This is a genomic window from Kitasatospora kazusensis (genome assembly GCF_039529945.1).
GTDB classification, from domain to species: domain Bacteria; phylum Actinomycetota; class Actinomycetes; order Streptomycetales; family Streptomycetaceae; genus Kitasatospora; species Kitasatospora kazusensis.
In genome coordinates this window covers 1-57,034 of the sequence record NZ_BAAANT010000028.1, presented here as the reverse complement: position 1 = coordinate 57,034, position 57,034 = coordinate 1, and the positions used below count along the sequence as shown (strand labels likewise).

Sequence of the window (57,034 nt, the reverse complement as noted above, 5' to 3'; positions counted from 1 at the left end):
GGAGGTTCGGACGGGACCGGAGCGCGGCCCCCGCGGGCCACCGACTACCCTTCCAAGCGTGAAGGTCCTCGTCATCGGCGGCGGCGCCCGCGAACATGCCCTGTGCCGCTCTCTTTCCCAAGATTCCGACGTCACCGAGTTGCACTGCGCCCCGGGTAACGCCGGGATCGCGCAGGTGGCGACGGTGCACCCCGTCGACCAGCTGGACGGTGCGGCGGTGACCGCGCTCGCCCGGCAGCTGGCCGCAGACCTGGTCGTGGTCGGCCCGGAGGCCCCGCTCGTCGCGGGCGTCTCCGACGCCGTGCGCGCGGCCGGCATCCCCGTGTTCGGCCCGTCCGGCGAGGCGGCGCAGCTGGAGGGCTCCAAGGCGTTCGCCAAGGACGTGATGGCCGGGGCCAACGTCCCGACCGCCCGCAGCTACGTCTGCACCACCCCGGCCGAGGCCGCCGAGGCGCTGGACGCCTTCGGTGCCCCGTACGTGGTGAAGGACGACGGCCTGGCGGCCGGCAAGGGCGTGGTGGTCACCTCCGACCGCGCCGAGGCGCTGGCACACGCCGCCTCCTGCGAGCGCACCGTGATCGAGGAGTACCTGGACGGCCCGGAGGTCTCGCTCTTCGCGATCACCGACGGCGTCACCGTGGTCCCGCTCCAGCCCGCGCAGGACTTCAAGCGCGCGCTGGACGGCGACGAGGGCCCGAACACCGGCGGCATGGGCGCCTACTCGCCGCTGCCGTGGGCACCCGAGGGCCTGGTCGCCGAGGTGCTGGAGACCGTCCTGCAGCCGACCGTGGACGAGCTCCGCCACCGGGGCACCCCGTTCTCCGGCCTGCTCTACGCCGGGCTGGCGCTCACCTCGCGCGGCACCCGGGTGATCGAGTTCAACGCCCGCTTCGGCGACCCGGAGACCCAGGTCGTGCTGGCCCGGCTGCGGACCCCGCTCGCCGGTGTCCTGCTCGCCGCCGCCAACGGCACGCTGAACACGCTGGAGCCCCTGCGCTGGGACGACGGCGCCGCCGTCACCGTGGTGATCGCCTCCGAGGGCTACCCGGCCGCGCCGCGCACCGGCGACCCGGTCGAGGGCCTGGCCGACGCCGAGGCGGCCGACGGCACGGTGTTCGTGCTGCACGCGGGCACCCGGGCCGGCGAGGCCGGCGAGGTGCTCAGTGCGGGCGGCCGCGTCCTCTCCGTCACCGCGACCGGTGCGGACCTCGCCGAGGCCCGCACCCGGGCCTACCAGGGCGTCTCGAAGATCAGCCTCAAGGGCGCGCAGCACCGCACCGACATCGCCCTGAAGGCCGCCGAGTAGCGGCTCCCCTTTTTCGGGCCCCGTACTCCCGGGGGCAGAGCTGTACGAGGGCGTTGCGTCCGGTCATCCCACCGGACGTAGCGCCCTCTTCGCTGTCCGGGGGCCAGCCGCCACACCGGACGGCGGCAGGATTCCAGCCCTTCGGGTGATGGAGAAGGCATCCGGCTGACGTGGTCCGGCCGGTGGCCTTATGGTGCGCTGGATCGCTGTGGCGGTGGTTGTGCCGCGGTGATCGCCGCCGGGTGGCCCGGCGTTGCCGGGGGGATGCTTGACAGGTGACGGTCCGGAATTCGCACGCCGTCACCAGGACGGGTGGAATCCGAGGTGATCTGGAACGACCACCCGTACGCGGGCGTCAAAACTGTCAGAAGCGCCACGCAGGAAGCACAACCGGGGTCGGCTGCCGCCGTTTCCCGGTCGGAAACTGATCATTTCGAGTCGACTCGGACGGTCCACCGACCCCTTCGAGCGCTCCGAAGGGGGTGCCGCGCCGTATGGCAGCTGTCGACGCAGCCCGCGCACGTGCCCAGGCCGTGCTGCGGGTCCGAGGGCTCGCCCTGGCCGCCGCCGCCCTGCCCGCCGCCGTCGCGGTGGTGCTGCTGGCCGGGCGGGTCACCGGCCGGCTCGGTGCGCCCGGCTCAGCCGACAGCGCGGGGTGGGACGCCGCGCGCTGGGCGGTCTGTGCCGTCGCGGCGCTGACGCTGCTGGCGGCCTACCTGGTGGCGCGGGCGCACGCCCGCGCCGTGCCGCCCCGTACTCCGGCCGTCCCGGTGGAGCCGGCGGCCGCGCCCGAGCTGTACCGGCTGATCAACGAGCTGGCGGAGCGCCTGGAGGTGCCCGCCCCGTCGGGCATCGCGCTCACCCCGGACTGCGACAGCTGGCTGGAGGACGCCCATCCGCGCCTGGGCGTGTTCGCCCGCCGCCAGGCGGAGCCGTCCGCGCCCGTGCTGGTGATCGGCTCGCCGTTCCTCTGGTGGATGCGCGCGGGCGAGCTGCGGGCGCTGCTGGCCCCGGTGGTGGCCGGGACGGCGGCCGCCGCCGACCCGGAGATCGCCGCCGCCCGCCGCTTCGTCCGCAGCCTGGACGCCGCGCTCGGCGAGCCCCGCCGGGGCCCGGCCGTGCTGGTCGGCCGGGCCACCCGCGCGCTGCTCGCGGCCTGCCGGGAGCACTCCGCGGAGCTGGAGCGGGCGGTGGCCGGCCGGGCCTCCGACAAGGCGAAGGCGGTCGACTACGGCCTGCGGATCGCCGCCCAGGAGCAGGTCGGCCTCGCCTACGCCGGGTGGGACCGGCTGCTGACCAGGGTCGCGCTGCCCGCCTGGCGGCTCGGCCGGCACCCGGCGCACCTGAACGCGGGTGTGGTGGCGGCCCTCACCGAGCTCTCCCGCCGCGACCGGCTGGCCGACGGCTACGCGAGCCGGCTCGGCGACCGCCCGGCCTGCGACCTGCTGGAGGAGCCGGGGGAGACGGACGCGGCGGTCTCGCTGCTCGCGGCCGAGCTGTTCTTCGGCGACCCGCCCACCGGCCGGACGCCGGGCGCGGCCGACGGCTGGCGGGAGCTGGACTGGGACGACTACCCGGAGCAGGTCGCGGACCGGGGCTGGCGGGTCCAGGCCGCCGCCCTGCAGACCGCGCTGGCCGGCTCCGGCCCGGCCGTGCCGACGCTGAACCGGCTGCTGGCCCGGCTCGCGGAGGGCGACGGAGAGCCGTTGGCGGCCGCGCTCACCTCGCACCTGGCGCGCACCTCGCGGCCCGCGCCCCCGCTGCAACCCGCGCGCAGCGGGCACGACCTGCTGGTCGAGCACGTCTCGGCGACGGTCTGCTGCGCGGTGCTCGACGCCGGGGCCGCCACGCCGGGCCTGGACTGGCTGGACGGCCCGGTGCTGCTCGTCGACGGGGTGCGGCGGGCGGATCTGGCGGCCGCGGTGGCGCAGGCGGTCGAGCAGGGCAAGGACGCGCCGCTGCGGGCCTGGCTGGAGGCGGCCGGGGTCCGGCTGGAGCGGCCCGTCCGGCTGTGACCGGGCTGCATCGGAACACGACCGAACAATTTTCAACAATACTTGTTGCTACCGTGGGGTGACGCAGAGCCAGCGGTATGTGGTGTGCTGGAGCGCACGCACATCCGTGTGGCACATGCCGCCGACGGGCGTGAACTGTTGGAGGGGCCCGTGGGGACGGAACTCAACCGCCGCTGGGAGTCCGGCACGCTGGCACACGGCGTGTCCGACCCCTTCGGCCAGGGCCCGCTGCCCTGGCTGCGGAGCCCGGACCACTACGTGGCCGGCACCGAGGGCGCGGTGCCCTGGTACGTCAGCCTGGACGCACCTGGCCAGCAGCCGCTGTCCGCGCCGCGCCGCAAGCCGCCGGCCGGGACCCCGGGCAACTCCGACGACGTGGACCAGCAGATCAAGGGGTTCGCCTCGGCCGGGGTGGTCCACCCGGGTGGCGCGGTGGACTTCCGGGTCACGGTGAACCCGCCGCGCGAGTTCACCGTGGACGTCTACCGGATCGGCCACTACGGCGGCGCCGGCGCCCGGCACATGACGGCCAGTCCGCGGATCGCCGGCCTCGCCCAGGCCGCGCCGCTGGTGGTCGGCCGGACGGTCTCCTGCCACCACTGGTGGCAGTCCTGGCGGCTGCACGTCCCGCAGCACTGGGGGCCCGGTGCGTACGTCGCCGTGCTCACCACCTCGGACAACCTGCACCGCAGCCACATCCCGTTCACGGTCAGGGACTTCGACGAGCGGACGCATCCGGCGGAGCTGCTGCTGGTGCTGCCCGACATCACCTGGCAGGCGTACAACCTCTTCCCCGAGGACGGGCGCAACGGCGCCAGCCTGTACCACGCCTGGGACGGCCAGGGGCGGTTGATCGGCGAGCCGGAGGCCGCCGTCACGGTCTCCTTCGACCGTCCGCACGCAGGGGCGGGGCTGCCGCTGCACGTCGGGCACGCGTACGACTTCATCCGCTGGGCCGAGCGCTACGGCTACGACCTCGCCTACGCCACCGCCTCCGACCTGCACGCGGGGCTGGTGGAACCGGCCCGGCACAAGGCGCTGATCTTCCCCGGCCACGACGAGTACTGGTCCGAGCCGATGCGGCGGACGGTCGAGCGGGCCAGGGACGGCGGCACCTCGCTGGTCTTCCTGTCCGCCAACACCATGTACTGGCGGGTCGAGCTGACGCCGGGCCCGTCCGGCGAGCCGAACCGGATGCTCAACTGCCGCAAGCGCCAGCGGGTACCGGCCGGCCACCCGGCCGCCGGGCTGCCCGGCAGCCACAGCGCGCTCTGGCGCGACGCGGGCGAGCCCGAGCAGCTGCTGCTCGGCGTCCAGTACGGCGGCAGCGTGCCCACGCCCGTCCCGCTCGTGGCCCGGAACACCGGCCACTGGCTCTGGGAGGGCACCGGACTGCGGGACGGCGACGGCCTGCCCGGCCTGGTCGCGGGCGAGGCCGACCACTACTTCCCGAAGGTGGCGCTCTCCCCGCACACCGAGCGGATCCTGCTCGCCCACTCGCCCTACCGCGACGCCGACGGCCGCTCCCGCCACCAGGAGACCTCGCTCTACCGGGCACCCAGCGGCGCGTACGTCTTCGCCTCCGGCACCTTCGCCTGGTCCCCCGCGCTGGACCGGCCCGGCCACACCGACGAGCGGATCCAGCGGGCCACCGCCAACCTGCTCGACCACCTCTGCAAGGACGGGTGAGAGCGCCCGAGGGGCCGCCGTCGGCGCCGGGTCCGAGCGCCCGTGGGCGGGCGGAGGAGAGCGCCCGTAGGAGAACCGGCGGAGGGCTCGTGAAAGACTCGGGGCCAGTGACCTCCCCTTCGCGGCTTCCCCACCCGCGAACCACCCCTGAGGACTGAGACGACCTTGAGCGGATTTGTCACCAAGCCCGAGCCGGTCCAGGTGCCCGGCCTGGTCCACCTGCACACCGGCAAGGTGCGCGACCTCTACCGCAACGAGTCGGGTGAGCTGGTGATGGTCGCCAGCGACCGGACCTCCGCCTTCGACTGGGTGCTGCCCAACGAGATCCCCGACAAGGGCCGGATCCTCACCCAGCTCTCGCTGTGGTGGTTCGACCGGATCGCCGACCTCGTGCCGAACCACGTGATCTCCACCGAGGTACCGGCCGGTGCCCCCGCCGACTGGAAGGGCCGCACGCTGGTCTGCCGCAGCCTGGAGATGGCCCCGGTCGAGTGCGTGGCCCGCGGCTACCTGACCGGCTCCGGCCTGGTGGAGTACCGCCAGGACCGCACGGTCTGCGGCATCGCCCTCCCCGAGGGCCTGGAGGACGGCTCCGAGCTGCCCGCCCCGATCTACACCCCCGCGCTCAAGGCCGCGGTCGGTGAGCACGACGAGAACGTCTCGTACGAGGAGACCGCCCGCCGGATCGGCGCCGAACTGGCGGCCACCCTGCGGCAGACGACGCTCCAGGTGTACTCCCGGGCCCGGGACATCGCCCGCGAGCGCGGCATCATCCTGGCCGACACCAAGTTCGAGTTCGGTCTGGCCGACGGCGAGCTGGTGATCGGCGACGAGGTGCTCACCCCCGACTCCTCGCGCTTCTGGCCCGCCGACCAGTGGGAGCCGGGCCACGCCCAGCCCTCCTTCGACAAGCAGTTCATCCGCGACTGGCTGACCTCCCCGGAGTCCGGCTGGGACCCGAAGGGCGAACTGCCGCCGCCGGCCCTGCCCGCCGAGATCGTCGAGCGGGTCCGCGCCAAGTACGTCGAGGCGTACGAGCGCCTGACCGGCACCCCCTGGGTCTGAACAACAGGGCGCGGGACTGTACAGCTCAGGGCAACCACATCAGGGGCGCGGGGGACTGCGCGATCAACCGTGCACGGACGTCGTGCCCTGGTCGCACAGTTCCCCGCGCCCCTGGGGGTAACCCGTTCTGAACGGTGAACCCGCGTCCCTGAACGGTGACTCCCTCAGATCCAGCCCGCCTCGCGGGCCTTGCGGACGGCCGCGTGGCGGTTCTCCGCGCCGAGCTTGCCCGCCGCCGAGGAGAGGTAGTTGCGGACGGTGCCGGGGGAGAGCGCGGCGCGGTCGGCGATCTCGGCGATCGAGGTGCCGTCCGCGGCCAGCTCCAGGACGTCCGTCTCACGGGGCGTCAGCGGGCTGTCGCCGGAGCTGATCGCGTCGGCGGCGAGCTCCGGGTCGATGTAGCGGCCGCCGGTCCGGACGGTGCGGATGATGCCGGCCAGGTCGGCGGCCGAGACCGTCTTCGGCAGGAAGCCACGGACGCCGACCTGCAGGGCCCGCTTGAGGTACCCCGGGCGGCCGTGGCCGGTCACGATCATCGTGCGGCAGTCGGGCAGCAGCCGGCGCAGTTCGGCCGCCACCTCGATGCCGTCCAGCCCGGGCATCTGCAGGTCCAGTACCGCGATGTCGGGCCGGTGGGCCCGGGCCATCGCGACCGCCTCCGGGCCGGTGGCCGCCTGGGCGACCACGACGAGGTCCTCCTCCAGTGAGAGCAGTGCGGCCAGCGCCCCGCGGATCAGGTGTTCGTCGTCGGCGAGCAGGACACGGACGGGCTCGGTCATCGGGGGGACGCCTCCGGGGCGTGGGCGGTCAGCGGGACGGCGGCGGTCAGCCGGAAGCTGCCCGGCTCCGCCGGGGGGAGGGTCAGCTCGCCGCCGTGCGCGGCGAGCCGTTCGCGCAGTCCGGCCAGGCCGGTGCCGGACCGGGCGGTCGGCCGGTCGGCCGGGACGCCGTCGTTGGTGACCTCCAGGACCGCCCGCTCCGCCGAGAGCCGGAGCCGCACCGAGCAGCGCCGGGCCTCGCTGTGCCGCAGCACGTTGGTGGTCGCCTCGCGCACCACCCAGCCCAGCACCGACTGGACGGCGGGCGGCAGCGCGCCGCCGTCGGGGCCCAGGTCGATCTCGCAGCCGACGTCGGCGGCCCGCAGCACCGAGCGGGCGCCGGACACCTCCGCCTGGAGGTCGGCGGTGCGGTAGCCCCGGACCACGTCCCGGACCTCGCGCTGCGACTCCTGGGCGATCCGTTGCACCTCGGTCATCTGGTCGGCGGCCTCCGGGCGGCCCCGGCGGGCCAGTTGGACGGCGAGTTCGCTCTTCAGCGCGATGGTGGTGAGGTTGCGTCCGAGCACGTCGTGCAGGTCGCGCGAGAACCGCAGCCGCTCCTCGGCGACCGCCAGCCGGGACTGCGTCTCCCGGGCGGTGTCCAGTTCCCACACCACCCCGATCAGCCAGGCCGAGCACCGGCAGGTGGCGCCGAACACCGCCATCGTGAGCGCGCTGACGCACAGCAGGCCGGACGTGGTGGAGAGGCTCAGCCCGGCGGCCAGCGAGCCCGGGACGGTGAGCAGCAGCAGGGCGGCGGCCGCGGCAACGGACCGGCGGACCGGCAGCGCGATCACCACCGGCCCGAACCAGAACACGACCACAGAGAGGCCCAGGGTCGCCGTCAGCGGGACCCGGTCGGGGCCCGCGTCCGGCCCGGTCAGCAGGATCGCCCAGTACGAGAGGAGCGCCACGACGCCGGTGCCGGCCAGCCAAGCGGTGGGACGGTCCCGGCGGCCCAGGTAGTGGGCGAGCGCGATCCGGAAGAACACGATCGCGGACACCGTGCCGAGCAGCACCAGCCCCATCCCCAGCCGCGCCGCCGCCGGCGGCAGCCCACGGCCGGCGGCGGAGCCGAGCGTGGCCAGCGACACGAAGGGCTGGAGCAGCGCGGCGAAGTAGAGCGACCAGCGCAGGTAGAGCTCGGTCCGCTGCGGTTTCCCCATGCTCCGCCAGCGTCGTACCGGCCTCGGCCGTTCCATCGCGTCCCCTCCCACCTGCTTCTTAGACCGACCGGCACATGGTGGGCGGCGTCGCGACGCCCGGGCTGTCGCCTGGACGGCTTCTCCTCAGTCGCCAGGGCTCCGCCATGGCTCCTTCGTCGGCACCGCCCAGACTCGGCCCGGACGCCGCTCCTTCCTCCACCCACCATGTGCCGGTCGGTCTTACGCTGCTCTTCTTATCAGCTGCCTTCCCCCAGCTGCCTTCCCCGCGGGATTCCACCGAGCGGCCGGCTCCCCGGCTCCCCGGCTCCCCGGCTCCCCGGGGTGCCGGTCAGCGCCGGGGTTCCCAGCGGAACCAGCGCCGCGCCGCCCAGACCGCCGCGCCCGCCCAGAGCGTCGCGAGGCCGAGCTGCGGGGCGGCCTCGGCCCAGCTGCCGGCGAAACCGGTCGCGGGGGAGGTGCCGTCGGTGCCGAACCAGCCGATCCGCAGCAGTTGGAACGCCGGGGTGGCGGGCAGTACCCGGCAGACCTCGGCGAGCCCGTGCGGCATCCCGCTCAGCGGGAACAGCAGTCCGGACCCGAACTGGCTGATCAGCAGCACCGGCAGGGTGGTGATGCCGGCGCTCTCGACGGTCCGGGTGAAGGCGCTGGACAGTGCGGCCAGCGCGATCAGCAGGACGAGGCAGAGGGCGAGCCCGGCCAGCATCAGCAGCGGGTTCACCGGGACGGGCAGGTCCAGCAGCGCGGCTCCCGCCCCGCCCAGCACGGCGCACTGGAGCAGCGCGAGCGCCACCGACGGCACCGCCGTGCCGCCGAGGATCTCCAGATCCCGGGCCTCCCCGGTGCGCAGCCGCTTGAGCACCAGCTCGCCGCGCCGCGCGACGTACGCCGCGGTGAGGTTGTAGTACACGACGAACAGCAGCACCAGCCCGAGTACCCCGATGGTCAGGGTCGAGTTCAGGTCGGTGGTGGTGGCGTGCGGAGTCTGCTGCTTGAGCAGGCTCCGGATCCCGCCGACCAGGAACACCGGCAGGGCGAGGGCGGTGAACAGCGCGGTCCGGTTGCGGAGCAGCAGGGTGGTCTCGGCGCGGCCGAGGGCGAGCAGGCGGCCGGCGGTGGTGCCGGTGGCAGAGCCCGTGGTGGCAGGCCTCGTGGTGCTGGTGACGGTGGTCATCGGGCGGTTCCGATCAGGGCAGGGGCGGCGGGGTGCACCGTGGCGGTGTCCGCGGACGCGGCGATCGCGAGGAAGGCTTCTTCGAGCGAGGCGCTGCGGGCGTCCAACCCGCCGAGCGCGACCTCCTGGTGGGCCGCCCAGCCGAGCAGCCCGGTGAGGGTGGACTGCAACTGGTGGGTCTGCACGGTGATCCGGCGCCCGTCCGCGGTGACCTCGGCCCCGGGCAGCGGCGGCAGCGCGAGCGTCTCGTACCGGCCGTGTCGCTCGGGGAGCTCGAAGGAGATCCGGGCGGGCCGTCCGGCGATCACCTCGGCGACGGTGCCGGCGGCGGCCACCCGGCCCCGGTGCATGATCGCCAGCCGGTCGGCGAGCTCCTCGGCCTCCTCCAGGTAGTGCGTGGTGAGCAGCACGGTGGTGCCCTGGGCGCGGAGTTCGCGGACCAGCCGCCAGACGGCGGCGCGGGCCTCGGGGTCGAGGCCGGTGCTGGGTTCGTCCAGGAAGAGCACCTCGGGGCGGCCGAGCAGGGCCATCGCGAGGTCCAGGCGGCGCCGTTCGCCGCCGGAGAGCTGCTTCACCCGGACTTTGCGGCGGTCGAGCAGGCCGACCAGGTCGAGCGCCTCGTCCACCGGGCGGGCCCCCGTGGTGAGCCCGGTCCAGGTGCGGCCGGTCTCGGCGACGGTGAGGTCGCCGGGGAAGCCGCCCTCCTGGAGCATGATCCCGATCCGGGGGCGGAGCGCCGCCCGCTCGCGGTGCGGATCGAGCCCGAGCACCCGGACCCGGCCCGCCGTCGGGGCGGCCAGGCCCTCGATCAGCTCCAGGGTGGAGGTCTTGCCGGCTCCGTTGGTGCCGAGCAGGGCGAGGAGCTCGCCCCGGCGGACGGTGAGGTCCAGGCCGCGGACGGCGTCGAACCCGGCGGCGCCGGCCGGTCCGTAGCGGCGGTGCAGGCCGACCGCCTCGATGGCGGGCGGCTCGCGGTGGCTGGTGTCGTTGGCGTCCATGGAGGCAAGCCTTCCGCCGGCCGGCCGACGGCGGCAGTGCGGGCGGTCATCGATCCCCGGTACGCGGGCACGGGTGGGCGATGACAAATGTCATCGGGGAACCCGTCGCGGAAACCGTCGCGGAACTCGTCGGCGAACGGAGCGGACCCGGGGAGCGGAACCACGGGAGTGGACCCGGGGAACAGAACGACGAAGGGCCCCCTCGTGAGAGGGAGCCCTTCGTGACTGGAGCGGACGACGAGATTCGAACTCGCGACCCTCACCTTGGCAAGGTGATGCTCTACCAACTGAGCCACGTCCGCATGATCTTCGGTTATGTTGTACCACGAGTGCCGTGAGGCACTGTACTACGAGCGGACGACGAGATTCGAACTCGCGACCCTCACCTTGGCAAGGTGATGCTCTACCAACTGAGCCACGTCCGCACGGTGCCTGACTGCCGCACCGGCCGCCTCTCCGTTCCCCTTGCGGTTCCCGTTGTGGCGACGAGAAATACTCTACCCCATGGATCGGAGTGGTCGCCCCACCCTTTCCGCCGGTGCGGTCCGGGTGGGGCGACAGGCCGTCCGACCAGGTCAGTTGGCGTCCGCGAACGCCTCGTAGACGTGCTTGGGGATGCGGCCGCGGGCGGGCAGCTCCATGCCGTGGGACTGGGCCCAGGCGCGGACGGCTGCCGGGTCCGGGGTGAGAGCGGTGCGGCGGAAGGACTTTCCGCTACGGCTCTGGCGGCGTCCGGCCGCGACGAACGGGGCGAGGGCCTCCCGCAGCTTTTCCGCGTTGTCCAGGGACAGGTCGATCTCGTACGACTTCCCGTCGACGCCGAAGTGGACGGTTTCCGCGGCGGTGCCGCCGTCCAGGTCGTCGGAGAGCGTGACAACTACACGCTGAGCCATGGGTGTCAATCCTCTCGGGCAATTCGGCCTTCGGGTGCGGGGTGCGCTCGCCGGCCCTGTGCACCGGCGGCGAAAGCGCATCCGGGCAGGCGTTGGGCCATGCCGATACGCAGCACTCCTCCGCTGCCGGTCGGCCCTATTCTGCACCAAAAGCGGGTTGAAATCGAAGGGCCTCATGCTTTCTTTTTCCGGATATTCACGATACTTCACCACCCAGGGGGCGGGCAGCTGATTTGGGGATCGGATACCGGTGGTCGATCTGTCCGGTGTGCCGGTATTCGGGTGTTCTCGCTACCGGTCCGGATCCAGGATTAGGACGGGTGCAACCGGGCATGGGCGGGATGTCGGAGATGGGTGGAACCCTTGGTACGTAAGGGGTAATGGTCTACGCGCGTCGCTTCGCCCGGCTCGCAAACTCGCCCGAAAGCCCCGGTACTCTGAAGGTCCCCCGCCTTCACGCACCACACCATCGGGAGTGCCAGTGGCACGCGTCGTAGTCGACGTCATGCTCAAGCCGGAGATCCTCGACCCCCAGGGACAGGCGGTGCAGCGCGCGCTGCCGCGTCTCGGGTTCGCCGGGATCGCCGATGTCCGTCAGGGAAAGCGCTTCGAGCTGGAGCTGGAGGGGCCGGTCGACGACGCCGCCCTCGCCCGCATCCGCGAAGCCGCCGAGACCTTCCTCGCCAACACCGTGATCGAGGACTTCACCGTCCGAGTCGAGGAGGACGGCAAGTGACCACCCGCGTCGGCGTCGTCACTTTCCCCGGCTCACTCGACGACCGGGACGCGCAGCGCGCGGTCCGGCTGGCGGGTGCCGAGCCCGTCGCGCTCTGGCACCGTGACAAGGATCTCCACCAGGTCGACGCCGTCGTCCTGCCGGGTGGATTCTCGTACGGTGACTATCTGCGCTGCGGTGCCATCTCCCGCTTCTCGCCGGTGATGGACACCGTCATCGAGCAGGCCAAGCTGGGAATGCCCGTCCTGGGTATCTGCAACGGCTTCCAGGTGCTCTGCGAATCCCACCTGCTGCCCGGCGCGCTCACCCGCAACGACTCGCTGCACTTCGTCTGCCGCGACCAGAAGCTGCGGATCGAGAACGCCGAGACCCTCTGGACGACCGATTACTCGGCCGGCCAGGAAATCGTCGTCCCGCTGAAGAACGGCGAGGGCCGGTTCGTCGCGGACGCGCACGTCCTCGACGAACTCGAAGCCGAGGGACGGGTGGTGGCGCGCTACCTCGATGTGAACCCGAACGGTTCGTACCGCGACATCGCGGGCATCACCAACGCCGCCGGCAATGTCGTCGGCCTGATGCCGCACCCCGAGCACGCTGTGGAGCCGCTCACCGGTCCGACCACCGAGGGCCTGGGCTTCTTCACCTCCGTACTGAAGCAGCTGGTGAACGCCTGATGACTCTCGACACCGTCAAGAACGCCGAGCAGACCCCGGACTCCGCGCAGCCCTGGGCCGAACTCGGCCTCAAGGAAGACGAGTACGCGAAGATCCGCGAGATCCTCGGCCGCCGCCCCACGGGCGCCGAGCTCGCGATGTACTCGGTCATGTGGTCGGAGCACTGCTCGTACAAGAGCTCCAAGGTGCACCTCAAGCAGTTCGGCGAGAAGGCCCCGGCCAGCGACGCCATGCTCGTCGGCATCGGCGAGAACGCGGGCGTCGTGGACGTCGGCCAGGGTTACGCGGTGACCTTCAAGGTCGAGTCGCACAACCACCCGTCGTACATCGAGCCCTACCAGGGCGCGGCCACCGGCATCGGCGGCATCGTCCGCGACATCCTGGCGATGGGCGCCCGCCCGGTCGCCGTGATGGACCCGCTGCGCTTCGGTGCGGCCGACCACCCCGACACCCGGCGCGTGCTGCCCGGGATCGTCGCGGGCATCGGCGGCTACGGCAACTGCCTGGGCCTGCCGAACATCGGCGGCGAGGTCGTCTTCGACTCCTGCTACCAGGGCAACCCGCTGGTCAACGCGCTCTGCGTGGGCGTGATGAAGCACGAGGACATCCACCTCGCGCAGGCCTCCGGCGCCGGCAACAAGGTCATCCTGTACGGAGCCCGCACCGGCGGCGACGGCATCGGCGGTGTCTCCGTGCTCGCCTCGGAGACCTTCGACGCCACCGGCCCGGCCAAGCGCCCGGCCGTCCAGGTCGGCGACCCCTTCCAGGAGAAGCTCCTCATCGAGTGCACCCTGGAGATCTTCGCCGAGAAGCTGGTGCTCGGCATCCAGGACCTCGGCGGCGCCGGACTCTCCTGCGCCACCAGCGAGTTGGCCTCGGCCGGCTCGGGTGGCATGCGGGTCGAGCTGGACACCGTGCCGCTGCGCGACTCCTCGCTCTCCCCCGAGGAGATCCTGATGAGCGAGTCGCAGGAGCGCATGTGCGCGATCGTCGAGCCCGGCAAGGTCGCCCGCTTCCTGGAGATCTGCGAGAAGTGGGACGTCATCGCCACCGTCATCGGTGAGGTGACCGACGGCGAGCGGCTGGAGATCTTCTGGCACGGCGAGCAGGTCGTCGACGTGCCGCCGCGTTCCGTCGCCCACGACGGCCCGCAGTACAACCGTCCGTACGCCCGCCCGAGCTGGCAGGACGCGCTGCAGGCCGACGCCCCCACGGCGGACCGCCTGAAGCGCCCCTCCACCGGTGAGGAGCTGAAGGCGTCGCTGCTGCAGCTGGTCTCCTCCCCGAACCAGGCCTCCAAGGCGTGGATCACGGACCAGTACGACCGCTACGTCATCGGCAACACCGTGCTGGCGTACCCCGAGGACTCCGGCATGATCCGGATCGACGAGGAGACCAACCTCGGCGTCTCGGTCGCCACCGACGGCAACGGCCGCTACGCCAAGCTGGACCCGTACACCGGTGCCCAGCTGGCCCTGGCGGAGGCGTACCGCAACGTCGCCGCCGGTGGCGCCAAGCCGCTCGCCATCTCGGACTGCCTCAACTTCGGCTCCCCCGAGGACCCGGACGTGATGTGGCAGTTCGCCGAGGCCACCCGTGGTCTGGCCGACGCCTGCCAGATCCTGGGCACCCCGGTGACCGGCGGCAACGTCTCGCTCTACAACCAGACCGGCGACGTCGCCATCCACCCGACCCCCGTGGTCGCGGTGCTCGGCGTCATCGACGACGTGACCCGCCGCACCCCGATCGGCTTCGCCGAGGAGGGTCAGCTGGTCTACCTGCTCGGCGACACCGCCGACGAGCTGGGCGGCTCGGCCTGGACCCAGGTCGCGCACGACCACCTCGGTGGCCTGCCGCCCAAGGTCGACCTGGAGCGCGAGCGGCTGCTCGGCGAGATCCTGATCGCCGCCTCGCGCGACGGCATGATCGACGCCGCGCACGACCTCTCCGACGGCGGCCTGGCCCAGGCCCTGGTGGAGAGCTGCCTCAAGGGCGGCAACGGCGCCCGCCTGATCGTGCCGGAGGGTCTCGACCCGTTCGTCTACCTGTTCTCCGAGTCCGCCGGGCGCGCCATCGTGTCGATCCCGCGCAGCGAGGAGCTCCGGTTCAACGACATGTGCGGCGCGCGTGGCCTGCCGGCCACCCGGATCGGCGTGGTGGACGGCGACGTCCTGGAGGTCCAGGGCCAGTTCACCGTCTCGCTGGCCGAGCTGAAGGACGCCCACACCGGCGTCATCGAGGCTCTGCTCGCCTGATCACCGCAGTCCGAGGGGCGGTCCGCGCACCTGCGCGGGCCGCCCTTCGCGCTGTGCCCTGCCGTCGGACCTCGGCGGTCGGCCTGCCCGACGCCCGTCCGGCCGGACAGGGCATACCCTCCCCCCATGCCACCTGCCACCCGCCGCCCCCGCACCTACGACCCGGCCAGGTCCCGGGCCGCGCTCGCCGCGCAGACCGAGGCGCTGCGGGCCGCCGTCCACCGCCTCTGCGCCGGCCCGGACGCCGAAGCACTGCTCGCCCGGCCGACCAGGCTCGGCGGCTGGAGCGTCCGGGAGCTGGTCGCCCACCTGGCCCTGCAGATCGGCTGGCTGCCCCGCCATCTCGCCGAACCCCTGGCCGGACGGACCGCGTTGAGCCTGTCGCAGTGGGCCACCGGGGTCTCCGAGCTCGCGCCGCTGCTCGCCGACGCGACCCGGGAGCACGCGGCCGCCGCCTTCGAGGGCGCACCGGCCGAGGTGTCCGCCGCGTTCGACGCCGAGGCGGACGCGCTGCTCGCGGCGCTGGCCGGTCCCGAAGTCGCCGACCCCGGGCGGCGGTTCGAGATCCGGCTGGGCTCGATGCTGCTCACCGACTTCCTGCTCACCCGGCTGGTGGAGACCGTGGTGCACGCGGACGACCTGGCGGACGCGCTCGCGCTCGCCGACTTCCCGCACGACCGGCAGGCGCTGGCCGCCGTCACCCGGCTGCTGGCCGATGCCTTCGCCGACCAGGTGCCCGGCGGGGCGGTCGAGTTGCGGATCCCGCCGTTCGCGGTGGTGCAGGCCGTCCCCGGCCCTCGGCACACCCGGGGCACCCCGCCCAACGTGGTCGAGACCGACCCGCTCGGCTGGATTCGGCTCGCCACCGGGCGGACGGCCTGGGCGGCCGCGCTCGACGAGGCGGTGGTCTCCGCTAGCGGGGAGCGCAGCGACCTCTCGGCCTACCTGCCGGTGCTGGCCTGACAGGACCCCGGGCGGGCCCTGGCAGCCCGGGCCCGGCTCTCCGACGCAGCCGCTCAGTAAACTTCTTCACGGTTGGTCAGGGCAGTGCTTGGCAAGGGGGACTGGGATGAGCGAGATACCACCGCTGCGGGCCGGACGCCGACCGGCCGGGGCCGCGCTGCTGGGCTGGCTGGGCGACGACCGTTCGCCGCGGCTGTGCCGGATCTCGGGTTCGCCGGGCTCGGGCAAGAGCCACCTGCTGGACTGGCTGGTCCAGGCCGGCGGCCCGGCAGTGCACGTGGTGCTCCCCGCGCCCGGCATGACCGTCCGGGCCGCGCTGTGGACGCTGGCGCACCGGCTCGGCGTGGCCGCGCGCACCCCGGCCGAGCTGCTGACGGCCATGGCCGAGAGCGGCGGACGTACGGTCATCTGCGTGCCCGGCCTCGACCGGGCCGCCGATCCGGGCCGGCTGGTCGGGGAGCTCCTCAACCCGCTGCTGCGGTTGTCGCAGGTCCGGCTGGTCGTCGAGGCGCCGGACGGCAGCCCGGAGGCGCTCGGCCTGACCGCCGTGCCCGAAGCGGCCGTGCTCGACCTGGACCACCCGCAGTGGACGGACCGGGCCCGCTTCGAGGCCTGGTGCGCCGCCGTGGGTGCGGACGCCGCCGCCTACCCCAGCCCCGGCCGGGCGCTCGGCGTCGCCGGGCGGCCCGAGCCGCGCGGCGTCGCCGAGCTGGCCGCCCTGGTGCCGAGGACCCCCGACGGGACGCCGGACCCGGCGGGCGCGGGCGAGCAGCTGCTCGCCGAGCTCTGGACGGCGACCGGCCGGGAGGGCGGCACCGCGCAGCTGCTGGCCGATCCGACCCTGCTCACGTACGCCGGGCCGGTCGCCGTGACCGCCGCCCTGGAGGGGCAGGCGGGACCGGTCGCCGCCGCCTGGGACGCGGCGGGCCCGGCGCTCGTGGCGGAGCCGGACCCGGCCATCCGGGCCGCCGTGCTGCGGACCAGGCTGATCGGCCTGGACGACGCGGCCGTCGCCCGGCTGGGCACCGTGGCCGCACCCTGGCGGGCGGCCTGGGGGCTCTGGCCGGACTCCTCGGTGGGCTGGCCGGGCCCGGTCGCCGCGCTGGCGGTCGGCGCCGGCCGGTACGCCGGTCAGCTGCTGCTCGCCGACCCCGGCGGCACGATCCGTACCGTCGACGCGGCCACCGGCACCCCGGTGGCGGGGGTCGAGCTGCCGAGCCCCAAGCCGCTGCGCGGCGTGACGGTGACGCAGGACGGTCACCTCGTCCTGCTGGACGCCTGGGGCGGGCTGGAGCTGCTCCCGGCCGAAGGGACGGACGCGGCGCAGGCGCAGACGGCGGCGGCCGCGCTGCAGGGTGCGGCCGGGGCCGACCTGAGTGTGCTGCACGCCGTCGGCGGGCTCCCCGCCGAGGCCCCGGCGGTGGCGGACGAGGCCGGCCGGGTGTACTGGCGGCAGGGCGGCCAGGTGCTGGCCGAGCGGCTGCACCAGGGCCCGGTGACGGCGCTGGGCGGTGCCGTCCGGGGCGGCCGCGCGGTGCTGGCGAGCGGCGGACTGGACGGGGCGGTCCGGCTCTGGAGCCCGGGGGCCGCCCCGGTGGCCGAACCGCTCGACCGACGGGATCCGCTGGTCAGCGCGGTGGCGGCGGCCGAGACCCCGGCCGGACTGCTGGTCGCCGCCGCCTGGGCCGACGGCCTGACCAGGCTCCGCCTGGTGGGCAGCCCGGAGCCGCTGCTCGAACTCCGGCTCGGCACGCAGGTCTGGGCGCTCACGTTGGCGCCGGGCCGGGTGGTGCTCGGGACGGCCGACGGTGTCGCCGCCGTGGACTTCGGAGCCTGAGCACCGCCGCCGAGCGGCTCCGCCGGTGGACGGGTGACCCACCCGACCTGCCGGCTGGGCGGCTACGGCTGCGGCTGCGGCACCGGCGGGCCGCTGATGTAGGTGCCGTCGGCGGTGTACGGCCAGGCGTTGGGCAGGCAGCCGTTCAGCCCGTAGATCTGCTGCATCATCGCGGGCGCCAACTTGCCCGGGCCCGGGCAGCTTTCGTGTCCGTGCCCGATCCGGTGGCCGACCTCGTGGTTGATGATCAGCGCCCGGTAGTCGTCGATGGTGCCGGTGAACTGCGGCGAACCGGTGGTCCAGCGCTTGACGTTGACCATCACCTGCTTCTCGACGTCGCAGTTCACCTCGCCGCCGGTCTTCAGCCCGGCGGCGCCGCAGATCAGGTCGACCGTCGCGGGGGAGGCGATTCGGACGGTGAAGTCGTACGTGCCGTCGGCGACCAGCTGGAACCCGTCCGTGCCGTCGGTCGTCCAACTGCGCTTGTCGGCAAGGATGGTGCGGATCTGCGCGGCGGCGACCTGCGGGTCGACGCCGATGCCCTTCTCCGTCTCCACCCGGTAGCGGCGGATGTTGCCCTGCCCGACGGCGGGCCCGTTGGCGGCGGCGGTGACGAAGTTGGCCTCCAGCAGTGGCGGTATCGCCCGGGCCTGCACGGTACGCCGGGCGGGCGGCCGGGCGTCGCCGGTCAGCAGGACCGCCCCGGCGCCGGCCAGCACTGCCGCGCCGGCCAGGGCGGCCCCCAGGCCGAGCCGCCGCTGCGAGCGGGTGCGCGGGCGGGTGCGGTGCTCGGCACTGCTGCCGGCCGGGGAGTCCTCGGCCTGGGGGGTTGCTCGCACCACGGATGCTCTCTGGTAGCCCGACAGAAGTGACGAGGTCTCAACTCGGCGACCCCGTCGATCCACCTTTGCACGGGAGTGCCCGGGGTGTCTACATACCCGGTATGCAATTTCGCTCGCTCATCACCTGGTGGCAGACTGCACGGTATGACCAACTACAAGAACCTGCTCGGCGGCCCGGAGCCGACCCTGTTGCCGGAGGAAGAGCAGCCGTACCGGATGCTCGGGGAGGAGTCGGCCTCGCCCACCCAGGTGGCCGCCGCGTTCCCGACCTTCTCGCTGGCCTGGGCGATGCTGGCGGACGACGCCTTCGACGCCGGTCGGGTGGTCGAGTCGTACGCCTACGCGCGCACCGGCTACCACCGGGGCCTGGACGCGCTGCGCCGCAGCGGCTGGAAGGGCCACGGCCCGGTGCCGTGGGACCACCGTGCCAACCGGGGCTTCCTCCGCTGCCTGGCCGGGCTGGCCCGCGCCGCCGCCGCGATCGAGGAGACCGAGGAGGCCGAGCGCTGCTGGGAGTTCCTGAAGGACAGCAGCCCCGAGGCCTACGCCGAGCTCAAGCAGTAGCTCGTCGGGCCTGTCGTGCCGCCGTGCACGTCATGCCCGCAGTACCCACGGCACCCGACAGCGAGCCCCCGGCAACCGCCGGGGGCTCGCTGTCGTACGGCGCCGCTCGTAGGCCCCGCCGATCCGTGCGCGGCCGGCCCGACGGCGGGGCCGGTCGCACGCGGCGGGTGCCGTCCGGGCAGGTGCTACTTGATGCGGGTGCCGGCCGAACGCAGGCTCTTGGTGGCCTCGACGACGCGGGCGGCCATGCCGGCCTCGGCCAGCTTGCCCCAGGTGCGGGGGTCGTAGGTGTTCTTCTTGCCGACCTCGCCGTCGACCTTCAGCACACCGTCGTAGTTGCGGAACATGTGGTCCGCGACCGGGCGGGTGAAGGCGTACTGGGTGTCGGTGTCGAGGTTCATCTTCACGACGCCGTTCTCCAGCGCGGTGGCGATCTCCTCGGCCGAGGAGCCCGAGCCGCCGTGGAAGACGAAGTCGAACGGGTCCGTCTTGCCGTACTGCTTGCCGATCGAGTCCTGCAGCTCGCGCAGCAGCTCCGGCTTCAGCACGACGTTGCCCGGCTTGTAGACGCCGTGCACGTTGCCGAACGAGGCGGCCAGCAGGTAGCGGCCCTTCTCGCCCAGGCCCAGCGCCTCGGCGGTGCGCACGACGTCGTTGACGGTGGTGTAGAGCTCGTCGTTGATCTCGTGCGAGACGCCGTCCTCCTCGCCGCCGGTCGGGGTGATCTCGACCTCAAGGATGATCTTGGCGGCGGCGGCCTGGGCCAGCAGCTCCTGCGCGATCGACAGGTTGTCGTTCAGGGTCTCGGCCGAGCCGTCCCACATGTGCGACTGGAACAGCGGGTTCCGGCCGTTGGCCACGCGCTCGGCGGAGATCGCCAGCAGCGGGCGGACGTAGCCGTCCAGCTTGTCCTTGGGGCAGTGGTCGGTGTGCAGCGCGACGGTGATGTCGTACTTCGCGGCCACGATGTGCGCGAACTCGGCCAGCGCGACGGCGCCGGTCACCATGTCCTTGTTGTGCTGGCCGCCGAGGAACTCCGCGCCACCGGTGGAGATCTGGATGATGCCGTCGCTCTCCGCCTCGGCGAAGCCGCGCAGGGCCGCGTGCAGGGTCTGCGTCGAGGTGACGTTGATGGCCGGGTAGGCGAACTTGCCCGCCTTGGCCCGGTCGAGCATCTCGTTGTAGACCTCGGGAGTTGCGATGGGCATGCGAATCCGCTCCTGTCGGTGTGCGGCGCACGGACGACCTGTCCGACGCTCGGTACGCCTTCGGTACGTGAGTTGAGTACCGCGTTGCAGTAGGTATCCGGTGGCCGGCGCAACACTGCGGTTCGGCTCTGGGGTACCGGGGTTCGAGGCTTCCGCCGCGGTTGGACAGATGAGGGTGTTCTGCGACCACGGACCGGACGCCGGTGCCATCCTCCCAGACGTGTCACCCGAGGTCACCCCACGCCCCGCCCCTTGAGACGGATGACCTCCGGCCCGGGGGAGCCGGGCCCGGCGGGGCCCGGACGGTGCGACGCCGCCCACCGCCCGTCGGACGGTCCTGAGGCTCCGGACAGGTCAGAGCGCTATCCTGCGCCCGTGGACTACAACCAACTCGCCGTCAATGTGCTCGACGCCAAGGCGCTGATCTCGTCGGTCGGCGCCATCGGGCTGCTGGCGATCATCTTCGCCGAGACCGGCCTGCTGATCGGCTTCTTCTTCCCCGGTGACTCGCTGCTCATCCTCGCGGGCGTGGGGGCGTCGAGTGCGGCCTCCTCGGTGCTCGGGGCGGGCGCCAAGCTGCCGATCGCGGTGCTGCTGATCGGTGCCCCGCTGTGCGCGGTCGCGGGAGCCCAGCTCGGGCACCTGCTCGGCGCCAAGGTCGGGCCGCGGCTCTTCGACAAGCCGGACTCGAAGATCTTCCGTCGCCAGTACGTGGTGAAGGCCGAGGAGTACTTCGAGAAGTTCGGGCCGGCCAAGGCCGTGGTGATGGCCCGGTTCATCCCGGTCGTCCGGACCTTCCTCAACCCGGTGGCGGGGACGCTGGAGATGCCCGCCCGGACCTTCTTCGTCTGGAACGTCGTCGGCGGCGTGCTGTGGACCGAGACGATGCTGCTGATCGGCTACTTCGCCGGTGCCGGGCTCGCCCCGGTGATCGACAAGTACCTGATCCCGGCGATGCTGCTGATCATCCTGGTCTCGATCTCGCCGATCCTGGTCGAGGTGCTGCGCGAGCGCAAGAAGAAGAAGGCCGCCGGGCCGGTCGGCTCGGAGGAGTCCGCCGACCCGGTCGCGGGCGGCCGGCACCGCCGGGGCTGAGCCCGGCACGAACGACGCGAACGACGCGAACGACGCGAACGGCACGAACGGCACGAACGGCCGACGGCCGGTGTTTCACGTGAAACAACGTGAGACACCGGCCGTCGGCCGTACCCGGCCCGAGCCTCAGGCGAGGTCGAGGTCCTCCAGGGAGTACGCCGAGTAGTACGTCAGGCCGGCCTTCTCGATCGCCGGGGCGGCGCCGCGCTCCACGATCACCGCGACGCCGACCACCTCGGCGCCCGCCTCGCGCAGGGCCTCGACGGCCGTCAGCGGCGAACCGCCGGTGGTGGAGACGTCCTCGACGACCAGCACCCGGCGGCCCTTCACGTCCGGGCCCTCGATCCGGCGCTGCATCCCGTGCGCCTTGCCGGTCTTGCGGACGACGAAGGCGTCCAGCTCGCGGCCGCGCGCGGCGGCCGCGTGCAGCATCGAGGTGGCCACCGGGTCGGCGCCGAGGGTCAGCCCGCCGACGGCGTCGTAGTCGAGGTCCGCGGTGGCGTCCAGCATGACCCGGCCGACCAGCGGAGCGGCCTGGGCGTCCAGCGTGATGCGGCGCAGGTCGATGTAGTAGTCGGCCTCCAGCCCGGAGGAGAGGGTGACCTTGCCGTGCACGACGGCCTTGTCCTTGATCTGCGCCAGCAGGGCGTCGCGGTCGTTGCTCATGAGCGTTAAGTCTAGGCCCACCCGTCGGCACCTGATCAGCCACGGACAGGGGCGCGTGGCTGATCAGGTGCCGACGGGCGGGAACGCCTAGCGGCGGCGCAACGCGCGGACCAGGACCACCGCACCGCCCAGCAGGGCGACTCCGCCGCCGATCACCCAGGGCATCGCGCTGCGGTCGCCCAGCGGGCCGCCGGCCACCGGACCGGCCTCGGGCCCGCCCCAGCGGGTCGCGGCGCGGGCCCGGGCGCTCCGGGCGGGCAGGGCCGGGGCGTACCGCCCGCGCGGCGGGGCGTGGTCGACCTCCTCCGCCGAGCGGCCCACGATGCTGCGGCGGACCGGCCCCTCCGCCTGATCGCCGGCCGACGGGTCCGGCCGCAGGCCGAAGCCGAGGTCGCCCGGGGAGTCCGGGATGCCCGGCACCTCGGACAGCTCGGGGAAACCGGTCAGTTCGGGCAGGTCGGCGTCCGCCCGGCCCCCGGGCAGGTCGTCGTCCGAGAACGCGATCAGGTCGTCCAGGTCCTCGTCCAGGTCACCGCCGAAGTTCGCGGCGGCGTGGTCCTCCAGGTAGACCACCGTCGCGGGCGGCTGCTCGCCGCCGTCCGCCTCGGTGGCCAGTGCGGCGGCGAACCGGTCGAGCAGGCGCCGCCCGGCCGTGGCCAGGGTGGCGGCGTCGAAGTCGGTCAGCCGGCCGGACGCACTCAGGTCGCAGGTGAACCGGAGGGCCGAAGCGCCCTCCTCCTCGGTGGGGGCCAGCGAGATCCGGACGGTCGCCGTCGCCTCGCCGCTGCCACGCGCCTCCTCGCCCTCGGCGAAGGCGGTCAGCACGCCCTCCCGGCCCGGGATCAGCGAGAGCAGCCCCCGGTAGGTGATGGTGGAGGTACCGATCCGCACCCGCAGCCGACCGGTGGTCTCCTGACCGTCGTCGGTGACGGAATCGGTGCTCAGCCCGGGTACACAGCGTGCCAGCAGGGCCGGATCCTGCAGGGCCTGCTGGACGACGGCGGCCGGCAGCGGGACGACAACCTCATGCTCCATGTCTGCGAGCCTACCCACCCGTCTCCCCGGTACGGAGTGTTGCCGTCAGGTTGAGCGTTCACATCCCGGTTCGCTTAGACCGACCGGCGCACCGGGACGCCCTTCCCAGGCCCTCAACCCAGCAGGGTGTGCGGCGCGGGCAGCTCGGCCGGGCGCCGGGCGGCCAGGAGTCCGGCCGACGCGCGCAGCCCGTCGACGGTCACGGAGCGTGGCGGCGGGGTGTCGGCGGCCAGGCCGAGTTCCGGCTGCTCCCGGCCGGCCAGGACGAAGCTCTGGACGGTCTCCGGGCTGCGCGGACAGTGCCGGGGGCCGGTCGCCGCCTCGTACGGGACGGTCAGCAGTCCGGCCGCCCGCAGCCCCGCCTCGGCCGACCAGAGGCCCGGCCCGACCGGCCCGGCCCGGACGGCGAGCCGCCCGTGCGGCAGCAGGCGGTGGGCGGCGAGCCCGTAGAACTCCTGGGACCCGTACGTGGCGCCGCGTCCCTCGCCCGGGCCCGGCAGGTCCGAGACGATCACGTCGAAGCCGGCCGGCCCGGTCGGCTCCGCCGGGTCCGCCGGCTCCCCAGGGTCCGCAGGTCCGGCCGGTCCGTCCGGGGCCGTCGTCTGGGCCGGGCCGGTGCCGCGCAGCCACTCCAGCGGTTCCCCGGTGACCAGCCGGACCCGGGGGTCGTCGAAGGCGTGTTCGCTGAGCGCCGCGAGCGCGGGGTCGTCGCGGACGAGTGCGGGGAGCGCCGGGTCGGGCTCGACCACCAGCACCGAGCGCACCGACGGGTGCCGCAGCACCTCACGCAGTGCGAGCCCGTCCCCGCCCAGCACCAGCACCCGGCCGGTCGGGCCCGAGGCCAGCGCGGGGTGGACCAGGGCCTCGTGGTCGCGGTACTCGTCCGGTCCGCAGACGGTCAGCCGGCCGTCCTGGAAGAGTTCGAGCGGCGCTTCGGGCTCCGGCGTGGCGAGCGTGGCCCTGGTCCGCTGCGGTGGCACCCGGGGGGTCCGGCCGGCCTCCGGCAGCGGGCCGGCCAGCACGATCTCCTGCTGCCGGGTCTGGGTCGCGAACCGGACCTGCGCGCCGTACAGCGCCTGCCGGGCGGCGCGTTCGATCGCGCCGGTGAAGGCGGCGGCCACCGCCAGGGCGACCAGCACCAGCCCGCAGCCCGTCCAGAGCAGCAGCCGGGCGCGCGGGGGCGGCTCGTCGCGGAACAGCCAGAGCACCACGGCCGCCCCCGCCACCGCGTTCACCGCGCCGGTCAGCAGGGAGCCGGTGGCCTGGCCGAAGGCGGGCAGCAGCAGGAAGGGGAAGGCCAGGCCGCCGATCAGCGCGCCCACGTAGTCGGCGGCGAACAGGTCGGCGGCGGCGCGGCCGGCGTCCTCCCGGCGGATCCGTTGGATGAGCGTCATCAGCAGCGGGATCTCGGCGCCGATCAGGGTGCCGATGGCGAAGGTCAGTCCGACCAGCCCGGCGGTGGTGGCCCGGTAGCGGTCCAGCCAGGCCCAACAGGAGTACAGCGCCAGTACCGAGACGCCGCCGACCAGGGCGAGGGCGCACTCGACCAGCGCGAAGGAGGTGGCCGGCCGGCGGGTGAGCCGCTTGGCGAGCAGCGAGCCGACCCCCATCGCGAACACCATGACGGAGAGCACGACGGAGGTCTGGGTCATCGAGTCGCCGAGCAAGTAGCCGCCCAGGGCTACCAGTTCGAGTTCGTACACCAGGCCGCAGGCCGCACAGACGAACGCGGCGAGCAGGACCAGCGGACGCGCCGCCCGGGGGTACATCCGCCGTCGGCGACCCGCGCGGGGCCCGGTGCCGGCCGGGCTCCCCGTCGGAGTTCCGCCCGAGCTGTCGCCCGGAGCGCTGGTCAGGGAGCTGGTCAGGGGGCCGGTCAGGGGGCCGGTCAGGGCGCCGGCCGGTGCGGCGCCGCCGGTCCGGGGGGCCCGTTCTCCGGTCTTCCCGGGCGTGGCGGGGTCTTCGGCGTCGACGCCCGGCTGGGCGGGTGGACCCTCCCCGGGACTCCGGCCGGGTGGACCCTCCCCCAGCCTCCGGCTGGGGGGACCCCCAGGATGGTTGATCATGAACAAACGCTAGGCGACGTGAGCGGTCGATAGCTGCACCCATACGACGGACAGTGCCCCGCGACGGGTTGACGCTTCATCAGCACGAGTTACCGGCCGGGTTCCCCGGTGTCGCCCGGACCGCCGCGCACCACGAGTGAGGACCGGGTGCACACCAACCGCCCCTCCTGCGGGTAGGCGTGCCAGGTGCGCCACAGCACCCGGTTCCGGTCGCCGTGGGCCACCAGCGCGGTGAAGGCGCTCGGATCGCCCGGGAAGACGCCGGCCAGCGCGTGCGGGTGCCCTGCCACCAGGGTCAGCAGCTCCTGGGCGCGGGCGGCGAAGCTGTGCGCCGGCAACTCCTCGATCCGGGCGGCGAACTCGTACTCCCAGCCCGCGACCTGCTTGGCGACCCGGGCGGGCAGCGGGGTCTGCCGGCCCGGCAGACAGGCGACCGTCTCCAGGCAGCTGCCCGGCCCGGCCGCCAGGATGACCTGGTGCGAGGCGCCGAGCAGGCGCAGTTGCAGCGTCCCGGTCGTCCGGGGCGCGTCCGGGTCGCCGGGCTCGGCGAGGCGGTCGTGGGTGGCGAGGCGGTCCGGGAGGGTCGGGGCGCCGGGGGCGGCCTCGGGACCGGTGGGGTCCCCCAGGCCGAGGCTCCCGAGGCTGAGGTTGTCGAGTCTCAGATTGCGCACCGCGAGCGCGGGCAGCGGGTCGCCGCCCAGGCACCACGCCAGGTCACCGGCGCGGGTGTCCGTGTAGGAGGTCTGCAGTGTGGTGAGCATGCTGGCTCCGCGTTTCAGCTCCGTACGCGCCGCCGTGCAGCATCCGACTCGGCCGATAGCGAGGCTGTTCGAGGCTGTGCGGTCCCTGGCGCGGCCGACCGTGGAAGGAAGGATTCCGGCTGGAGATTCAGCAGCAGAGAAGCACGAATTCTCCGGGTCCGTCAGGGATTTACCCATCTTTGCCAAGCATTCACCGGTCTGGGCGCAGCCGTCGCCAGGGTGTGATCGAGCCGGTGAATGACTCTGTCCACTGTGCGCCCTCCATACCCGAGTGTGCGCCGTGCGAGCCGCGAGTGCGCCGTCCCGGCGGCAGCCCCCCGCCCGGGCTGCCCGATCCGGGAACCGGCGGCTAGCTTGGAGCACGGATGGAAGGCCGGGAATCGCCGGGTCCTTCGAATTCCGGGGCGGAAGGCGGGGCGGGCAGTGGAGATACGGCAGTTGCAGTACTTCGTCATGGTGGCGGAGGAACTGCACTTCGGCCGTGCGGCCGAACGGCTGCACATCGTCCAGTCCACCGTCAGCCAGCAGGTGCGGCGGCTGGAGCGCGATCTCGGCGTCAATCTGTTCGACCGCACCAGCCGGACGGTCGCGCTCTCGGCGGCCGGGCGGCGGCTGCTGCCCCGCGCCCGTGCGGTACTGGCCGCGGGTGATGCCCTGGCCGCGGAGGCGCGCACGCTGGCCGCTCCGCTCGGCGACACCCTGCTGCTGGGTACCGGCAGCGGTCTGGGCAGCCGGCTGGACGTCTTCCTGGACGCGGTGGCGGGCCACGGGCCGGATCTGAAGGTCCGGTTCCGCAGCCTCGAACGCGAGCAGCGGGTCGAGCAGGTCCGCACCGGGGAGCTCGACGGTGCGTTCCTGCGGGGCGTCACCACCGTGCCCGGCCTGCGGCTGCTACGGCTCTGGGAGGACCGGCTGGTGGCCGCGCTGCCCGCCGCGCACCGGCTCGCCGAGCTGCCCGCCGTCCCGTTGGGCCGACTGGGTGACCTGCCGCTGCGGATCGTCCCGCGTGAGCGCAACCCGATGCTCTACGACCTCATCGTCGGGGCCTGCGCCGAAGCCGGCTTCCGGCCGATCCTCGGGCAGCCCTTCACCACCCGGAACGACACCCTGGTGGAGCTGGCGACGGGGGAGGGGGCGTGGACCGTCCTCTACGCGGCCAACGCCGCCACCGTGGTGACCCGGCGGATCGTCCTGCGGGAGTTCGCCGGGCCCGGCCTCGGGGTCCCCGTCCGGCTGGCCGTCCGGCCGGACGCCCGGCCGGAGCGGCTCGGCCCGCTGGTCGCGGCCTGCCGGACGGCCTGCGTCCAGCTCGCCGGTGCACCGGCCTGACCGGCTCCGGGGCCGCCGTACTCCTCCGGCCTGCGGACGCGGTCGGCCCGGATCGATCGACGCCGTCGATCGGTGCGAGTCCGGACCGCTCCTTGATGCTCCTGCCGTCCGCTGATGAAGTGGGCACATGCCGGGCAGGGCGAACGCCCGGAAGCCGGCCCAGCGCGCTCCGCCGCTTGTCGGACAGCACTTGTGACACATCGTCAGGAGATGATCAGCATGCCGCTCATCCAGGTGGTACAGACGCCGGGCAAGACCGCCGAGCAGAAGCGGGAGCTCGTCCGCGAGCTGACCGAGGCCTTCGTGCGGTCCACCGGCGCCAAGCCGGAGTCAGTCTGGGTCACCGTCAACGAGGTCGCCGCCGACAGCTGGTCCGTCGCCGGCGAGACGCTGGCGGACCGCGCCGCCAAGGCCTGAACCCGGCCGGAGGGCGCCCGGCCGCGGCGGCGTCCGCCACGCGTCCGCCGGACGGCGACGGTCGGCACACAGGGGGGCCGACCGCCGCCGCGCCCGCGGGTCAGAGCCTGCGCACGCGGGTGACGGCTTCCTGCAGGACGGCGTCCGTCTTGCAGAAGGCGAAGCGGACCAGGCTCCGCCCGGCGTCGGTGTTGTCGTAGAAGACGACGTTCGGGATGGCGACGACGCCGCAGCGCCCGGGGAGGCTGCGGCAGAACTCCAGGCCGTCCTTCTCGCCCAGCGGGGTGATGTCGGTGGTGATGAAGTAGGTGCCCTCGGGCCGGAAGACCTGGAAGCCGGCCTCGGCGAGCCCGTCCGCGAGCAGGTCGCGCTTGCGGCGCAGGTCGTCGCGCAGGTTCTCGAAGTACGTGCCGGGCAGCCGCAGGGCGTCGGCCACGGCGTACTGGAACGGTCCGGCGCTGACGTAGGTGAGGTACTGCTTCGCGGTGCGGACGGCCGCGACCAGGGCCGGGGCGGCCGTCACCCAGCCGACCTTCCAGCCGGTGAAGGAGAAGGTCTTGCCGGCCGAGGAGATCGAGACCGTCCGCTCGCGCATGCCGGGCAGGGCGGCGATCGGGTGGTGGCGGCCGTTGAACACCAGGTGCTCGTAGACCTCGTCGGCCACGACCAGCAGGTCGTGCTCGACGGCGAGTTCGGCGATGGCGGCCAGTTCCTCGGGGGTGAGGACGGTGCCGGTCGGGTTGTGCGGAGTGTTGACCAGCAGCAGCCGGGTGCGCGGGGTGATCAGCGAGCGCAGCTCGTCCAGGTCGGGACGGAAGGACGGCGCGCGCAGCGTCAGCGGTACGCGGGTGGCGCCCGCCATCGCGATGCAGGCGGCGTAGGAGTCGTAGAACGGCTCGAAGGCGATCACCTCGTCGCCGGGCTCCAGCAGGGCGAGCAGGGCGGCGGCGATCGCCTCGGTGGCGCCGGCGGTGACCAGGACCTCGGTGTCGGGGTCGTAGGCCAGGCCGTGGAACCGCTGCTGGTGCTCGGCGACGGCCTGCCGCAGCTCGGGGATGCCGGGGCCGGGCGGGTACTGGTTGCCCCGGCCGCTGAGCACCGCGTCGGCGGCGGCCCGGGCGATCTCCTGCGGCCCGTCGGTGTCCGGGAAGCCCTGCCCCAGGTTGATCGACCCGGTGGCGGTGGCCAGCGCCGACATCTCCGCGAAGATCGTCGTACCGTGCCCCGCCAGTCGGCGGTTCAGCAGCGGCCTCGTACCCATAGTGGCTCCTCGCGGCTCGTAGTCAGGGTCATCCTCCAGGGTCCGAGGGCAGACGCCAAGACCCGCCACGAGCGGTGGGTGTCAGTGCGGGAGGCCCCGGAGGGCGGCGGCGAGGTCGCTGCCGGACCGGCGCACCGTGCGCAGGAAGTCGTCGTTGCCGACCGCGGTGAGCGTGGCGGAAGCGTGGCCGGGCCCGCCCCCGGAGTGCGCAGGGCGGGCCCGGTCGTACTGCGGGGAGGGTCAGCCCTCGTCGGGGGTCTCGCCCTCGGGCTCGCCGGGCTCGCCCTCGATCTCCTTCTGGAGGCCGAGGCGCTCGACGATCCACTGCTCGAACCCGACCGCGGCCTGGGTCCAGTTGGCGGTGGTGGTGACGAAGTAGTCGAGGTTGACGCCCGTCCCGACGATCATCTGGGACTCGCCGATCAGGCGGACCACGCCGTCCTCGTGCGTGTGGGTGTAGACCTTCGGCCAGAGGGTCTCGCGGTTCCACTCGTCGAGCAGGTCGAGGATCTCGTGCTTGTCCTCGATCGGGTAGGCGCGGTCGTAGAAGGCGCGGACCGCGAAGAGCTCCTTCTGCTCGCCGCGGAACATGTAGTAGACGCGGAAGCCGTCCCAGGGGGCGGTGAGGTCGCCCTCGTCGTCCACCAGGTGCTTCAGCTGCATCTGGTCGAGCAGCTGGCCGACCAGGGCCTGGTCCGGTACCACCACGGGCGGCGGGCCGGCCGGACCGCCACCGGGCTGGCCGCCCTGCGGGGGCTGCGGCGAGCCGAAGGAGGGGATGGACGACGGGTCGATGCTCATGGGAGGTCCTTCTGATTCTCAGTGCACAAGGGTGGCTGGGACTGAGGGGCCGCCCTTCCAGGTCTCCATCCTGCCTCATCCGGAGCCCGGCTCACAGGGCCGCCCCTACCGCAGGGCGGTCTATTTGATCAGCGAGGTCGCCGCCCCCGAGCGGACGGTCAGCCGGTCGGCCTCCTCGTCCCGCTCGACGACCACGGTGTCCCCGTCGTGGACGCCGCCGGAGAGGATCGCCCGCGCCAGCTGGTCCCCGATCGCGGACTGCACCAGCCGCCGCAGCGGCCGGGCCCCGTACGCCGGGTCGTAGCCCGTCAGCGCCAGCCAGTCGCGGGCCGCCGGAGTGACGTCCAGGGTGAGCCGGCGGTCGCGCAGCCGCTCCGCCAGCCGGGCGATCTGGAGGTCGACGATCCGGCTCAGCTCGGCGGTGCCGAGCGGCTCGAAGACCACGATGTCGTCGAGGCGGTTGAGGAACTCGGGCTTGAAGGAGCTGCGCACCGTCTCCAGCACTAGGTCCTTCTTCCGCTCCGCCGAGGTCGACGGGTCGATCAGGTAGTGCGAGCCGAGGTTGGAGGTGAGGATCAGGATCGCGTTGCGGAAGTCGACCGTCCGGCCCTGGCCGTCGGTGAGCCGGCCGTCGTCCAGCACCTGGAGCAGCACGTCGAAGACCTCGGGGTGGGCCTTCTCCACCTCGTCCAGCAGCACCACGCTGTACGGACGGCGCCGGACGGCCTCGGTGAGCTGCCCGCCCTCCTCGTAGCCGACGTACCCGGGCGGGGCGCCGACCAGGCGCGAGACGGAGTGCTTCTCGCCGTACTCGCTCATGTCGATCCGGACCATGGCCCGCTCGTCGTCGAAGAGGAAGTCGGCCAGCGCCTTGGCGAGTTCGGTCTTGCCGACGCCCGTCGGGCCGAGGAAGAGGAACGAGCCGGTCGGGCGGTCCGGGTCGGCGATGCCGGAGCGGGTACGGCGCACCGCGTCCGAGACGGCCTGCACGGCCTCGGTCTGGCCGATCAGGCGGCGCCCGAGCTCCTCCTCCATCCGCAGCAGCTTGGCGCTCTCGCCCTCCAGCAGCCGCCCGGCCGGGATGCCCGTCCAGGAGGCCACCACGTCGGCGATGTCGTCCGGGCCGACCTCCTCCTTGACCATCGACTCGCTCGCGTCCTCGTCCGCCGCGCGCTCCTGCGCCTCGGCCAACTCCCGCTCGGCGGCCGGGATCTCGGCGTACATCAGCTTCGACGCGCGCTCGAAGTCGCCGTCCCGCTGGGCGCGTTCGAGCGCGCCGTGCAGCTCGTCCAGACGCTCCTTGAGCTCGCCGACCCGGTTGAGGCTCTTCTTCTCCTGCTCCCAGCGGGCGTTCAGGCCGTTCAGCTGCTCCTGCTTGTCGGCCAGATCGCGGCGGAGCTTGGCGAGGCGGTCGACCGAGGCCGGGTCGGACTCCTTCTCCAGGGCCAGCTCCTCCATCCGCAGCCGGTCGACCACGCGCTGGAGCTGGTCGATCTCGACCGGGGAGGAGTCGATCTCCATCCGCAGCCGGGAGGCCGACTCGTCGACCAGGTCGATCGCCTTGTCGGGCAGGAAGCGCGCGGTGATGTAGCGGTTGGAGAGGGTGGCGGCGGCGACCAGGGCGGCGTCCGAGATCTGCACCTTGTGGTGCGCCTCGTACCGGCCCTTGAGGCCGCGCAGGATGGCGATGGTGTCCTCGACGCTCGGCTCGCCCACCAGCACCTGCTGGAAGCGGCGCTCCAGCGCCGGGTCCTTCTCGATCCGCTCGCGGTACTCGTCCAGCGTGGTGGCGCCGACCATCCGCAGCTCGCCGCGGGCCAGCATCGGCTTGAGCATGTTGCCCGCGTCCATCGCGGAGTCGCCGCCGGCGCCCGCGCCGACCATGGTGTGCAGCTCGTCGATGAAGGTGATGACCTGGCCGTCGCTGGACTTGATGTCGTTCAGCACGGCCTTCAGCCGCTCCTCGAACTCACCCCGGAACTTCGCCCCCGCGACCATCGCGCTGAGGTCGAGCGAGACCAGCCGCTTGCCGCGCAGCGAGGTCGGCACGTCACCGGCGACGATGCGCTGGGCCAGGCCCTCGACCACGGCCGTCTTGCCGACGCCCGGGTCGCCGATCAGCACCGGGTTGTTCTTCGTCCGGCGGGAGAGCACCTGGACGACCCGGCGGATCTCCTGGTCCCGCCCGATCACCGGGTCGAGCTTGCCGTCGCGGGCGGCCTGGGTCAGGTCGGTGCCGTACTTCTCCAGCGCCTTGTAGGTGCCCTCGGGGTCGGCGGAGGTGACCTTCGCGCTGCCGCGGACGTCCTTGAAGGCGGCCAGCAGCGCCTTGGGGGTGGCGCCGTGGCGGGCGAGCAGCTCGGCCACCGGGCCGCCCTCGGCGGCCAGGCCGACCAGCAGGTGCTCGGTGGAGAGGTACTGGTCGTCCAGGTCGTCGGCGCGCCTGCCCGCCTCGGCCAGCACGGCCATGGTGTCGCGGGCGAGCTGCGGCGCGGCGACCGTCGAGCCCTGGGCGCTCGGCAGGCCGGCCAGCTGCTGCCGGGCGGCGGCGGTGACGGCGGCGACGTCCGCGCCGACCGCTTCGAGCAGCGGGCGGGCGATCCCCTCCGGCTGCTCCAGCAGGGCCAGCAGGATGTGCACCGGCTTGACGTCCGGGTTTCCTGCGGCGCTGGCCTGCCGGATCGCGGCGGACAGGGCGTCCTGCGTCTTGCTGGTGAACTTTCCGGCATCCACTGCTGTCGTGCCCCTCTCTCGGGGAGTTGGAGACTTCGGGTCTCGGCGGGTCGGAGACTGCGGTCTCGGGGAATCGGAGACTCCCGGTCGCGGGGAGTCAGAGGCTTCGGGGACCCACGGGGATCCCACCTGCTCCTACCAGTATGCAGTAAGTTGAGCGTGATCGGCTCAAGTTTTCCGGGTCAGTTTCCGGGTCAGCCCGAGCAGCTGCCGGGCCGGTCCGGTGGGCCGCTGACCGGTCGGCCAGACGGCCCGCAGCGGGCGGCGCAGGTTGATCCCCTCCAGCGGCACCTCGACCAGACGGCGGGTCGCCAGCTCCTCGACCACGGCCAGCTCGCTCAGGCAGACCGGCTCGGAGCCGGTCATCGCGGCGGCCTTGAGCGCGGTCGAGGAGGCCAGTTCGAGCCGGGGTGCGGCGGTGCCGCCGAACGGGGCGAGGGCCTGGTCCAGCACCTCGCGGGTACCCGAGCCCGGTTCGCGCAGCACCAGCGCGGTGGCGGCCAGTTCGGTGCCGCTCAGCGCCGAGCGGCGGCGGGCCCACGGGTGGGAGGGGCCGACCACGACCACCAGCCGGTCGGCGGCCACCACCGCGCCGGACAGGCCCGGCGGGATGGTCGGCCCCTCGATGAAGCCGAGGTCCGCGTCGCCCCCCAGCACGTGCGCCGCGACGTCGCCGGAGTTCGCGGTGCGCAGCGTCACCGCCGTGTCCGGGCTGACCTCGTGCAGGGCCAGCAGCCACCCCGGCATCAGGTACTCGGCGACGGTCAGGCTGGCGACCACCCGTAGCCGGGTGTCCCGGTGCTCGCGCAGCGCGTCGATGCCCGCGTCCAGCGCCCGCGCGGCCTCCACGACGTTACGGGCCCACTCCACCACCAGCCGGCCGGCCTCGGTCGGGCGGGAGCCGCGCGGCGACCGGTCGAGCAGGGCGACCCCGATCTGCTGCTCCATCCCCTTGATCCGGGCGCTGGCGGCGGGCTGGCTCACGCCGAGTTCGGCGGCCGCCCGCCCGACGCTCCCCAGCCGGGCCACGGCGACCAGGAGCTCCAGCGCGCCGAGCTCCGGGACGCGGGCGGAGAGGCCGCGCGGGGGGTGCGGAGGCCGGGCGGAGATCGGTGAAGCCATAGGCCCAGGTTATGTCGCCATAGGGCGGAGCACGCTACCGGAGATCGTCCGGGCGAGGCACGTTGGACTCATGGCCACCATCACCGCACCCCCGACGGACACGCAGCCCGCGACCGAGCACCCCGCGACCGGACTCCCGGCGGCCGGACACCCGTCGACGGAGGCTCCGGCGGCCGGCCACCCCGCGGCCGAAGCCCCGGCGGCCGCGTACCGGCTCGACCTCGGCCGGCTCGGTCCGAACTGGTACGCCGCCGTCATGGGCACCGCGATCGTCGCCAACGGTGCGGCGGCCCTCCCCGTCCACCTGCCCGGGCTGATCGGATTCGCCGAGCTCGTCTGGGCACTGGCCGCCACCGCGCTCGTCCTGCTGATGGCGGGGCGGGCCGTGCACCACACCCGCCACCGCGCCACCGCCCGCGCCCAGCTGTTGGACGACCCGGCCACCGCCGTCTTCTACGGCTGCCCGCCGATGGCGCTGCTCGCGGTCGGGTACGGCACGCTGGTGGTCGGCTCCCGGGTGATCGGCACCGGCCCTGCCGTGGCGATCGACCTGGTGCTCTGGGGAGCCGGCGCGGTCAGCGCCGTACTGGTGGCTGTCGGGATCCCGTACCTGATGATCACCCGGCACCGGCTGCCCGCCCTCCAGGGCAACCCGACCTGGCTGCTCCCGGTCGTTGCGCCGGTGGTCGCGGCCTCGCTCGGCCCCGCGCTGATCCCGCACCTGCCCGGCCAGTGGCAGCTCCCGATGCTGTACACCTGCTGCCTGCTGCTCGGGGCCGGGCTGCTGGCCACCGCGCTGCTGCTGCCCGTGGTGCTGGCCGGCCTGCTGCACAGCAAGCTGCCCACCCTGGTGCTCGCCCCCTCGCTGTTCCTGGTGCTCGGGCCGCTCGGCCAGTCCACCACCGCCGGCAACCAGCTCGCCGACGCGGTCAAGCGGGTGCTCCCGGGCGCGGCCGGGCCCGTGCTGGCGGTCTCCGTGCTGTACGGCGTCGCGGTCATGGGCTTCGCCCTGCTCTGGCTGCTGATCGCCGCCGCCGCCAACCTGCGGGCGCTGAAGGCCGGGATGCCCTTCGCGATGACCTGGTGGGCGTTCACCTTCCCGGTCGGCACCCTGGTCACCGGCGCCGCCGGGCTGGCCCGGCACACCGGCTTCGCCGGGTTCACCGCCCTGGCGGTGGGGCTGTTCGCCCTCCTCCTGACGACCTGGGCGATCGCCACCACCCGCACCCTGTCCGCACTGGCCGGCCGGGAGCTGCTGCACTCCGCCGAGGCGGCGCCCACCCGTTGACGGATCGGCACACGGGCCCTCGGGTGGTGCAGGTTCACGCGCCGGCGTGAACCCGCACCACCCGAGGGCCTCTTGCTTGCTTGCCCTGCGGGACGGACGCGGCGCCGGGACGTCCAGGGATCGCCGCCTGGCTGCACCGGGGCGTGGTCGCGGGTGAGCGGGCGTAGCCCGGGGGAAGGCCACGGCCGCCGGATCGCATCGGCCGCCTGCTGGGAACGGCTGTGGAGCACGGCTCACGCCTGCGTGAGCGGTACGGGACCTCGGGCATTGTCCCGGCTGGGGAGGCCGCCGTCGCGGGAGTACGGCGAGTACGGCATGCCCCGGCCCGTCGAACGCCTGGAGTGCCGTACGTCTCGGCCCGTACGCCTCGGCCGAACACCGCGTCAGCCGGTGGCGACCTCGGGGGAGTAGTAGCCGTAGGAGGTCGGCGGCTGCTGACGGGGGATCGGGAACTGCTCGCCCGGCGCGGTCCAGAAGCCCTCGCGCAGCGACAGTGCCATGCCGGCCCAGTCCAGCGCGGTCTCCACGGTGTGGTGCAGGGCCTCCTGCGACCAGGTGTCGTCGAAGACCAGCGGCAGGACGGGGGCGACCTGCTCGATGGTGGCGATCAGCGGGTTGTGCGTGATCGCCTCGTCCACCAGCAGGACGACCGGCTTGCGCAGCGCGGAGGCCCAGCCGAGCTCCAGGCTGACACCGGCCGAGAGCGGTGCGCCGACGTAGGCGAAGACCAGGTCGGCGGTCTGCAGGGCGCGGAAGTCGGACGGGACGCGGGGCTCGGGGGCCCGGCCCGCGACGGACCAGGCGTCGCTGTGGTGGGCGCTGTAGACGGCGGCGCCGCTGCGCAGCAGCGTGGACCGCAGGGTGGTCAGCCGGGTGCGGCTGGCCAGTGTCACCACGCTGTCGGCCGGTCCGGTCAGCCGCATGAGCGGCGCGGCCAGGAACACCCGAGCGCGCCGACCCTCGTGGGTCTGAACGGCGCGATTGCGCAGGTAGGGCTCACTCATGTCGACTCCGGGGGAGGGGGGAGACCGGGGGGACGTCCGTTCATGGCCGACGGTGCCTGTCGGGGGTGCCCTGCCGGGATCCAGCGCTTTTGGCCATTGGTGCTGCGGATAAGTTGAAGAGACAACGTCAAGGTGAGGGCAGTTGATGCCAACACAGCGGGACGAGCCGATCGTCCAACGGGCGCAGCCGGTACGTCCACTGACTGACGGTGTCATCTGGGTGCCTGGCAGGCAGATGACGCACTCTCCAGAAAGCGGGTGGCGTGACACTGGCTTCAGGGTGCGGCATGATCTGAGCTAATGTTCGAGGCTTCATTTGTCCGGTGAGGCATAACTCTGAGGAAGGATTTGGTCGCAATGTCTCGCATGCGCCTTTTTGTTCGCTTCGTCGTTGTGCCACTTGTCATGAGTGCGGCGACGTTGGTCGGGGGCAATCCGGCAGTGGCCGGCGACAGCGCCTGGACGCGAGTCGTTGTGCACGCGGCCCCCGCCTCGCAGGTGACGGCGAGCGCTCAGTCCCTGGTGGCGCCGGGGGACTCGGCCTGGACCTGAGTGCCGCGGTAGCACGTGCCGTGCCCGGACGAACGGGGCGTCCGGGCGGGACGGCTAGTCGAAGGCTTCCTTCGACTCGTGCGGCTCATGGGTACTTTGGGCAAGTACGTAGCCGAGTTGGAAGAGCGACTCGACGTGGTACTCCTCACGCATCTCCGCAATATGCCGGGCCAGAGTGCGCTCGCTGATGCCCAGTCTGCGAGCGATAACGCGGTGATTGGTCCCCTTGAGAAGCAGGTCCACGATCGTCTGACGGAGTCGTGAGACGACCTGCGGAGGTACTGTCCGGGTTCCGTCAAAATCCAGTCCCCGGCTCCAGTTCCGCTCGAATACCTCCTCCACGAGGTAGCTGATGACAGCCTGATCGTGAATGAACGCCGCCAAGTTGAGGTCGTCCACGACCGGAATCACCGCGGTACGTCGATCGATCACGATCAGCCGGGTGTACGGCTCGTCCAGTGTCCGCACCTGACCGCCGTGTTCGGCTATCGTCGCGACATACTCGCGGGTCGGGGTGTGGTAGCGGGTACTCGGGTGGTAGATCGTCCGAATGGAAGCCCCGCGGCGGAGCATCTCCAGATCCCGGGTGATCACCCCGGCCAGTGCCTCCGGCGGACGCGGGCCGCCCGGCTGCGCGGCGAGCATCTCCTCCATGCAACTGCTCACCAGCTGGCCGAGCCGCTGGTTTATCAGGACCTTGCCCCGGACGTACTCGATCGTCCCGCCGGCCTGCTCGGGCGTGCGGAAGTCCTCGGCCAGCTCCTGGAGGTCGGCGGGCAGCGAGACCGCCCGGCTCAGCAGGTCCAGTGCCTTCCGCTGCCACATGCTGCTCAGGCGGGCCGACAACTGCTCGGGGTCGACGGCGACCAGGACGTCCGGGCTGTCGGTGTCCGGTACCAGCAGGCCGATGTCCACCAGTTCGAGCAGGTGGTCGCGGTCCACCGAACCGTTCCCGTCGGAGCACAGGCGTCCCTGGGAGCGGAGGACGGATCGGTAGAGCTCCCGGGCCTGGGCGGAGAGAACGCCCAGCCTGCCAGAAGTGAGGCCGGGCTCGTCCGTCTCACTCATCTGGGGCTCCTTGCCGTTGGCCGAACAGATGGATGGGCACTGTGTGCCCACCGGGATCATAGGCGTCAATACCGGTGCGCGACGGGCCGAGTCGGACATGCACCTCGCCTGCCGCAGGCTGGTGGCACTCTCTCATCAGATGGAAGCCGCCGGCACCCCCCTGGTGGGGGGTGCCGGCGGCTGGGGCCCTGCTCACTACCGTGGTCCTGTTCACTACCGTGGCCCTGCTCACTACCGCTTCGGGCGCCAGACCACCAGCGCGCTGGACTGCTGGACCTGCTGGTACGGGACCAGGTCGCGGCGGTAGGAGGCGTGCACGGCGGCCTCCCGCTGCTGGAGCGCGCTGGCCGCGCCCTCCAGTGAGTCGGCCAGCTCGCCGATCCGGGACTGCAGCGCGGCGACCTGGTTCTCCAGCTCGATGATCCGCTTGATGCCGGCCAGGTTGATGCCCTCGTCCTGGGAGAGCCGCTGCACCTCGCGCAGCTGCTGGATGTCCCGGGCCGAGTACCGCCGGCCCCGGCCCGCCGTACGGTCCGGGCAGACCAGCCCGAGGCGGTCGTACTGGCGCAGCGTCTGCGGATGCAGCCCCGACAGCTCGGCGGCCACCGAGATGACGTAGACCGGCGTCTCCTCGGTGAGCTGGTAGGCATGGCGGGGCGCGCCGCCGGCCCTGGGCGGGCGGCGGCCGCCCGGCAGGCCCTCACCGAGGCCGGGGCCGATCGGATCCTGGTCCATCATCGGGTCACGCTCCCTCCGTCGCCCGGAACAGGGCGGCTCGCGGGTCGTCCGAGGCGGTGGCCTCGCGGTACTGCTCCAGCGCCGTCAGCGCGTCGCCTTCGACGAGCTTCGGGACCGTGACCTCGACGGTGACCAGCAGGTCCCCGCGAGTGCCGTCCTTGCGGGTGGCGCCCTTGCCACGGGCCCGCAGGGTGAGCCCGTTGGCACTGCCGGCCGGCAGCCGGAGCTTCACCGGCGGGCCCGCCAGGGTCGGCACCTCGATGGTGCCGCCCAGCGCCGCTTCGGGGAAGGACACCGGCACGGTGACCGTCAGATTGTCGCCCTTGCGGCCGAAGACCGGGTGCGGGTCGACGTGCACCGTGACGTAGAGGTCGCCCGGCTGGCCGCCGCGCTCGCCCTGGGCGCCCTTGCCCTTGAGTCTGATCCGCTGGTCGTGCTGGACCCCGGCCGGGATGCGGACCTGCATGGTGCGGGCCGAGCTGGCCCGGCCGCTGCCGTGGCAGACGGTGCACGGGTCGTCGACCAGCATGCCGCGGCCCTTGCAGTCCCGGCAGGGCTCGGAGAGCGCGAAGGCGCCCTGGCCCCGGCTGACGGTGCCCGCGCCGACACAGGTCGGGCAGACCCGCGGGGTGGTGCCGGCCTTGGCGCCGGTGCCGCTGCACACCCGGCAGGGGGCCTGGCTGGTCATCCGGAGCGGGACGGTCGCGCCGTCGACCGCCTCCTCGAAGCTGAGCGTCACCTCGGTCTCGACGTCGGCCCCGCGGCGCGGCTGGGCCTGCCGGGTGCCCCGGTTGAAGAGGCCGCCGAAGACGTCGCCGATGCCGCCGCCGCCCCCGCCGGGGGCGCTGTTGAACAGGTCGCCGAAGTCGAAGCTGCCGGTGCTGCCGCCCGGGCCGCCGGCCCGGTAGCCGCCGGCGCCGAAGAGGCTGCGGGCCTCGTCGTACTCCTTGCGGCGCTTGTCGTCCGAGAGGACGTCGTACGCCTCGGAGATGTCCTTGAAGCGGTCCTCCGCCTTGGTGTCACCCTTGTTGGCGTCCGGGTGGAACTCGCGGGCCAGCTTCCGGTACGTCTTCTTGATCTCGGCGGTGGTGGCGTCCTTGGGCACACCGAGGACCTTGTAGTAGTCCTTCTCCACGTAGTCCTTGGCGCTCATGGCTGCCACAACCTCCCGAAGTATGCCGTTCTGATGGCGCCGGATACGGCGCTGCGGAGCCGTGCGTCGTACTGGACGACGTACGACTCCGCAGCGCACAGAGTGTCAGCTTTCGGCCGCACCGTCAGCCTTGTCGGCTGCGTCCGGGCCGGGCTTCTCCGCATCCGGGGCACCCGTGGTCTGGGCGCCGGGCTGCGGTTCGGCCACCGCGACCATCGCCGGGCGGATGATCCGCTCGCCGATGCGGTAACCGGGCTGGAGGATCTGGACACAGGTGTCCTCGGTGACGTCCGAGGAGTAGCTGTGCATCAGTGCCTCGTGCAGGGTCGGGTCGAAGGACTCGCCCTCCTTGCCGAACTGCTGCAGGCCCAGCTTGGCGACGACCGTCTCCAGGTTGTCGGAGACCGACTTGAACCCGCCCGTCACCTCGCCGTGCTCACGGGCCCGGCCGATGTCGTCCAGCACCGGGATCAGGGACTCCAGGATGTTGGAGACCGCGATCTCGCGGACCGTGAGCCGGTCGCGCTCGACCCGCTTGCGGTAGTTCTGGTACTCGGCCTGAAGGCGCTGCAAGTCGGCCGTACGTTCGGCCACCTCACGCTGCGCGGCGGCGAGCTCCTCCGAAGCGCCTCCCGAGACCGCCTCTTCGGCGGCCTTCAGGACGGCCTCTTCGGCAGCGGAGTCGTCGCCGGGCTTGTCGCCCTGCGGCTTCTCCGTCATGCCGCACCGCCCTTGGGCTTCTCGTCGTCGACGATCTCGGCGTCGACCACGTCGTCCTCGGCCTTGGCGTCGTGCGGGGCGTCACCGGCCGGGGCGGCACCCGCGGCGTCGGCGTTCGCGTACAGCGCGGTGCCGAGCTTCTGGGCGGTGGTGGACACCTTCTCGGTGGCCTCGCGGATGGCCGCGATGTCCTCGCCCTTCAGCTTCTCCTTGAGCTCGGTGAGCGCCGTCTCGACCTCGGTCTTGACGTCCTCGGGGAGCTTGTCGGAGTTGTCCGCGATGAACTTCTCGGTCGAGTAGACCAGCTGCTCGCCCTGGTTCCGGGTCTCCACGGCCTCGCGGCGCTTGTGGTCCTCCTCGGCGTACTGCTCGGCCTCGCGCATCATGCGCTCGATGTCGTCCTTCGGCAGCGCGGAGCCACCGGTGACGGTCATCCGCTGCTCCTTGCCGGTGCCGAGGTCCTTCGCGCCGACGTGCATGATGCCGTTGGCGTCGATGTCGAAGGTGACCTCGATCTGGGGCAGGCCGCGGGGGGCCGGCGGCAGGCCGGTCAGCTCGAACATGCCGAGCTTCTTGTTGTACGCCGCGATCTCGCGCTCGCCCTGGTAGACCTGGATCTGCACGGACGGCTGGTTGTCCTCGGCCGTGGTGAAGATCTCGGACCGCTTGGTCGGGATCGTGGTGTTGCGCTCGATCAGCTTGGTCATGATGCCGCCCTTGGTCTCGATACCCAGGGACAGCGGGGTGACGTCGAGCAGCAGGACGTCCTTGACCTCACCCTTCAGCACACCGGCCTGGAGCGCGGCGCCGATGGCGACGACCTCGTCCGGGTTGACGCCCTTGTTGGCGTCCTGGCCACCGGTGAGCTCCTTGACCAGCTCGGCGACGGCCGGCATACGGGTCGAGCCACCGACGAGCACCACGTGGTCGATCTCGGACAGGTTGATGCCCGCGTCCTTGATCACGTTGTGGAACGGCGTCTTGCAGCGCTCCAGCAGGTCCGCGGTGAGCTGCTGGAACTGGGCGCGGGTGAGCTTCTCGTCCAGGTGCAGCGGGCCCTCGGCGGAGGCCGTGATGTAGGGCAGGTTGATCGAGGTCTCGGAGGACGAGGACAGCTCGATCTTCGCCTTCTCAGCGGCCTCGCGCAGGCGCTGGAGGGCCATCTTGTCCTTGGAGAGGTCCACGCCGTGGCCGGAGTGGAAGACCTTCACCAGGTGGTCGACGACCTTCTGGTCCCAGTCGTCACCGCCGAGGTGGTTGTCACCGTTGGTGGCCTTCACCTCGACGACGCCGTCGCCGATCTCCAGCAGGGACACGTCGAAGGTGCCACCGCCGAGGTCGAAGACCAGGATGGTCTGGTCGTCCTTGTCCAGGCCGTAGGCCAGCGCGGCGGCGGTCGGCTCGTTGACGATGCGCAGGACGTTGAGGCCCGCGATCTCACCGGCCTCCTTCGTCGCCTGGCGCTCCGAGTCGGAGAAGTACGCGGGGACGGTGATGACCGCGTCGGTCACCGTCTCGCCCAGGTACGCCTCGGCGTCGCGCTTCAGCTTCTGCAGGATGAAGGCGCTGATCTGCTGGGGGTTGAAGTCCTTGCCATCCAGGTTGATCTTCCAACCCGTACCCATGTGGCGCTTGACCGAACGGATCGTCCGGTCGACGTTGGTGACCGCCTGACGCTTGGCGACCTCGCCGACGAGCACCTCGCCGTTCTTGGCGAAGGCGACGACGGACGGCGTGGTCCGGGCGCCCTCGGCGTTCGTGATGACGGTGGGCTCGCCACCTTCGAGAACGCTGACGACCGAGTTCGTCGTACCGAGGTCGATACCGACCGCGCGTGCCATCGTAGATACCTCCACAGAGAAGTTGAGCTTTACAGGCTCAAGCATGCATGACGCCGGGGACATCGTCAACAGCTATGAGTCGGAGTGGCGCAACTTTACTGCGCGCTTATGGGTGAATGAAATGGCGGGAACCGCTCCGGCCTGGGCTTCAGCCCCTCCGATCCGGCCTTGGGGCGCTCCGGTCAGGGCCTGCCGGGCCCCTCCGGCCGGGGCTCCGGAGGGGCCGGTCGGGGTCGGGGTCGGCCGGGCGGCGGCCGGCGGCGGGTTGGGCCAGGAGGGTGAGCGTGGCCTTAGTGACTGCCGCCATACCCTGCGCATCTTCTGGAGGGGTATTGACGGACGGTAGTGTCCGCCCCGGTCGGCTCGATAAGTTACCGCCCAGTACACTTGCTTGGACCCCTATCTACCCCTGCTACGAAGCCCCTGGAGACGGAGAGCCGATGCAGCTAGCAGCGATCGTCATCTCGCTGGTCACCACAGTGATCGGCATCGCGCTCGCCGCCCGGGCGGGCGTGTACATCTACAAGGTGGTGAAGACCGGCCAGCCGGACGCCACCCGGACCGCGAACCCGGTGCAGCGCGTCAAGACGGTGGCCGTGGAGTTCCTCGGCCACACCCGGATGAACCAGTGGGGCGTCGTCGGCGTCGCGCACTGGTTCGTCGCGGTCGGCTTCTTCAGCCTGATCCTCACCCTGGTGACCGCCTTCGGCCAGCTCTTCGAGGCGTCCTTCCAGATCCCGTGGCTCGGCACCTGGACCCCGTTCGAGATCTTCACCGAGCTGGTCGGCACGCTCACCACGCTGGGCATCCTCGTCCTGATGGTGATCCGGCTGCTCAGCCTGCCGGGCCGGGCCGGCCGCAAGTCCCGCTTCGCCGGCTCGATCGCCTGGCAGGCCTTCTACGTCGAGTACACGATCCTCGGCATCGGCCTGTGCATCATGATCCTGCGCGGCCTGGAGGGTGCGCTCTCCGGCGTCGACTCGTACGAGGCCGGGTTCCTGATCTCGTACCCGCTGGTGGCGGCCTTCCGGGGCCTGTCGCACGGCACGCTGGTCAACCTGATCTACCTGTTCGCGATGCTGAAGATCACGATCTCCTTCGCCTGGGCGACCACGATCGGCATCAACCCGTCGATGGGTGTCGCCTGGCACCGCTTCCTGGCCTTCTTCAACATCTTCTTCAAGCGCGAGGAGAGCGGCGCCGTCGCGCTCGGCGCGCTGCGGCCGATGACCAGCGGCGGCGCCCCGATCGACTTCGAGGACCCGGCCGAGGACGCCGTCTTCGGCGTCTCGCAGGTCGAGCACTTCTCCTGGAAGGGCATCCTCGACTTCTCCACCTGCACCGAGTGCGGCCGCTGCCAGTCGCAGTGCCCCGCCTGGAACACCGGAAAGCCGCTCTCGCCCAAGCTGCTGATCATGAGCCTGCGGGAGCACGCCTTCGCCAAGGCGCCGTACCTGCTCGCCGGCGGCGGCAAGGACACCGAGGGCAACGAGATCGCCACCCCGGAGCAGCTGAAGGACGTCCCGGCGGCCGCACTGGCCGAGGCCGAGCGCCCGCTGATCGGCACCGCCGAGGAGAACGGCGTCATCGACCCGGACGTGCTCTGGTCCTGCACCAGCTGCGGCGCCTGCGTCGAGCAGTGCCCGGTGGACATCGAGCACATCGACCACATCGTCGACATGCGCCGCTACCAGGTGATGATCGAGAGCTCCTTCCCGACCGAGGCCGGGACGATGCTCAAGAACCTGGAGAACAAGGGCAACCCGTGGGGCATGGCCACCAAGGCGCGCCTGGACTGGGTCAAGGAGCTGAAGAAGGAGACCGGCATCGAGGTGCCGGTCATCGGCCAGGACATCGAGCCGGCCGAGGTCGAGTACCTCTACTGGGTCGGCTGCGCCGGCGCCCTGGAGGACCGCGCCAAGAAGACCACCAAGGCCTTCGCGGAGCTGCTGCACACGGCGGGCGTCAAGTTCGCGATCCTCGGCAAGGAGGAGACCTGCTCGGGTGACTCCCCGCGCCGCCTGGGCAACGAGTTCCTGTTCCAGATGCTCGGCGCGCAGAACGTCGAGACGCTGAACGCGGCTCTGGAGGACGCCCCGACCAAGCGGATCGTCGCCACCTGCCCGCACTGCTTCAACACCCTCGCCAACGAGTACCCGCAGCTGGGCGGCCACTTCGAGGTCATCCACCACACCCAGCTGCTGCAGCACCTGATCGACGAGGGCAAGCTCATCCCGGTCAACCCGGTCGAGGGTCTGATCACCTACCACGACCCGTGCTACCTGGGCCGTCACAACAAGGTCTACAGCCCGCCGCGCGAGATCATGGACAAGGTCCCCGGTCTGCGCCAGCAGGAGATGCACCGCCACAAGGAGCGCGGCTTCTGCTGCGGCGCCGGTGGCGCGCGGATGTGGATGGAGGAGCGGATCGGCAAGCGCATCAACACCGAGCGGGTGGACGAGGCGCTGTCGCTCAACCCCGACATCGTCTCCACCGCCTGCCCGTTCTGCCTGGTGATGCTCTCCGACTCGGTCAACGGGAAGAAGAACGAGGGCGCGGCCAAGGAGCACCTGAAGGTGGTCGACGTCGCGCAGCTGCTGCTCGACTCGGTCAAGGCCCAGCCGGTCGAGCCCGAGCCGGAGCCGGTCGAGGCCTGACGCACCGCCTGACCCGCGTCCGTCCCGGTCCGCCCCGCCCGCCCCGCACGCCTTTCGGCGGGCGGGGCGGACCGCATTCCGGGGCCCCGCGATTCCCCGGCCTTTGCGCCGGGTTTGCGCACGGTTTGCCGGTGCGGACCGGCCGGAGGCGATGGCCTAGCATTTCGCCTCATGAGCGATGGTGGGGGAATACCAGGTCAGAGCGGCGCCGACCCGGGCTGGAACGGACCGCAGCAGCGGCCCGCGTACGTGCCCCCGGCGCCCGCCGAGCCCGACTGGGAGGCACTGGCGCAGCGGAACCAGCAGGAGGACCGGCGACGCACGAGGCTGAAGATCGGCGGCGCGGCGCTCGGCGTGCTGCTGGTGGGCGGCATGGTGGCGGGCGCGCTGGTGCTCCAGCAGCCGGGCGGGAGCGGCCCGGCCGCGTCGGCCCACGCGGCGCCCGCGAGCGGTACGGCCGCCGGCACACCGCTCGCCGACCCGGGCTCCCCGTCCGCCTCACCCGACGCCTCCGCGCGGACGGTCAAGGTCGACGACCGCGGCGGCCACCACCCGCTGTCGCTGAGCCACGGCGCGGTGCTCGGGCCAACCGAGGGACACAACGGCCAGACGCTGGTCCTCAACAGCAGCCCGGAGGCGTACGCGCAGACCAACACGGTGGTGGTGAACACCGCCAAGAGCTTCACGGTCTCCGCGCTGGTCCGCAACAACGCCCCGACCGGCGGCCGCTCGGCGGTCAGCCAGGGCAGCGACAGCTACTACTCCTTCGACCTCGGCCGGGACTACTGGGCCGGGCACAACCAGTGGGTCTTCAAGGTGCAGACCGCCGCCGGCGGCCAGGACGACACCACCTACCAGGCGTTCTCCAAGACCCCCGCCACCACCGGGCAGTGGACCCTGCTGACCGGCGTGTACGACGTGGCCGCCAAGAAGATCTCGCTCTACGTCGACGGCCGGCTCGCCCAGACCACCGCCGTCAAGGGGGTCTGGCACACCAGCGGCCCGCTGCAACTCGGCCGGGTCCGGTACAAGTCCGCCTGGAGCGACAGCTGGGACGGCGCGATCACCGACGTCCAGGCGTGGGACCAGGCGCTGCCGGCCGCTCGGATCGCGCAGCTGGCGGCGGGGGGCAGTGGCGGCGGCGGTGCTGCCGCGGATGCGCCGCCGATGGCGGGCTGGCTGCTCCCGTAGGGGCCCCGTAGCCACTCGGGCAGGCACTCCGGTGGGCACTCGGGTGGGCACTCGGGCCGGGCGTTGCGCCGGTTTCCGGGGCGGCTTTCGGGCGCCCTTCCGCGCGGGCTTCCGCGTGGGCTTCCGGGCGGGCTTCGGGGCTGAGTTTCCGGCCGGGGGTTTCGCCCGGGGGTTTCGTGCGGGACTTTCGCTCGAGGGGCTCGCGCAGGGCTTTTGCGAGGGCTTTCCGGGCGGCTTTCCGCCAGGCTTTCCGCGGGTGGGCGGTGGTGCGACCACGGCCGACCCGTGGCCCGGGAACAGCCGGGGGCCGGCCGTGGCGGCTCGGAAGGATCTTGGTTGCAGTAGCACTAGTGATACTGATCAAGCCGCCAGTGGAACGCCTGTGCTTTGGAAGGAAATACAGTAGGCGCTGGACACGCGATGTGCGCGTCCGCCGACCACGGACCGGGGGACCGGTGCAGCCGCACCCATGCCTCCCGCCGTTCGCCGGCAGTAGCGGTCACCGATTGGCGACACCGGCCCCCTGACGGCGGTCCGGGACGCACCGGAGCAAGGGGAGAAGCACAGACCATGACCCAGGCAATCATGCTGGTCGGTGGTAAGGGCACACGGCTGCGCCCGCTGACCACCCACACGCCGAAGCCCATGCTCCCCGTCGCCGGTGTGCCGTTCATCGCCCACCAGCTGGCCCGGGCCGCGGCCGCCGGTGTGACGCGGGTCGTGCTGGCGACCTCGTACCTCGCCGAGGTCTTCGAGGACCACTTCAAGGACGGCAGCCCGTACGGCATCGAGCTGGTCTACCTCACCGAGGTCGAGCCGCTCGGCACCGGCGGTGCCATCCGCAACGCCGCCTCCGGCCTCACCTGCGGCCCGGACGAGCCCGTGCTCGTCTTCAACGGTGACATCCTCTCCGGCCTGGACATCGCCGCCCTGCGCGACAGCCACGTCGCCGCCGGTGCGGACGTCTCCCTGCACCTGACCCGGGTCGAGGACCCGCGCGCCTTCGGCCTGGTGCCCACCGACGCCGACGGCCGGGTGCTGGAGTTCCTGGAGAAGCCGGAGACTCCCGAGCAGATCATCACCGACCAGATCAACGCCGGCTGCTACGTCTTCACCCGTTCGGTGATCGACCGCATCCCGACCGGCCGTGAGGTCTCGGTCGAGCGTGAGACCTTCCCCGAGCTGCTCGCCACCGGCGCCCTGCTGCGCGGCGTGGTCGACACCTCGTACTGGCTCGACCTCGGCACCCCCGCGGCCTTCGTCCGCGGCTCCGCCGACCTGGTGCTCGGCAAGGTCGACTCGCCGGCCGTCCCCGGTCCGACCGGTGACGCGCTGCTGCTGCCCGGCGCCGACGTGCACCAGGGTGCGGTGCTCAGCTCCGGCACGGTGGTCTCGGAGGGCGCGGTGATCGAGGCCGGTGCGATCGTCGAGGGCAGCGTCATCCTGCCCGGCGCGGTGATCGGCGCCGACACCTTCGTCAAGGACTCCATCGTCGGCGCGTTCGCGAGCATCGGCGCCCGGACCTCCCTGGACGGCGCGGTGATCGGCGACGGTGCGATCGTCGAGTCCGACAACGAGCTGCCGAACGGCGTCCGGATCGCCTGCGGCACCCTGCTGCCCGTCGGCGCGGTCCGCACCACCGCGGGCCCCGGCGGCTGCCCGGCCGGCGAGGCCTCGGCGGTCGTGGTGCACGGCCGTGTGGTCGGCGCCGACCACTGACGCCTGCCGCTGACGTTCCTGGCGTCCCCGGCGTCCCTGACGTCCCTGACGTCCCTGACGTCGGCCACTGACGCCGGCTCGCTCGCGTCGTCACTCCGGCACCCCGTCACAGGCCTGCTGCAATCCGTCGCCGGTCCGATGACCGGCCGGTGCCCGGTGGGCCGAACCGGGTACCTTCGGAGCGTGGCTGGCAACGGATACGACAACGGTCAGGGCGCCGCCGACCCCCGGCAGGGGTGGTCGGCGGCGCCCGGTGGCGCACGCGGCGGAGCAGACGGCGGTGCGGGGGAGCCCGGCTACTTCACCGGGCCGCCCGGCTCGCCGCAGGACCGGTACGCGGCCCCGGACCGGTACGCGGCTCAGGACACGGACCCCTACGCGGCCGACCGTCCGGGCAGCACCCGGGCGTTCACGGTGGGCACCGGGATGCCGTACGGGGAGCAGTACCAGGAGCACGACGGGTACGACGCGCAGTACCCCGGCGAGCGCCCCGACCAGTACCCCGCGCAGGACAACGTCGCGGTGTACCGGGCCGGCGGGCAGTCCGCACCGCACGTCTCGGGGCCCCGGCTGGGCTGGAAGGCGCTGCTGACGGGGATCTACCGGGACCCGACCCACACGTTCGACCGGATGCGCGACCACCAGGTCTGGCTGCCGGCCCTCACCGTCTCGCTGGTCTACGGCGTGCTCGCGGTGCTGGGCATGGGCTCGACCCACAACGACGTGGTCGATTCGACGTTCTCCATCGCCCTCTGGGCGATCGCCGGAACGGCCGTCGCCTTCACCCTGGCCGGCGCGATGCTGGGCGGCGTGACGTACGCGCTGGCCCGTCGGCTCGGCGGGGACGGCCCGTGGCAGTCGACCGTCGGGCTGGCCGTGCTGATCGGCTGGACGACGGACGTGCCGAGGCTGCTGCTCGCGCTCTTCCTGCCCACCGACAACATCGTGGTCCAGCTGCTGGGGTGGGCCAGCTGGCTGTTCTGCGCGGTGCTGCTCACCATCATGGTGCGCCGACTGCACGATCTTCCCTGGGGCAAGGCGGCCGGGGCGGCGGCGCTGCAACTGCTCGCGCTGCTGGTGCTGATCAAGCTCCCGACGCTGGGCTGAGCTGCTTCGCGGGCTCGCGGCTGTGTGGTGGCGGGGTGGCGGCGGGGTGATCGGTGGGTCGAGCGGTGTCCGACGGGCGTTGACTAGGGTGGGGGCTGTCCCGCTTCCCCTGTCCTGCCCTTCCGCACGGAGCCACCGGATGACCCTCCTCCCCACCACTCACGTCAGCTTCCCCGCCGGGGCGGTGACCGGCGAGTCGCCGGTGCTCGCCGTCCACCCGCTGGCCGACGGCCGGTACGCCGTGGTCACCGAGGCGACCCCGTTCCACCCGCTCGACCACACCTGGCCCGACCAGCCGGCCGACCTCGGCTCGCTCACGGTCGGCGGCGTCGAGTACCCGGTGGTGGACTGCCTGACCGGCGCGGTCGGCCCGGCGGACCCCGCCGTGCTGGTCGGCTCGGACATCCCGGTCCGGCGCGGGGACGAGGAGTGGTCCTGGCTGGTGCTGCACGTGCTGGCCGCCGAGCCGGCCGCCGACCTCGTGGGCCAGGTCGCCGCCCTCCGCGTCGACGCCGAGCGCCGTGGTCTGCTCTCCGCCTCGCACAGCGGCTGCCACCTGCTCGCACTCGCCCTGAACGCCGCGCTGGCCGCGCGCTGGCGCAAGGACCCGGGCCGCGCGGACGCCTTCGGCAACCCCGACTTCGACAGCCTCGCGATGGCCTCCTCCGTGATGGACACCGAGGCCAGTACGGACGTCTACCGCCTCGGCAAGTCACTCCGCAAGAAGGGCTTCACGGTCGAGGCGACGGAGGACTTCCCGGCGCTCACGGACGCCCTGCCCGCCCTCACCGAGGCCGTCAACACCCAGCTCGCAGCCTGGGTCGCGGCGGACGCCCCGGTCCGGATCGAGGTCCCCGGCCCCGAGCTGACCGCCCGCCGCCAGTGGCACTGCGAGCTCCCGGCCGGACCGGCCGAGATCGCCTGCGGCGGCACCCACCTCCACCGCCTGGGCGAACTCGCCGAGCTGCGTACGGAGTTGCTGCTCTCGGCGGACGGCAGCGAGCTGACGGCCGTCACCCGTCCGAAGCGCGCCTGACGCCCCGAACATGCCCGGCATGCCGGAGGGGAGGCGGGTGGGTACCCGCCTCCCCTCCGGGGTGGCTCAGCAGTCGGTCAGCCGCGCTTCAGCCGCGCTCCAGGGGCGGCTCAGCGCCGGCTCAGCGGTGGTTCACACCGGGCTGCGATGGAAGTTCAGGTACGAGCGCGAAGGCGTCGGGCCACGCTGGCCCTGGTAGCGCGAGCCGTAGCGCTCGGAGCCGTACGGGTGCTCGGACGGCGAGGAGAGCCGGAACAGGCAGAGCTGGCCGATCTTCATACCGGGGTAGAGCTTGATCGGCAGCGTGGCGACGTTGGACAGCTCCAGCGTCACGTGCCCGCTGAAACCGGGGTCGATGAAACCGGCGGTGGAGTGCGTCAGCAGCCCGAGCCGGCCGAGGCTGGACTTCCCCTCCAGCCGCGACGCCACATCGTCGGGGAGCGTGATCACCTCGTACGTGGAGGCGAGCACGAACTCGCCCGGGTGCAGGATGAACGGCTCGTCGCCCTCCGGCTCGACCAGCCGGGTGAGGTCGGGCTGCTCCTCGGACGGGTCGATGTGGGGGTAGCGGTGGTTCTCGAACACCCGGAAGAAACGATCCAGCCGGACGTCGATGCTTGAGGGCTGGACCATCGAAGGGTCGAACGGGTCGATCTTGACCCGGCCCTTGTCGATCTCGGTTCGGATGTCCTTATCAGAGAGCAGCACGCTTCGAGGTTACGTGCACTGACGTGCCCCGGACGAATCCGCCGGGGCGCCGCTGCCTCGTCACCCCTGCTCAGACCGGGAACTCCGCCGCCGCCGACTCCAGCGCCCGCGCCAACTGCACCCCCGACAGCTCACCCACATCGGCCGGCACCGAACTGCGCAACCGCCCGCACCGCGGACACCGGATCAACCGCCCGGGCCCCAGCCGCCCGGCGCCGAGATTCTGCATCGGGAACGTCGCGGTGCTGAACAGATGCCCCTCGGCACAACGGACGACAGTGCGCTGCTCCATCGATTTCCCATCCCTCTGCCCGTACCCGTGGACACCCGAACGAGGCCCAACACCCCGGGACAGCGTCACATTAGGGGATGTTCCGGACACCCCACCCGCAGGCTCGCCGACCCCACCCACCCCGACCCGGACGGCACACGGGACACACGTACCGAGCCGGTCCGGCACATGGGGTAGAGTGGGCGACGATCGAGCGGTCACTGACGGTTCGTCACGCGGGCGTAGTTTAATGGTAGAACATGAGCTTCCCAAGCTTATAGCGCGAGTTCGATTCTCGTCGCCCGCTCAGAGGTAAAGCCCCAGGTCAACGGCCTGGGGCTTTCTTGTTGTCTAGACCAATTATGAGAGTCGCACCACTAGCGCACCGGTAACCACGGACAACGGCGGGCAGGGGTGGTCGGTGGGTGCGGCGCTGTCGCGCTCCTGGCCGCAATGCGCTGAGCTATGAGCTCTTCGGGCGTCGTTGGTGCTTCGCAGCCCTGTGGTTCCTTTCAGCTATGGGCCGGAGGCAGATCAGTTGTAGGTACTGATTTCGATCAGGTTGCCGTCCGGGTCGCGCAGGTAGGTGCTGGTGATGGCGCCTTGGGCACCGGTGCGCGGTACGGGGCCTTCCTCCACGGGCACTCCGCAGGCCGACAGGTGGGCCAGGACGTGTTCTTGCGGCGTGTCGGTGACCAGGCACAGGTCGGCGCTGCCGGGGGTGGGATGCGTGGCGTGCGGGAGGAGTTCGCGGCCGACTTGGTGGAGGTTGATCTTGCTGGTGCCGAAGGCCAGCGCGCGGCGTCCCTCGCCGAAGGTGAGCGGGCGCATGCCCAGGACGCGTTCGTAGAAGTCGACGGTCTGTTCGATGTCGGCGACGGTCAGCACCAGGTGGTCCAGGCCGGTGATCCGGATCCCCGGCCCCGCGTCGGGGGCGTACCGGCTGAGCTGCTGCACGCAGGCCTCCCACGTCGCGGCGGAGAGCAGGTCGCGCGAGCGGGTGAACAGCCGGTGCAGGGCGGGGCCGTAGCGGTCGGCGAGGTCGGCGTTGTGCGCCAGCACGTCGAGTTCGTTGGCGGCGGTGATGTCGAGGAAGGCGCGCAGGTCCTGCTCCGGTGGGGTGTACTCACGGCCGGTGAAGCGGTCATGGAAGACCACCGGTCGCCCGTTTTCGAGTCGTGGATACACGGCGCTGCGGTCACAGCTCGCGTAGAGGTGGACCAGTGCCTCGGCCCGTTCGCCGATCAGCTCGGCGAGGAGTGCGCGCTCGGTGGGGTCCGCCAGGGCTTGGTCGAACCCGTCGGTTCCGTACGCCGCGTGACACAGCCCCGCGGCCTGCACGTCCGGATCGGAGCCCCACTCGCCCAGGAGGCGCGCGACGCGGATCAGGTGCTCCAGGAGCGTACCGCCGGGGTGGGGCATCTCGCCGGCGCCCCGGGCGCGTAGGAACTCCTCGACGGTGGGCCACGTCGCCGCGCGGCTCGGGCCGCCTTCCGGGTTGTCGTCGGACGGGTCGATCCGCCGCATCACGCCTCCTGGTCGGTTGCGCGAGCCACCTCGGCGACCAGCTGCGCCGTGATCGGGGTTTCGACGCCGTGGGCGGCCCCGGCCCGCAGGACGGCTCCGCCGATGGCGTCGAGTTCGAGCGGGCGTCCGGCTTCGGCGTCACGCTGCATCGAGGACTTCATCGTCTGCGGGGCGCGGTCGAAGAACGAGCGCACGGTCTCGGTCGCCACGGGTGCGCCGGTGGCCTGTGCCACGGCGGTGATTTCGTCGAGCACGGCCAGCAGTTCGTTACGCCGCTCGCTGCGGATGGTGCCGACCGCCGTCTGGTAGCGGGTGGTCAGCAGGGCGAACGGGGCGAGGAAGGCGAGTTTGTCCCAGAGCATCGCTGTCTCGTCGGTGCGCAGGGCCACGCCGAGGCCGGCGTGCCGGAGCCGGTCCGCGAACTCGTCGAGTGGCGCGGCCAGTTCGAGGTTGCTGAAGGGGCTGGTGTGGAGGATGCGTCCTGGTGAGGTGCGGGTGGCCTCGACCCTGATCGTGCCGGCGACGACCTTGGCCGAGGGGTAGCGCTCGCGGAGCACGGCCAGGTGGTCGAGGCCGTTGAGCAGCGGGACCACGATCGCGTCGCCGAGGACATGGGCCGGTACACGGTCGAGCGCCTCCTCCAGGGCGGTCTGCTTGACCGTCACGAAGACGGCGTCCACCGGCTGGCGCAGCTCTGTGTCGGCCTCCACCGCTGCGGTGAAGTCCCCGTACTGGGCGCTCTCGACGCGCAGGCCGTCCCGGCTCAGTACGGCTGCGGTCTCCTCGCCGGCCAGGCAGATGACGCGGTGTCCGTCACGGGCGAGCAGCGCGCCGATGAGGCCTCCGACGCCGCCCGGTCCGAGGATGGCCACCGTCCGGTTGGTTGTGGTCACGTGCGCGCTCCTGTCGTCCTTGGGAGACCGGTTGGTGTGGTCGGGCTGGAGGCTGAGTGGTGGGAACCGGTCGGGTGGACAACTGTGTTTTCCCCTCGGCAGGTTGCGGGTCGGCACCCGCCATGCGATCACCGTGTCCGGATCGGGTGAAAGCAGCGGGCGGGTTGCCGCCCTGGGCCCTGCAGCGATGATCAAGCATGTCGGAAACCCAAGTCAATCCACGGGTTTGCTGGCACATGCCCAAGCGATACCTTGGGTCACTGTGACTCTTGACGATCTCCGTGTCTTCGCCGCGGTCTGCCAGGCCGGCTCGCTGAGCGCCGCCGCCCGCGACCTGTCCTGCACGCAGTCTGCGGTCAGTCAGCATGTGAAGCGACTGGAGCGGGAGTTGGGCCTGAGCCTGCTCGAACGGCACACGCGGGGGGTGGTGCCGACTCTGGCCGGGCGCATGCTGCACGCGGCGGTCACCGAGGGCCTGGGGTGCATCGACCACGCACTGCGGCGGCTCGAGGAAGTGGCACGCGCGGAAGGCGGGTCGGTGCGGGTCACGACAGGGGCCACGACCGTCCGGCACTTCATGTCCGCAGCCGTCGTCGACTTCCGGCGGCGCTTTCCCCAGGCCAGCCTCGAATTCCAGACCGAAACCTCCAGTCGCGGCTGCTTCGACGCGCTCGCTGCCGGCGGCGTCGACCTCGCCTGGATCACCCTGGGGCCCGCGACTCGCACCATTGAGCAGCGCCCTGTTGTCGAGCTTCCCTGGGCGCTTGCCGTGTCGGCAGCCGATCCGCTGGCGGCCAAAGCCTTCGTGGAGCCAGCCGACCTGCAGGAGGCCCGGCTCATAGGACTCCCGGAGAACTCGACCTCCCGCCTGCAACTCGGCACCTGGCTCGCGGAATCCGGGATCCGGCCGGTGTTCGACACCAGCGTCGCCGACTGGGACACTGCGATCCTGCTGGCCGAGCTGGGGCTGGGCCACGCCGTCGTCCCGGCCCTGCCCGCCTGGAGCGGTCCCGGACACCCGGATCTGCGGCTGATCCCCATCCCCGCCCTCCCGGCCCTCACCGCAGGCTGGGCAGTGCGCCGCTGGGACGCTCTCTCCCCGCTGGCCCGCGCGTTCGCCGAGACCGTCGCGCACCACTGCGGCAAGCAGACCGTCCTTGGATAGACGCAGGCTGACGGGCGCGTCCAACCTCGAGTGGTGATCAGCCGCTTGATGCGCACCTTTGCCTTCGGCGTCATCGACAGCGTGTGTCAGTTCCAGCCCGGTACCGGTGGGAGCGGCCACCTCGTCGGGGTCGGCAGTGGCAGGTCCGAGCGGAGCAGCGGGTCTCTGCCGCGTCCGGCGAGCCAGGCGAGCAAGGTGTGGCCCGGGCCGGTGACGGTGGGGCCGGTCGCGGAGAGCGTCCAGGATCGGTCGAGGTCCTCGGCGTCGATCCGGGCGACGGGGAAGTGATGGGCCGCCAGTGCGGTGAGGGTGTCGTCGAGCGCCCAGGTGACGTAGTCGGCGGGCCAGTTGGCGGTGGTGTAGCCAAGGTTCAGGTCGGCATGGTGGGTTTCGAGTTCGCGTCGGCAGCGGTGCAGGGTGAACCAGGCCGGGTGCCGCCAGCCCGCCAGCGCGGTGACCAAGGTGGTCCAGCGTTCGGCGGGCATGGACGCCGCCTCGTCGAGTAGTCGGTCCAGGCTGGTGCGCAGGTCGGCGACGAGTTCGGTGCTACTGCGCCCGGCGCCCTCGTGCAGCGCGCGGTCCAGCGTGGCGGCGTCGGCCCGGGGGCCGGGCTCGGTGCCGGTCCGGGCGAGGGTCAGCAGCCAGCGGTAGACGTCGGCGCTGCGGGCGAGGTGGGTGACGACGTGGCCGCGGCTCCAGCCGTGCAGCGCCGACGGCTCGCGGGCCTGGAGGTCGGTCAGCGCGTCGAGAGTCGTGCCGAGGCGTGCGGCGGAACTGTGGACGCCGTCGAGGACGAGCGCGATGTCGGCCGGGGCGATAGCGATGTTGTCGGACACGGGCCCGTACTCTACGGCCCGCCTGCGAGCAGGTCACCGACGGCTGCGATGCCCTCGGTGATGGCGCGCTCGCTCACGTTGCCGAATCCGAGGACGAGTTGCGCGGGCGCGGCGGCTCGCGAGGCGCGGCATGCGCTCATGCCGTACAGGCTGACGGAGCGGGCACGGGCCGCGGTGACGACGTGGTACTCGTCGGCGCCGCCGGGCAGGTGGGCGACGGCGTGGAAGCCGGCCGCCAGGCCGGTCACCGGCAGGCCGGGTGCGTGCTCGGCGAGCGCGGCGAGCAGGGCGGTGCGGCGGGACGCGTAGCTTGCGCGCATGCGGCGCAGATGGTGGTCGAAGCGGCCGGACTCGATCAGCCTGGCCAGGGCGAGCTGGTCGAGCGTGGGCGTGCCCCGGTCGCTCAGGTGCTTCTGCTCGGCGAGCGGTCCGACGAGATCGGGCGGGCAGAGCATCCAGCCGATCCGCAGCGCGGGTGCGAGGGACTTGCTGACGGTGCCGATCGCGATGACCCGGTCGGGCGCCAAACCCTGGAGCGCGCCGACGGGTTCGCGGTCGTACCGGAACTCGGCGTCGTAGTCGTCCTCGATGACGATCGCGTCGCGATCCCTGGCCCAGTCGAGCAGCGCCAGTCGCCGCTCCGGGGCGAGGGCGACGCCGGTCGGCCACTGATGGGCGGGAGTGACCACGACGGCGCGGGCGTCGGTCGTGGCCAGTGCCCGCACCTCGATGCCGTGCTCGTCGACCGGCACGGGAACCGCGCGCAGGCCCGCCGCGGAGGCGGCCGCGCTGACGGTGGCGGGCGAGCCGGGGTCCTCGAAAGCCACGGTCCGCACACCCGCACCCGCGAGGACGTGGAGCGCGAGGCCGAGGTCCTGGGCGTAGCCGTTGCACACGACGATGCGCTCCGGGTCTGCCGCAGCCGCGCGGACCCGGCGCAGGTAGCCGGCCAGCACCTCGCGCAGGTCCGCGCTGCCGCGAGGGCAGCCGTAGTCGAACGCCGCCGTCGGCATGGCGCGCGCGGCCTCGCGCGTCGCCCAGAGCCAGTCCTGGACTGGGAAGGCACCCAAGTCCGGTACACCCCAACGGAAGTCGGCCATCAAGCGCGGGTGCGTGGCCGACGGCCGGGCGGCCGCGAGCGGGACTGCGGCTCCGGCCGCCACCCGGGTCGCCGAGCCGGGCGGGTCACCAGGTAGCCCTCGGCCTGGAGTTGGGCGTAGCACTCCTGCACCAGGCCGCGCGAGAGCCCGAGCGTGCGGGCGGGGTCTTCGCTGTACGGATCACCGACGCATTCCAGGGCGACGCTCCCCACGTCCGTTCCCACGACGGACGAGTGCTCACGTCCTCAGGAGCCTGACTGGTCGGGCAGGACGCAGCCCGCATTCAACCCAGCCAGGTCCGACTATCGCGGGCAACGGCGAAGATGCTCGCCACCTGCTCACCCGACAGCCTTGGCGACCGGCCGGACAGCCCTTGATCGACTCGCGCCCCGTCCACCATGAGCACTGGGGCAAGCGCCGAGCTGACCTTGAGTGACGCGGCCCCACGATCGCAAGCACGGGTAGCACCGGGACGGAGAAGCCGCAGCGGGCGGTGAGCAGGCGCTCGACTCGCGTCGCTTCGCTCTGGCTGGCCGGGACATACCGCGTCGAGGAACGGTTCACTGTGACGGCGTGGTCTCCCTGCCAGACTGCTGCCCCGCGATGATGCTTCGTGTTGACCGTGAAGACTCCGGGCGGTCCGATGGCGAGATGGTCGATGTCTGTCCCGCTGGACCATTGCACCGAGTGAAGGATCTCCCAGCCGTCCCGCCGAAGACGGTTCAGTCGGCCACCGACGATGCGCTCTCCGCGTAACCCCACCGCCCAGGTGTGTGCAGGGGTCTTCTCCTTGTCGAGCCAGTAAGCGAGGCGCCGCTTCCACCAGGTCGGCTCGACCTCTGCGAGCATCCGACGCAGTGCCTCACCGGGCTTGTTGTGAGCTTGCTCCGCTTTGACGGACACCATCGGTGTGGTGGTCAGACCGCGAGGACGCTCTCGTACTCGGCGGGACTGCGGTAGCCGAGGCTGCTGTG

Annotated in this window: 47 protein-coding genes, 3 tRNA genes and 1 pseudogene; 21 read left to right on the top strand and 30 right to left on the bottom strand. The window is 72.4% G+C overall.

The genetic code is table 11. The annotated features are described in order from the left end of the window. Positions 1-58: 58 nt before the first annotated feature. The 4 genes from purD (at position 59) to ABD330_RS22005 (ending at position 6,075) form a co-directional block, all read left to right on the top strand. Entirely contained in the window at positions 59-1,306 is a 1,248-nt protein-coding gene (gene purD / locus ABD330_RS22020; RefSeq protein ID WP_344467645.1) for a phosphoribosylamine--glycine ligase, read from the top strand. A 494-nt stretch (positions 1,307-1,800) separates the two neighbouring features. After that, positions 1,801-3,321, top strand: a complete 1,521-nt coding sequence (locus tag ABD330_RS22015; RefSeq protein ID WP_344467644.1) for a hypothetical protein — start codon at positions 1,801-1,803, stop codon at positions 3,319-3,321. Between the two features lie 150 nt (positions 3,322-3,471). Beyond that, positions 3,472-5,010: a N,N-dimethylformamidase beta subunit family domain-containing protein gene (locus ABD330_RS22010; protein WP_344467643.1), complete on the top strand. Its 1,539-nt coding sequence runs from the start codon at positions 3,472-3,474 to the stop codon at positions 5,008-5,010. A 165-nt stretch (positions 5,011-5,175) separates the two neighbouring features. Further along, on the top strand, positions 5,176-6,075 hold the full coding sequence (locus ABD330_RS22005; RefSeq protein WP_344467642.1) for a phosphoribosylaminoimidazolesuccinocarboxamide synthase: 900 nt from the start codon (positions 5,176-5,178) through the stop codon (positions 6,073-6,075). 164 nt (positions 6,076-6,239) lie between these two features. On the opposite strand, the gene ABD330_RS22000 is transcribed toward ABD330_RS22005, so the two are convergent. From ABD330_RS22000 to ABD330_RS21970, 7 genes are all read right to left on the bottom strand, one after another. Next, the gene (locus tag ABD330_RS22000; RefSeq protein ID WP_344467641.1) at positions 6,240-6,854 is read right to left on the bottom strand and encodes a response regulator; all 615 of its coding nucleotides are present in this window, start codon (positions 6,852-6,854) and stop codon (positions 6,240-6,242) included. Further along, entirely contained in the window at positions 6,851-8,059 is a 1,209-nt protein-coding gene (locus ABD330_RS21995) for a sensor histidine kinase (RefSeq protein ID WP_344467640.1), read from the bottom strand. The genes ABD330_RS22000 and ABD330_RS21995 overlap by 4 nt, the downstream gene beginning before the upstream one ends. Before the next feature lie 328 nt (positions 8,060-8,387). Next, positions 8,388-9,230: an ABC transporter permease gene (locus tag ABD330_RS21990; RefSeq protein ID WP_344467639.1), complete on the bottom strand. Its 843-nt coding sequence runs from the start codon at positions 9,228-9,230 to the stop codon at positions 8,388-8,390. Then, the gene (locus tag ABD330_RS21985; RefSeq protein WP_344467638.1) at positions 9,227-10,228 is read right to left on the bottom strand and encodes an ABC transporter ATP-binding protein; all 1,002 of its coding nucleotides are present in this window, start codon (positions 10,226-10,228) and stop codon (positions 9,227-9,229) included. Before ABD330_RS21985 ends, ABD330_RS21990 begins: the two co-directional genes overlap by 4 nt. A 226-nt stretch (positions 10,229-10,454) precedes the next feature. Then, positions 10,455-10,530, bottom strand: a tRNA-Gly gene (locus tag ABD330_RS21980). Positions 10,531-10,580: 50 nt separating this feature from the next. Then, positions 10,581-10,653, bottom strand: a tRNA-Gly gene (locus ABD330_RS21975). A 150-nt stretch (positions 10,654-10,803) separates the two neighbouring features. Continuing rightward, complete coding sequence (locus ABD330_RS21970) at positions 10,804-11,121, bottom strand: histone-like nucleoid-structuring protein Lsr2 (RefSeq protein WP_104817179.1); 318 nt, start codon at positions 11,119-11,121, stop codon at positions 10,804-10,806. A 481-nt stretch (positions 11,122-11,602) separates the two neighbouring features. Between ABD330_RS21970 and purS the strand changes: the two genes are divergently transcribed. The 5 genes from purS to ABD330_RS21945 all read left to right on the top strand — a co-directional run bounded on the left by purS (position 11,603) and on the right by ABD330_RS21945 (position 17,586). Continuing rightward, positions 11,603-11,857: a phosphoribosylformylglycinamidine synthase subunit PurS gene (gene purS, locus ABD330_RS21965; protein ID WP_253802672.1), complete on the top strand. Its 255-nt coding sequence runs from the start codon at positions 11,603-11,605 to the stop codon at positions 11,855-11,857. Beyond that, entirely contained in the window at positions 11,854-12,531 is a 678-nt protein-coding gene (gene purQ / locus ABD330_RS21960) for a phosphoribosylformylglycinamidine synthase subunit PurQ (RefSeq protein WP_344467637.1), read from the top strand. The genes purS and purQ overlap by 4 nt, the downstream gene beginning before the upstream one ends. Continuing rightward, positions 12,531-14,786: a phosphoribosylformylglycinamidine synthase subunit PurL gene (purL, locus tag ABD330_RS21955; RefSeq protein ID WP_344467636.1), complete on the top strand. Its 2,256-nt coding sequence runs from the start codon at positions 12,531-12,533 to the stop codon at positions 14,784-14,786. Before purQ ends, purL begins: the two co-directional genes overlap by 1 nt. A gap of 126 nt (positions 14,787-14,912) precedes the next feature. Then, on the top strand, positions 14,913-15,749 hold the full coding sequence (locus ABD330_RS21950) for a sterol carrier family protein (protein WP_344467635.1): 837 nt from the start codon (positions 14,913-14,915) through the stop codon (positions 15,747-15,749). A gap of 106 nt (positions 15,750-15,855) precedes the next feature. After that, the gene (locus ABD330_RS21945) at positions 15,856-17,586 is read left to right on the top strand and encodes a hypothetical protein (RefSeq protein WP_344467634.1); all 1,731 of its coding nucleotides are present in this window, start codon (positions 15,856-15,858) and stop codon (positions 17,584-17,586) included. A 62-nt stretch (positions 17,587-17,648) separates the two neighbouring features. Here the strand turns inward: ABD330_RS21945 and ABD330_RS21940 are convergent, their stop codons facing one another. Then, positions 17,649-18,428 carry a DUF3152 domain-containing protein gene (locus ABD330_RS21940; protein ID WP_425555605.1) on the bottom strand — a complete coding sequence of 260 codons (780 nt, stop codon included), beginning with the start codon at positions 18,426-18,428 and terminating at the stop codon, positions 17,649-17,651. Positions 18,429-18,572: 144 nt separating this feature from the next. Between ABD330_RS21940 and ABD330_RS21935 the strand changes: the two genes are divergently transcribed. Further along, on the top strand, positions 18,573-18,992 hold the full coding sequence (locus ABD330_RS21935; protein WP_344467632.1) for a DUF3151 domain-containing protein: 420 nt from the start codon (positions 18,573-18,575) through the stop codon (positions 18,990-18,992). Positions 18,993-19,177: 185 nt separating this feature from the next. Here the strand turns inward: ABD330_RS21935 and fbaA are convergent, their stop codons facing one another. After that, positions 19,178-20,410 (bottom strand): class II fructose-bisphosphate aldolase, encoded by a 1,233-nt coding sequence (gene fbaA / locus ABD330_RS21930; protein ID WP_344467631.1) that lies wholly within the window; start codon positions 20,408-20,410, stop codon positions 19,178-19,180. Positions 20,411-20,575: 165 nt separating this feature from the next. Between fbaA and ABD330_RS21925 the strand changes: the two genes are divergently transcribed. Beyond that, positions 20,576-21,295, top strand: a complete 720-nt coding sequence (locus tag ABD330_RS21925) for a DedA family protein (RefSeq protein ID WP_344467630.1) — start codon at positions 20,576-20,578, stop codon at positions 21,293-21,295. 126 nt (positions 21,296-21,421) lie between these two features. Here ABD330_RS21925 and pyrE read toward each other — a convergent pair whose 3' ends face one another. The 4 genes from pyrE to ABD330_RS21905 all read right to left on the bottom strand — a co-directional run bounded on the left by pyrE (position 21,422) and on the right by ABD330_RS21905 (position 25,823). Next, entirely contained in the window at positions 21,422-21,961 is a 540-nt protein-coding gene (gene pyrE / locus ABD330_RS21920) for an orotate phosphoribosyltransferase (protein WP_344467629.1), read from the bottom strand. 87 nt (positions 21,962-22,048) lie between these two features. Then, entirely contained in the window at positions 22,049-22,996 is a 948-nt protein-coding gene (locus ABD330_RS21915) for an SRPBCC domain-containing protein (RefSeq protein WP_344467628.1), read from the bottom strand. 113 nt (positions 22,997-23,109) lie between these two features. After that, positions 23,110-24,765 carry a spermine/spermidine synthase domain-containing protein gene (locus ABD330_RS21910; protein ID WP_344467627.1) on the bottom strand — a complete coding sequence of 552 codons (1,656 nt, stop codon included), beginning with the start codon at positions 24,763-24,765 and terminating at the stop codon, positions 23,110-23,112. 386 nt (positions 24,766-25,151) lie between these two features. After that, the gene (locus tag ABD330_RS21905; protein ID WP_344467626.1) at positions 25,152-25,823 is read right to left on the bottom strand and encodes a DUF2617 family protein; all 672 of its coding nucleotides are present in this window, start codon (positions 25,821-25,823) and stop codon (positions 25,152-25,154) included. A gap of 423 nt (positions 25,824-26,246) precedes the next feature. On the opposite strand from ABD330_RS21905, the gene ABD330_RS21900 reads away from it, so the two are divergent. After that, positions 26,247-27,152, top strand: coding sequence for a LysR family transcriptional regulator (locus ABD330_RS21900; RefSeq protein WP_344467625.1), 906 nt, complete (start codon positions 26,247-26,249; stop codon positions 27,150-27,152). A gap of 210 nt (positions 27,153-27,362) precedes the next feature. Further along, the gene (locus tag ABD330_RS21895) at positions 27,363-27,569 is read left to right on the top strand and encodes a tautomerase family protein (protein ID WP_344467624.1); all 207 of its coding nucleotides are present in this window, start codon (positions 27,363-27,365) and stop codon (positions 27,567-27,569) included. A 100-nt stretch (positions 27,570-27,669) separates the two neighbouring features. Here the strand turns inward: ABD330_RS21895 and ABD330_RS21890 are convergent, their stop codons facing one another. The 4 genes from ABD330_RS21890 to ABD330_RS21875 form a co-directional block, all read right to left on the bottom strand. Next, the gene (locus ABD330_RS21890) at positions 27,670-28,830 is read right to left on the bottom strand and encodes a pyridoxal phosphate-dependent aminotransferase (protein ID WP_344467623.1); all 1,161 of its coding nucleotides are present in this window, start codon (positions 28,828-28,830) and stop codon (positions 27,670-27,672) included. A 240-nt stretch (positions 28,831-29,070) separates the two neighbouring features. Next, complete coding sequence (locus ABD330_RS21885) at positions 29,071-29,631, bottom strand: type III secretion system chaperone family protein (protein ID WP_344467622.1); 561 nt, start codon at positions 29,629-29,631, stop codon at positions 29,071-29,073. A 120-nt stretch (positions 29,632-29,751) separates the two neighbouring features. Next, the gene (gene clpB / locus ABD330_RS21880) at positions 29,752-32,364 is read right to left on the bottom strand and encodes an ATP-dependent chaperone ClpB (RefSeq protein WP_344467621.1); all 2,613 of its coding nucleotides are present in this window, start codon (positions 32,362-32,364) and stop codon (positions 29,752-29,754) included. Positions 32,365-32,532: 168 nt separating this feature from the next. Next, positions 32,533-33,486 carry a LysR family transcriptional regulator gene (locus tag ABD330_RS21875; RefSeq protein WP_344467620.1) on the bottom strand — a complete coding sequence of 318 codons (954 nt, stop codon included), beginning with the start codon at positions 33,484-33,486 and terminating at the stop codon, positions 32,533-32,535. A gap of 70 nt (positions 33,487-33,556) precedes the next feature. On the opposite strand from ABD330_RS21875, the gene ABD330_RS21870 reads away from it, so the two are divergent. Next, on the top strand, positions 33,557-34,774 hold the full coding sequence (locus ABD330_RS21870) for a TDT family transporter (RefSeq protein ID WP_344467619.1): 1,218 nt from the start codon (positions 33,557-33,559) through the stop codon (positions 34,772-34,774). A 383-nt stretch (positions 34,775-35,157) separates the two neighbouring features. Here ABD330_RS21870 and ABD330_RS21865 read toward each other — a convergent pair whose 3' ends face one another. The 6 genes from ABD330_RS21865 to dnaK form a co-directional block, all read right to left on the bottom strand. After that, positions 35,158-35,778: a hypothetical protein gene (locus ABD330_RS21865; protein ID WP_344467618.1), complete on the bottom strand. Its 621-nt coding sequence runs from the start codon at positions 35,776-35,778 to the stop codon at positions 35,158-35,160. A 606-nt stretch (positions 35,779-36,384) separates the two neighbouring features. Further along, complete coding sequence (locus ABD330_RS21860; RefSeq protein ID WP_344467617.1) at positions 36,385-37,398, bottom strand: helix-turn-helix domain-containing protein; 1,014 nt, start codon at positions 37,396-37,398, stop codon at positions 36,385-36,387. Positions 37,399-37,629: 231 nt separating this feature from the next. Further along, the gene (locus ABD330_RS21855) at positions 37,630-38,136 is read right to left on the bottom strand and encodes a heat shock protein transcriptional repressor HspR (protein ID WP_344467616.1); all 507 of its coding nucleotides are present in this window, start codon (positions 38,134-38,136) and stop codon (positions 37,630-37,632) included. A gap of 4 nt (positions 38,137-38,140) precedes the next feature. After that, positions 38,141-39,289 carry a molecular chaperone DnaJ gene (dnaJ, locus tag ABD330_RS21850; protein ID WP_344467615.1) on the bottom strand — a complete coding sequence of 383 codons (1,149 nt, stop codon included), beginning with the start codon at positions 39,287-39,289 and terminating at the stop codon, positions 38,141-38,143. Positions 39,290-39,394: 105 nt separating this feature from the next. After that, positions 39,395-40,009 (bottom strand): nucleotide exchange factor GrpE, encoded by a 615-nt coding sequence (gene grpE / locus ABD330_RS21845; RefSeq protein WP_344467614.1) that lies wholly within the window; start codon positions 40,007-40,009, stop codon positions 39,395-39,397. Further along, entirely contained in the window at positions 40,006-41,850 is a 1,845-nt protein-coding gene (gene dnaK, locus ABD330_RS21840) for a molecular chaperone DnaK (protein WP_344467613.1), read from the bottom strand. The genes grpE and dnaK overlap by 4 nt, the downstream gene beginning before the upstream one ends. Positions 41,851-42,290: 440 nt before the next feature. Between dnaK and ABD330_RS21835 the strand changes: the two genes are divergently transcribed. The 5 genes and pseudogenes from ABD330_RS21835 to ABD330_RS21815 all read left to right on the top strand — a co-directional run bounded on the left by ABD330_RS21835 (position 42,291) and on the right by ABD330_RS21815 (position 49,560). Continuing rightward, entirely contained in the window at positions 42,291-44,507 is a 2,217-nt protein-coding gene (locus ABD330_RS21835) for a (Fe-S)-binding protein (RefSeq protein ID WP_344467612.1), read from the top strand. 171 nt (positions 44,508-44,678) lie between these two features. Then, on the top strand, positions 44,679-45,698 hold the full coding sequence (locus tag ABD330_RS21830) for a LamG domain-containing protein (RefSeq protein WP_344467611.1): 1,020 nt from the start codon (positions 44,679-44,681) through the stop codon (positions 45,696-45,698). Positions 45,699-46,268: 570 nt separating this feature from the next. Next, positions 46,269-47,333 (top strand): annotated as a pseudogene (gene manB, locus ABD330_RS21825) (mannose-1-phosphate guanylyltransferase); the annotation flags it as partial. A 267-nt stretch (positions 47,334-47,600) separates the two neighbouring features. Then, a complete protein-coding gene (locus tag ABD330_RS21820) occupies positions 47,601-48,524 on the top strand; it encodes a Yip1 family protein (protein WP_344467610.1) in 924 nt (307 codons plus the stop codon). A 139-nt stretch (positions 48,525-48,663) separates the two neighbouring features. Beyond that, positions 48,664-49,560: an alanyl-tRNA editing protein gene (locus tag ABD330_RS21815; RefSeq protein ID WP_344467609.1), complete on the top strand. Its 897-nt coding sequence runs from the start codon at positions 48,664-48,666 to the stop codon at positions 49,558-49,560. Between the two features lie 132 nt (positions 49,561-49,692). Here the strand turns inward: ABD330_RS21815 and dcd are convergent, their stop codons facing one another. Both dcd and ABD330_RS21805 read right to left on the bottom strand, forming a co-directional pair. Further along, positions 49,693-50,268 (bottom strand): dCTP deaminase, encoded by a 576-nt coding sequence (gene dcd / locus ABD330_RS21810; RefSeq protein ID WP_344467608.1) that lies wholly within the window; start codon positions 50,266-50,268, stop codon positions 49,693-49,695. Positions 50,269-50,338: 70 nt separating this feature from the next. Next, entirely contained in the window at positions 50,339-50,560 is a 222-nt protein-coding gene (locus tag ABD330_RS21805; RefSeq protein ID WP_344467607.1) for a hypothetical protein, read from the bottom strand. Positions 50,561-50,775: 215 nt separating this feature from the next. Here ABD330_RS21805 and ABD330_RS21800 point away from each other — a divergent pair. Beyond that, positions 50,776-50,846, top strand: a tRNA-Gly gene (locus tag ABD330_RS21800). 227 nt (positions 50,847-51,073) lie between these two features. Here the strand turns inward: ABD330_RS21800 and ABD330_RS21795 are convergent. Together ABD330_RS21795 and ABD330_RS21790 are read right to left on the bottom strand one after the other, a co-directional pair. Next, positions 51,074-52,066: a VOC family protein gene (locus ABD330_RS21795; RefSeq protein ID WP_344467606.1), complete on the bottom strand. Its 993-nt coding sequence runs from the start codon at positions 52,064-52,066 to the stop codon at positions 51,074-51,076. Then, positions 52,066-52,959, bottom strand: a complete 894-nt coding sequence (locus tag ABD330_RS21790) for a ketopantoate reductase family protein (protein WP_344467605.1) — start codon at positions 52,957-52,959, stop codon at positions 52,066-52,068. The genes ABD330_RS21795 and ABD330_RS21790 overlap by 1 nt, the downstream gene beginning before the upstream one ends. A 262-nt stretch (positions 52,960-53,221) precedes the next feature. Here ABD330_RS21790 and ABD330_RS21785 point away from each other — a divergent pair, with 262 nt between their 5' ends. After that, positions 53,222-54,124, top strand: coding sequence for a LysR family transcriptional regulator (locus ABD330_RS21785; RefSeq protein ID WP_344467604.1), 903 nt, complete (start codon positions 53,222-53,224; stop codon positions 54,122-54,124). An 86-nt stretch (positions 54,125-54,210) separates the two neighbouring features. Here ABD330_RS21785 and ABD330_RS21780 read toward each other — a convergent pair whose 3' ends face one another. From ABD330_RS21780 to ABD330_RS21770, 3 genes are all read right to left on the bottom strand, one after another. Beyond that, positions 54,211-54,960: a maleylpyruvate isomerase family mycothiol-dependent enzyme gene (locus tag ABD330_RS21780; protein ID WP_344467603.1), complete on the bottom strand. Its 750-nt coding sequence runs from the start codon at positions 54,958-54,960 to the stop codon at positions 54,211-54,213. Between the two features lie 11 nt (positions 54,961-54,971). After that, positions 54,972-56,030, bottom strand: a complete 1,059-nt coding sequence (locus ABD330_RS21775; protein ID WP_344467602.1) for an aminotransferase-like domain-containing protein — start codon at positions 56,028-56,030, stop codon at positions 54,972-54,974. Between the two features lie 267 nt (positions 56,031-56,297). Continuing rightward, entirely contained in the window at positions 56,298-56,909 is a 612-nt protein-coding gene (locus ABD330_RS21770; protein ID WP_344467672.1) for a nuclease-related domain-containing protein, read from the bottom strand. Positions 56,910-57,034 lie beyond the last annotated feature (125 nt).

Excerpts from the sequence above, each read along its gene's own strand:
- ABD330_RS21910 (WP_344467627.1), bottom strand. The coding sequence starts at position 24,765 with ATGTACCCCCGGGCGGCGCGTCCGCTGGTCCTGCTCGCCGCGTTCGTC.
- pyrE (WP_344467629.1), bottom strand. The coding sequence starts at position 21,961 with ATGAGCAACGACCGCGACGCCCTGCTGGCGCAGATCAAGGACAAGGCC.
- ABD330_RS21770 (WP_344467672.1), bottom strand. The coding sequence starts at position 56,909 with ATGCTCGCAGAGGTCGAGCCGACCTGGTGGAAGCGGCGCCTCGCTTAC.
- grpE (WP_344467614.1), bottom strand. The coding sequence starts at position 40,009 with ATGACGGAGAAGCCGCAGGGCGACAAGCCCGGCGACGACTCCGCTGCC.
- ABD330_RS21805 (WP_344467607.1), bottom strand. The coding sequence starts at position 50,560 with ATGGAGCAGCGCACTGTCGTCCGTTGTGCCGAGGGGCATCTGTTCAGC.
- ABD330_RS21835 (WP_344467612.1), top strand. The coding sequence starts at position 42,291 with ATGCAGCTAGCAGCGATCGTCATCTCGCTGGTCACCACAGTGATCGGC.
- ABD330_RS21990 (WP_344467639.1), bottom strand. The coding sequence starts at position 9,230 with ATGACCACCGTCACCAGCACCACGAGGCCTGCCACCACGGGCTCTGCC.
- ABD330_RS21945 (WP_344467634.1), top strand. The coding sequence starts at position 15,856 with ATGAGCGAGATACCACCGCTGCGGGCCGGACGCCGACCGGCCGGGGCC.
- dnaJ (WP_344467615.1), bottom strand. The coding sequence starts at position 39,289 with ATGAGCGCCAAGGACTACGTGGAGAAGGACTACTACAAGGTCCTCGGT.
- ABD330_RS21890 (WP_344467623.1), bottom strand. The coding sequence starts at position 28,830 with ATGGGTACGAGGCCGCTGCTGAACCGCCGACTGGCGGGGCACGGTACG.
- fbaA (WP_344467631.1), bottom strand. The coding sequence starts at position 20,410 with ATGGCACCGGCGTCCGGTCCGTGGTCGCAGAACACCCTCATCTGTCCA.
- dnaK (WP_344467613.1), bottom strand. The coding sequence starts at position 41,850 with ATGGCACGCGCGGTCGGTATCGACCTCGGTACGACGAACTCGGTCGTC.
- ABD330_RS21885 (WP_344467622.1), bottom strand. The coding sequence starts at position 29,631 with ATGAGCATCGACCCGTCGTCCATCCCCTCCTTCGGCTCGCCGCAGCCC.
- ABD330_RS21950 (WP_344467635.1), top strand. The coding sequence starts at position 14,913 with ATGCCACCTGCCACCCGCCGCCCCCGCACCTACGACCCGGCCAGGTCC.
- ABD330_RS21970 (WP_104817179.1), bottom strand. The coding sequence starts at position 11,121 with ATGGCTCAGCGTGTAGTTGTCACGCTCTCCGACGACCTGGACGGCGGC.
- ABD330_RS21995 (WP_344467640.1), bottom strand. The coding sequence starts at position 8,059 with ATGGGGAAACCGCAGCGGACCGAGCTCTACCTGCGCTGGTCGCTCTAC.
- ABD330_RS22015 (WP_344467644.1), top strand. The coding sequence starts at position 1,801 with ATGGCAGCTGTCGACGCAGCCCGCGCACGTGCCCAGGCCGTGCTGCGG.
- ABD330_RS21815 (WP_344467609.1), top strand. The coding sequence starts at position 48,664 with ATGACCCTCCTCCCCACCACTCACGTCAGCTTCCCCGCCGGGGCGGTG.
- ABD330_RS21905 (WP_344467626.1), bottom strand. The coding sequence starts at position 25,823 with ATGCTCACCACACTGCAGACCTCCTACACGGACACCCGCGCCGGTGAC.
- ABD330_RS21795 (WP_344467606.1), bottom strand. The coding sequence starts at position 52,066 with ATGCGGCGGATCGACCCGTCCGACGACAACCCGGAAGGCGGCCCGAGC.
- ABD330_RS22000 (WP_344467641.1), bottom strand. The coding sequence starts at position 6,854 with ATGACCGAGCCCGTCCGTGTCCTGCTCGCCGACGACGAACACCTGATC.
- ABD330_RS21935 (WP_344467632.1), top strand. The coding sequence starts at position 18,573 with ATGACCAACTACAAGAACCTGCTCGGCGGCCCGGAGCCGACCCTGTTG.
- ABD330_RS21860 (WP_344467617.1), bottom strand. The coding sequence starts at position 37,398 with ATGAGTGAGACGGACGAGCCCGGCCTCACTTCTGGCAGGCTGGGCGTT.
- ABD330_RS21870 (WP_344467619.1), top strand. The coding sequence starts at position 33,557 with ATGGCCACCATCACCGCACCCCCGACGGACACGCAGCCCGCGACCGAG.
- ABD330_RS21855 (WP_344467616.1), bottom strand. The coding sequence starts at position 38,136 with ATGATGGACCAGGATCCGATCGGCCCCGGCCTCGGTGAGGGCCTGCCG.
- purL (WP_344467636.1), top strand. The coding sequence starts at position 12,531 with ATGACTCTCGACACCGTCAAGAACGCCGAGCAGACCCCGGACTCCGCG.
- ABD330_RS21895 (WP_344467624.1), top strand. The coding sequence starts at position 27,363 with ATGATCAGCATGCCGCTCATCCAGGTGGTACAGACGCCGGGCAAGACC.
- ABD330_RS21985 (WP_344467638.1), bottom strand. The coding sequence starts at position 10,228 with ATGGACGCCAACGACACCAGCCACCGCGAGCCGCCCGCCATCGAGGCG.
- ABD330_RS21875 (WP_344467620.1), bottom strand. The coding sequence starts at position 33,486 with ATGGCTTCACCGATCTCCGCCCGGCCTCCGCACCCCCCGCGCGGCCTC.
- ABD330_RS21915 (WP_344467628.1), bottom strand. The coding sequence starts at position 22,996 with ATGGAGCATGAGGTTGTCGTCCCGCTGCCGGCCGCCGTCGTCCAGCAG.
- ABD330_RS21865 (WP_344467618.1), bottom strand. The coding sequence starts at position 35,778 with ATGAGTGAGCCCTACCTGCGCAATCGCGCCGTTCAGACCCACGAGGGT.
- ABD330_RS21830 (WP_344467611.1), top strand. The coding sequence starts at position 44,679 with ATGAGCGATGGTGGGGGAATACCAGGTCAGAGCGGCGCCGACCCGGGC.